Annotated in this window: 49 protein-coding genes, 1 tRNA gene, 2 pseudogenes and 1 other annotated feature (2 of these 53 cut by a window edge); of the genes and pseudogenes, 11 read left to right on the top strand and 41 right to left on the bottom strand. The window is 63.3% G+C overall.

Translation table 11 applies throughout. The annotated features are described in order from the left end of the window. Positions 1–79, bottom strand: the beginning of a protein-coding gene (locus IVB23_RS39145; protein ID WP_247802122.1) for a carboxymuconolactone decarboxylase family protein. Its footprint begins 383 nt before the window's first position; 79 of the gene's 462 nt are visible here — the first part of the coding sequence; it begins with the start codon at positions 77–79; its stop codon lies off the left edge, out of view. 116 nt (positions 80–195) lie between these two features. On the opposite strand from IVB23_RS39145, the gene IVB23_RS39140 reads away from it, so the two are divergent. After that, positions 196–1,602 carry a PLP-dependent aminotransferase family protein gene (locus tag IVB23_RS39140; RefSeq protein WP_247802121.1) on the top strand — a complete coding sequence of 469 codons (1,407 nt, stop codon included), beginning with the start codon at positions 196–198 and terminating at the stop codon, positions 1,600–1,602. A gap of 152 nt (positions 1,603–1,754) precedes the next feature. Here IVB23_RS39140 and IVB23_RS39135 read toward each other — a convergent pair whose 3' ends face one another. Both IVB23_RS39135 and IVB23_RS39130 read right to left on the bottom strand, forming a co-directional pair. Beyond that, on the bottom strand, positions 1,755–4,904 hold the full coding sequence (locus tag IVB23_RS39135; protein WP_061879529.1) for a GAF domain-containing protein: 3,150 nt from the start codon (positions 4,902–4,904) through the stop codon (positions 1,755–1,757). Positions 4,905–5,171: 267 nt separating this feature from the next. After that, positions 5,172–5,945, bottom strand: a complete 774-nt coding sequence (locus tag IVB23_RS39130) for a helix-turn-helix transcriptional regulator (RefSeq protein WP_247802120.1) — start codon at positions 5,943–5,945, stop codon at positions 5,172–5,174. Positions 5,946–6,053: 108 nt separating this feature from the next. On the opposite strand from IVB23_RS39130, the gene IVB23_RS39125 reads away from it, so the two are divergent. Then, positions 6,054–7,133: a zinc-binding alcohol dehydrogenase family protein gene (locus IVB23_RS39125; protein ID WP_247802119.1), complete on the top strand. Its 1,080-nt coding sequence runs from the start codon at positions 6,054–6,056 to the stop codon at positions 7,131–7,133. Positions 7,134–7,227: 94 nt separating this feature from the next. Here the strand turns inward: IVB23_RS39125 and IVB23_RS39120 are convergent, their stop codons facing one another. The 9 genes and pseudogenes from IVB23_RS39120 to IVB23_RS39080 all read right to left on the bottom strand — a co-directional run bounded on the left by IVB23_RS39120 (position 7,228) and on the right by IVB23_RS39080 (position 16,160). Further along, complete coding sequence (locus IVB23_RS39120) at positions 7,228–7,932, bottom strand: ABC transporter ATP-binding protein (protein WP_061879531.1); 705 nt, start codon at positions 7,930–7,932, stop codon at positions 7,228–7,230. 7 nt (positions 7,933–7,939) lie between these two features. Continuing rightward, entirely contained in the window at positions 7,940–9,220 is a 1,281-nt protein-coding gene (locus IVB23_RS39115; protein ID WP_028177653.1) for a lipoprotein-releasing ABC transporter permease subunit, read from the bottom strand. Positions 9,221–9,310: 90 nt separating this feature from the next. Beyond that, entirely contained in the window at positions 9,311–10,630 is a 1,320-nt protein-coding gene (proS, locus tag IVB23_RS39110) for a proline--tRNA ligase (RefSeq protein ID WP_061879532.1), read from the bottom strand. Between the two features lie 165 nt (positions 10,631–10,795). After that, a pseudogene (locus tag IVB23_RS39105) lies at positions 10,796–10,956 on the bottom strand (copper-binding protein); the annotation flags it as partial. Between the two features lie 35 nt (positions 10,957–10,991). After that, entirely contained in the window at positions 10,992–11,528 is a 537-nt protein-coding gene (locus IVB23_RS39100) for a copper chaperone PCu(A)C (protein ID WP_061879533.1), read from the bottom strand. A 27-nt stretch (positions 11,529–11,555) separates the two neighbouring features. Then, positions 11,556–12,053 carry a TlpA disulfide reductase family protein gene (locus IVB23_RS39095; RefSeq protein WP_061879534.1) on the bottom strand — a complete coding sequence of 166 codons (498 nt, stop codon included), beginning with the start codon at positions 12,051–12,053 and terminating at the stop codon, positions 11,556–11,558. Then, complete coding sequence (locus IVB23_RS39090) at positions 12,050–13,261, bottom strand: sialidase family protein (RefSeq protein WP_247802118.1); 1,212 nt, start codon at positions 13,259–13,261, stop codon at positions 12,050–12,052. Before IVB23_RS39090 ends, IVB23_RS39095 begins: the two co-directional genes overlap by 4 nt. Positions 13,262–13,287: 26 nt before the next feature. Further along, the gene (locus IVB23_RS39085) at positions 13,288–15,687 is read right to left on the bottom strand and encodes a TonB-dependent receptor (protein ID WP_247802117.1); all 2,400 of its coding nucleotides are present in this window, start codon (positions 15,685–15,687) and stop codon (positions 13,288–13,290) included. Between the two features lie 95 nt (positions 15,688–15,782). Further along, a complete protein-coding gene (locus IVB23_RS39080; RefSeq protein ID WP_197488716.1) occupies positions 15,783–16,160 on the bottom strand; it encodes a DUF2946 domain-containing protein in 378 nt (125 codons plus the stop codon). Between the two features lie 984 nt (positions 16,161–17,144). Here IVB23_RS39080 and IVB23_RS39070 point away from each other — a divergent pair. From IVB23_RS39070 to IVB23_RS39060, 3 genes are read left to right on the top strand one after another with little or no spacing between them, the layout of a single operon-like run. Further along, on the top strand, positions 17,145–18,167 hold the full coding sequence (locus tag IVB23_RS39070; RefSeq protein WP_028177658.1) for a sugar ABC transporter substrate-binding protein: 1,023 nt from the start codon (positions 17,145–17,147) through the stop codon (positions 18,165–18,167). Positions 18,168–18,188: 21 nt separating this feature from the next. Further along, positions 18,189–19,691, top strand: a complete 1,503-nt coding sequence (locus tag IVB23_RS39065) for a sugar ABC transporter ATP-binding protein (protein WP_247802116.1) — start codon at positions 18,189–18,191, stop codon at positions 19,689–19,691. A gap of 12 nt (positions 19,692–19,703) precedes the next feature. After that, the gene (locus IVB23_RS39060; RefSeq protein WP_247802115.1) at positions 19,704–20,729 is read left to right on the top strand and encodes an ABC transporter permease; all 1,026 of its coding nucleotides are present in this window, start codon (positions 19,704–19,706) and stop codon (positions 20,727–20,729) included. A gap of 1,631 nt (positions 20,730–22,360) precedes the next feature. Here IVB23_RS39060 and IVB23_RS39055 read toward each other — a convergent pair. Continuing rightward, positions 22,361–22,436 (bottom strand) — tRNA-Val (locus IVB23_RS39055). An 804-nt stretch (positions 22,437–23,240) separates the two neighbouring features. Between IVB23_RS39055 and IVB23_RS39050 the strand changes: the two genes are divergently transcribed. Together IVB23_RS39050 and IVB23_RS39045 are read left to right on the top strand one after the other, a co-directional pair. After that, positions 23,241–24,227: a hypothetical protein gene (locus IVB23_RS39050; RefSeq protein WP_247802114.1), complete on the top strand. Its 987-nt coding sequence runs from the start codon at positions 23,241–23,243 to the stop codon at positions 24,225–24,227. A gap of 47 nt (positions 24,228–24,274) precedes the next feature. Then, positions 24,275–25,506 (top strand): IS3 family transposase gene (locus tag IVB23_RS39045; protein ID WP_247800019.1). Its coding sequence is split into 2 segments (ribosomal slippage): positions 24,275–24,566 and positions 24,566–25,506, totalling 1,233 coding nucleotides; the frame shifts between segments, so codons are not numbered across the junction. Beyond that, positions 24,559–24,675 (top strand) — a sequence feature (AL1L pseudoknot). (Overlaps the previous gene by 117 nt.) Before the next feature lie 666 nt (positions 25,507–26,172). On the opposite strand, the gene IVB23_RS39040 is transcribed toward IVB23_RS39045, so the two are convergent. Together IVB23_RS39040 and IVB23_RS39035 are read right to left on the bottom strand one after the other, a co-directional pair. Continuing rightward, complete coding sequence (locus IVB23_RS39040; protein WP_247802113.1) at positions 26,173–27,096, bottom strand: hypothetical protein; 924 nt, start codon at positions 27,094–27,096, stop codon at positions 26,173–26,175. Positions 27,097–27,454: 358 nt separating this feature from the next. Further along, complete coding sequence (locus IVB23_RS39035) at positions 27,455–28,303, bottom strand: LysR family transcriptional regulator (RefSeq protein WP_247802112.1); 849 nt, start codon at positions 28,301–28,303, stop codon at positions 27,455–27,457. A 301-nt stretch (positions 28,304–28,604) separates the two neighbouring features. On the opposite strand from IVB23_RS39035, the gene IVB23_RS39030 reads away from it, so the two are divergent. The 3 genes from IVB23_RS39030 (at position 28,605) to IVB23_RS39020 (ending at position 30,962) form a co-directional block, all read left to right on the top strand. Beyond that, positions 28,605–29,429, top strand: a complete 825-nt coding sequence (locus tag IVB23_RS39030; protein WP_247802111.1) for an oxidoreductase — start codon at positions 28,605–28,607, stop codon at positions 29,427–29,429. A gap of 51 nt (positions 29,430–29,480) precedes the next feature. Next, positions 29,481–30,329, top strand: a complete 849-nt coding sequence (locus tag IVB23_RS39025) for an alpha/beta hydrolase (RefSeq protein ID WP_247802110.1) — start codon at positions 29,481–29,483, stop codon at positions 30,327–30,329. A 102-nt stretch (positions 30,330–30,431) separates the two neighbouring features. Then, a complete protein-coding gene (locus tag IVB23_RS39020) occupies positions 30,432–30,962 on the top strand; it encodes a VOC family protein (RefSeq protein WP_247802109.1) in 531 nt (176 codons plus the stop codon). Positions 30,963–30,990: 28 nt separating this feature from the next. Here the strand turns inward: IVB23_RS39020 and IVB23_RS39015 are convergent, their stop codons facing one another. Both IVB23_RS39015 and IVB23_RS39010 read right to left on the bottom strand, forming a co-directional pair. Continuing rightward, positions 30,991–31,674 carry an L-2-amino-thiazoline-4-carboxylic acid hydrolase gene (locus IVB23_RS39015; protein ID WP_247802108.1) on the bottom strand — a complete coding sequence of 228 codons (684 nt, stop codon included), beginning with the start codon at positions 31,672–31,674 and terminating at the stop codon, positions 30,991–30,993. 45 nt (positions 31,675–31,719) lie between these two features. Further along, on the bottom strand, positions 31,720–32,112 hold the full coding sequence (locus tag IVB23_RS39010) for a RidA family protein (protein WP_247802107.1): 393 nt from the start codon (positions 32,110–32,112) through the stop codon (positions 31,720–31,722). A gap of 122 nt (positions 32,113–32,234) precedes the next feature. Between IVB23_RS39010 and IVB23_RS39405 the strand changes: the two are divergent. After that, positions 32,235–32,860, top strand: a pseudogene (locus IVB23_RS39405) (LysR family transcriptional regulator). A gap of 143 nt (positions 32,861–33,003) precedes the next feature. Here the strand turns inward: IVB23_RS39405 and IVB23_RS38995 are convergent. The 24 genes from IVB23_RS38995 to IVB23_RS38880 all read right to left on the bottom strand — a co-directional run. After that, positions 33,004–33,258, bottom strand: coding sequence for a hypothetical protein (locus IVB23_RS38995; protein ID WP_247802106.1), 255 nt, complete (start codon positions 33,256–33,258; stop codon positions 33,004–33,006). Positions 33,259–33,415: 157 nt separating this feature from the next. After that, positions 33,416–34,696 (bottom strand): lipoprotein-releasing ABC transporter permease subunit, encoded by a 1,281-nt coding sequence (locus IVB23_RS38990; protein WP_247805033.1) that lies wholly within the window; start codon positions 34,694–34,696, stop codon positions 33,416–33,418. A 211-nt stretch (positions 34,697–34,907) separates the two neighbouring features. Beyond that, entirely contained in the window at positions 34,908–36,668 is a 1,761-nt protein-coding gene (locus IVB23_RS38985) for a B12-binding domain-containing radical SAM protein (RefSeq protein ID WP_247802105.1), read from the bottom strand. A 324-nt stretch (positions 36,669–36,992) separates the two neighbouring features. Next, complete coding sequence (gene mtnK / locus IVB23_RS38980; protein WP_247802104.1) at positions 36,993–38,303, bottom strand: S-methyl-5-thioribose kinase; 1,311 nt, start codon at positions 38,301–38,303, stop codon at positions 36,993–36,995. Positions 38,304–38,444: 141 nt separating this feature from the next. Then, positions 38,445–39,053 (bottom strand): class I SAM-dependent methyltransferase, encoded by a 609-nt coding sequence (locus IVB23_RS38975; protein WP_247802103.1) that lies wholly within the window; start codon positions 39,051–39,053, stop codon positions 38,445–38,447. Positions 39,054–39,181: 128 nt separating this feature from the next. Continuing rightward, complete coding sequence (locus IVB23_RS38970) at positions 39,182–39,535, bottom strand: hypothetical protein (protein WP_247802102.1); 354 nt, start codon at positions 39,533–39,535, stop codon at positions 39,182–39,184. 216 nt (positions 39,536–39,751) lie between these two features. Further along, on the bottom strand, positions 39,752–40,027 hold the full coding sequence (locus tag IVB23_RS38965) for a DUF1467 family protein (protein WP_194393708.1): 276 nt from the start codon (positions 40,025–40,027) through the stop codon (positions 39,752–39,754). A 9-nt stretch (positions 40,028–40,036) separates the two neighbouring features. Further along, positions 40,037–40,441 carry a methylmalonyl-CoA epimerase gene (mce, locus tag IVB23_RS38960; RefSeq protein ID WP_131868161.1) on the bottom strand — a complete coding sequence of 135 codons (405 nt, stop codon included), beginning with the start codon at positions 40,439–40,441 and terminating at the stop codon, positions 40,037–40,039. A gap of 66 nt (positions 40,442–40,507) precedes the next feature. After that, positions 40,508–42,178 (bottom strand): ribonuclease J, encoded by a 1,671-nt coding sequence (locus tag IVB23_RS38955; RefSeq protein WP_247802101.1) that lies wholly within the window; start codon positions 42,176–42,178, stop codon positions 40,508–40,510. Then, positions 42,178–42,984, bottom strand: coding sequence for a biotin--[acetyl-CoA-carboxylase] ligase (locus tag IVB23_RS38950; protein WP_247802100.1), 807 nt, complete (start codon positions 42,982–42,984; stop codon positions 42,178–42,180). Before IVB23_RS38950 ends, IVB23_RS38955 begins: the two co-directional genes overlap by 1 nt. Before the next feature lies 1 nt (position 42,985). Further along, entirely contained in the window at positions 42,986–44,422 is a 1,437-nt protein-coding gene (gene nuoN / locus IVB23_RS38945; protein WP_247802099.1) for an NADH-quinone oxidoreductase subunit NuoN, read from the bottom strand. A gap of 22 nt (positions 44,423–44,444) precedes the next feature. Continuing rightward, a complete protein-coding gene (locus IVB23_RS38940) occupies positions 44,445–45,953 on the bottom strand; it encodes an NADH-quinone oxidoreductase subunit M (protein WP_061877845.1) in 1,509 nt (502 codons plus the stop codon). Beyond that, on the bottom strand, positions 45,954–48,032 hold the full coding sequence (nuoL, locus tag IVB23_RS38935; protein WP_197966825.1) for an NADH-quinone oxidoreductase subunit L: 2,079 nt from the start codon (positions 48,030–48,032) through the stop codon (positions 45,954–45,956). Positions 48,033–48,040: 8 nt separating this feature from the next. Beyond that, positions 48,041–48,349, bottom strand: a complete 309-nt coding sequence (gene nuoK, locus IVB23_RS38930; protein ID WP_008547737.1) for an NADH-quinone oxidoreductase subunit NuoK — start codon at positions 48,347–48,349, stop codon at positions 48,041–48,043. After that, the gene (locus tag IVB23_RS38925) at positions 48,346–48,984 is read right to left on the bottom strand and encodes an NADH-quinone oxidoreductase subunit J (RefSeq protein WP_061877843.1); all 639 of its coding nucleotides are present in this window, start codon (positions 48,982–48,984) and stop codon (positions 48,346–48,348) included. Before IVB23_RS38925 ends, nuoK begins: the two co-directional genes overlap by 4 nt. 134 nt (positions 48,985–49,118) lie before the next feature. Then, on the bottom strand, positions 49,119–49,607 hold the full coding sequence (gene nuoI / locus IVB23_RS38920) for an NADH-quinone oxidoreductase subunit NuoI (protein WP_061877860.1): 489 nt from the start codon (positions 49,605–49,607) through the stop codon (positions 49,119–49,121). A 14-nt stretch (positions 49,608–49,621) separates the two neighbouring features. Next, entirely contained in the window at positions 49,622–50,689 is a 1,068-nt protein-coding gene (nuoH, locus tag IVB23_RS38915) for an NADH-quinone oxidoreductase subunit NuoH (protein ID WP_131868155.1), read from the bottom strand. Positions 50,690–50,699: 10 nt separating this feature from the next. Then, a complete protein-coding gene (nuoG, locus tag IVB23_RS38910; RefSeq protein WP_247802098.1) occupies positions 50,700–52,775 on the bottom strand; it encodes an NADH-quinone oxidoreductase subunit NuoG in 2,076 nt (691 codons plus the stop codon). Positions 52,776–52,780: 5 nt separating this feature from the next. After that, on the bottom strand, positions 52,781–54,106 hold the full coding sequence (gene nuoF, locus IVB23_RS38905; RefSeq protein ID WP_061877841.1) for an NADH-quinone oxidoreductase subunit NuoF: 1,326 nt from the start codon (positions 54,104–54,106) through the stop codon (positions 52,781–52,783). 15 nt (positions 54,107–54,121) lie between these two features. Then, positions 54,122–54,328, bottom strand: a complete 207-nt coding sequence (locus IVB23_RS38900; RefSeq protein WP_061877840.1) for a hypothetical protein — start codon at positions 54,326–54,328, stop codon at positions 54,122–54,124. After that, positions 54,328–54,939: an NADH-quinone oxidoreductase subunit NuoE gene (gene nuoE / locus IVB23_RS38895; protein WP_061877839.1), complete on the bottom strand. Its 612-nt coding sequence runs from the start codon at positions 54,937–54,939 to the stop codon at positions 54,328–54,330. Before nuoE ends, IVB23_RS38900 begins: the two co-directional genes overlap by 1 nt. 10 nt (positions 54,940–54,949) lie before the next feature. Next, complete coding sequence (locus IVB23_RS38890) at positions 54,950–55,930, bottom strand: FkbM family methyltransferase (RefSeq protein WP_061877838.1); 981 nt, start codon at positions 55,928–55,930, stop codon at positions 54,950–54,952. Continuing rightward, a complete protein-coding gene (locus IVB23_RS38885; RefSeq protein ID WP_247802097.1) occupies positions 55,930–57,126 on the bottom strand; it encodes an NADH-quinone oxidoreductase subunit D in 1,197 nt (398 codons plus the stop codon). The genes IVB23_RS38890 and IVB23_RS38885 overlap by 1 nt, the downstream gene beginning before the upstream one ends. Before the next feature lie 2 nt (positions 57,127–57,128). Further along, a protein-coding gene (locus IVB23_RS38880; protein ID WP_247802096.1) for an NADH-quinone oxidoreductase subunit C crosses the window boundary here: on the bottom strand, positions 57,129–57,186 show its final stretch. It continues 554 nt past the right edge of the window; the window shows 58 of its 612 coding nt (coding positions 555–612); its start codon lies beyond the right edge, outside the window; the stop codon is at positions 57,129–57,131.

The raw sequence follows: 57,186 nt of genomic DNA, 5'->3' as shown, positions 1-57,186 counted from the left end.
GCATGACATAGCCGTAGGCAACACCCAGCGCCTTCGCGCCTGCCGGTGCAACGTGGTTGTAGTCGAGACGTTCACTCATCTGCTTGCTCCTTGATGATCGGAGGGATGAACACTCCCCGTTACCCCCCTTAGGTGTCCCTGCTCTGGTCTACGAAAAAGTACCAAGAATGCGCAAAAATCGTGTACCATGCAGGCATGACCAAGCCGCTGCGCCTGGAGCTGGATCGATCTGCGAAGACGCCTTTGGCCGAGCAGATCCACAGGGGAATCAGGGCCGCCATCGAGAGCGGCGTGCTCGCCCCGGGCGCGCGCTTGCCCTCCTGGCAGGATCTGGCCGCCCAGCTCGGCGTCGCGCGCGGCACCGTGCGAGTCGCGTACGAAAAGCTCTCATCCGCCCAACTGATCGTCGCAAGGCGCGCGACTGGAACACATGTCGCGGACCGGCCACGCTTTCCGGTGCGGCGGGACAAGGCGCCGGCCCCAGGCTCGTTCATGGAGATGTACCAGGAGCTCACGGCCGGGCCGGCGATCTTCCAGATGGGCGTGCCTGCGCGGGAGACCCTTCCTGCGACATTGCTGGCGCGGATGCGCGCGCAGGCGGTCCGCATCGAGATGAGCGCGCCGGCGATCTATCCTGATCCGCGCGGTGAGCCGGCGTTGCGGCGCGAGATCGCGGCCTACCTTGCGCTGGCGCGCGGGATCGAATGCGGGCCCTCCCAGATCATCATCACCGGCGGTTTCAGCGGCGGCCTTGGCCTGACGCTCCGCGTCCTCGGCCTCGAGCAGAAGAAGGCCTGGATGGAGGATCCGGGCTTTCCATTCACCCGGCACGGCCTCAAGCTCGCGCGAACATCGATCGTGCCGATCCCCGTTGACGCCGACGGCATCGATGTCGATTTCGGCCTGAAGCATGCTCCTGATGCGGCACTGGTGGTCGTGACGCCAGGGCAGCAGGCGCCCCTCGGAGCGACATTGTCGCTGGCAAGACGCTCACGCCTGCTCGACTGGGCCACGCGAAGCAAGGCGTGGGTGATCGAGGATGACTATCTGAGCGAGCTTCAGCTCAAGGGCCGGGCGACACCGGCACTCGCCTCGCACGACCGCGCCGGCCGCGTCATCTACATCGGCTCTTTCAGCAAGACCGTGACGCCTGCGCTACGACTGGGCTTTGTGGTTGCACCCGCCGCTCTGGCGGCGCGATTTGCCGAAGTTGCGGCGTGCCTCGCGCCTGCGCCCGGACCTGCGGTGCAGCTCGCGCTGGCCGATTTCATCAGCGACGGCCATTATCTGCGGCATCTTCGGCGCACGAAACGGGTCTACGCAGCACAAGCCGATGGCTTGCTGAAATACCTGCGCCCGCGCACTGCCAACGTTGCGATTGCCGGATTGGCGGCGGTCCTGCGGTTGCCGGAGGGAGCACCCGATCTGGCCATCGCCAGGGAAGCGGCACCGCTTGGCCTCGCGCCTACGCCGCTATCGCTCTGGTTTGCGTCGAAGGACACAGCGCGCCCAGGACTGTTGCTCGGTGTCGCAATGTCTCCTCCTAAGAAGATCGAGGCGTCCTGCGATCGGCTCCTTCAGATCATCGATCGACTGACGTGATCAACGCGCGTGGGCGCGTCCCTCAAAGGTCTTCTTGCGAAAGCCGGGACAAGCCCGTCTGTGAAGACGACATGCAAGCGTGATGGACTGAAGCTTGATTGCGACCTGGAAGCCGGCGTGCTTCGAATCGAAAGGCGCATGACACGACGTGCTCAACACTCGTCGAGCAGATTGCGAATTTTGGCGGCCAGGTCTTCGATCGCGAAGGGCTTCGACAACAGATGCTTGCCGGCGTCGAGCATGCCGTTGTGAACGATCGCATTGCGCGTGTAGCCTGTGGTAAACAACACCTTCAGGCCGGGATGTCGTTTCGACAATTGTGCCGCGAGTTCAGCGCCGGTCATCTCGGGCATGACGACATCCGTAAACAGCAGATCCGGAACGGTGCCGTTTTCGATCGTCCTGATCGCCTCCATGGCGCTCGCAGCTTCGATGACGGTATAGCCGAGCTCGCGCAGGCTTTCGGATGAGATGCTGCGGACGCGCTCGTCGTCCTCCACGACGAGAATTGTCTCGTTCTGATGGCTTGAGCCGGGATGGATGACCCCGCGCGAGGAGTCCGGGATTGCCTCCTCGCCGATGAAACGTGGAAGGTAGATCTTCACGGTCGTTCCGACGTCGACTTCCGAGTAGATTTTGACATGGCCGCCCGACTGCCGCACGAAGCCGTAGACCTGGCTAAGTCCAAGGCCGGTGCCCTTGCCCACGACCTTGGTCGTGAAAAACGGATCGAAGACCTTTCCCAGCATCTCCGCCGGAATTCCCGTGCCGTTGTCCGTCACGGCAATGAGAACATACTGCCCGGGCGCCAGTGCATATTCGCGGGCATATTTTCGATCTATCGACGCGTTGCTGGTTTCGATCGTCAGCCTGCCGCCTTTCGGCATCGCGTCGCGCGCATTCACTGCGAGATTGATGACCGCGCTTTCCAGCTGGGCGGGGTCGGCCTTGACACGCCAGAGACCCGCAGCGAGGACCGTTTCAAGGTGGACCAGTTCGCCAAGCGATCGCTCGAGCAACTCGCTCATCTCGCCGACCATCCTGTTGATGTCCAGGACCTCCGGCGCAAGAGGCTGCTGACGCGAGAACGCGAGCAGCCTTTGTGTCAAGGTGGCCGCACGGTTTGCGCCGTCGATGGCACCCTCGAGGAAGCGGTCAACGTTGACCTCGCCCTTGCTGAGCCGCCGCTTTGCAAGATTCAGGCTACCCAGTATCACGGCCAGCATGTTGTTGAAGTCGTGGGCGATGCCTCCCGTCAATTGCCCGACGGCTTCCATCTTCTGCGATTGCCGCAATTGCTCCTCGGCCTTCATGCGCTCGCCGATCTCATCGGCGACACGCTGCTCAAGCTCGGCATTGAGCGCCTCGAGCCTGGTCAAGAGCCGGGCGTTGTCGATGGCCGTAGCGGCATGACCGGCAATGCCGAGCAATGTGGCCTCATGCTCTTCGTGGAATTGACCTACCTCCGCATGACCGAAGAAGAGCCCACCGAGTACTTCGCCGCTTCGCGAGATCACGGGGACCGCCAGGTAGGAGCGGACCGGTAGATGCCCCTGGGGCATGCCTTTGCGCGGCGCGTTGTTGCCATAGCGCGGGTCCTGCAGAATGTCTTCCGACCGCACCACGCCGGTCCCCTTGAACGTCGGCTCGAACACGGCCGTATTGCGCGGCATCGGAAAGTTCTCGAAAGCGGATCGCGGCGCGCCGGACAACGCATACAGCATGTAGCTGTCGCCGTCCGCCGCCACGACGTTGTAGAAAAAGGCCCCGAATTGCGCTCCGGTCAGCTCGACGCCGGCATCCGTCACGATCTGAACGATCTTCTCGAGATCGCGTTCGCGGGCAACCGATGCCCCTGTATCGTTGAGTATCCTGAGATGACGTTCCGTTTTCTTCTGCGCGGAGATATCCAGCACGGTCCCGATGAAGCGGGTAGCCTCGCCGTTGGAAAAAATTGCGTGGCCAGTTGCGGCGATCCAGCGCTCGACGCCGTCCTCGATCCCGACGGTTCGGTATTCGATGTTGTAGCTCGCCGGAGAATGAGGTTTCAGGGCGGCCGATACAGCCTCATGGGCGCGCTGCCGGTCCTCGGGATGAATGCCCCTGAGGAATGATCCTTCATAGCTGACATCGGCGTCAGGTGGGAGGCCGAACACCTCCTTGCAGCGACTGTCCCATCGGAGGATGTCGTTGACCGGATCGTAGTCCCAGGTGCCGATGCCCGCCGCCTTGTTGGCGAGGACCAGCCGTTCGGCAGATTCCCGGGCTGCCTGCTCCGATCGGACGCGCTCGATGTGCGCCCACGATCGCTCCGTCACCTCGGTGAGCAAGGCAAGCTCTCGCGGCGTCCAGAGATGCGGGCCCCGGTGATGTATCGCCATCAAGGCCGTCAGTCGCCCTTCCTTCACCAAGGGCATGCAAATGGTCGAACCTATGCCGATGCGCTGGAAAGCGGCGGCTTCCTCCGGCGCGATCTCCTTCCGATTGTCGTTGATGACAAGGGGCCTGCCGGCGCTCAGCTCTCGCACCGCCTTCTCACCGAAGTCGGCAAGGCTATAGTGCCCCAGGATGTGCATCGCGCCGGGGGCTGCCCAGTCCCCGCGTATGGTGAAGCCGTCCTGATCAGGATCCATGTCGGCATAGGCGCAGTTCGAGACGCGGAGATGCTCACCGACCATCCGCGTCGTCACCGCCATCACGCCATCGGCATCGCCGACCTTGGCCGTCTCCTTGTTGAGGGCGTCCAGGAAGAGCAGCCGGGCTTCGTTTTCGCGCACGGCCGTTTCCGCACGGCGGCGTTCGACCGCAGTGCGCGTGCGCTCGGCGACATCGCGGATGAGGTCCAGCTCATCAGGGCTCCATTCGCGCGGCGCGGCATTGTTGAGGTACAACAGCGCCACAACCCCGTCGGGCTCCGAGATCGGCATGTTGACGAGTGCACGTGCAGAGATCGCCTCGAGAGCACGGGCACGATCGCCGACGCGAGGGTCTTTCTCGGCATCGGCGCAGACGACCGTTTCGCCCCGCTTCAAGTCTTCGATGTAACTGCCATAGTCGCGAAAGCGCAGCACGCCGGCCAGGCTCGAGATCCCGGGAGCGTTCCAGTCGCGAGCGATCGTGATGGTTTCGGCGGAGGTATCGACCGTGCCGTAACCTGCCCGGCTGACATTGAGGCTGCGGCCAAGCAGCTCAGCCGCGGCATAGGCGAGATCGTCGGGGTTGCCGATCTCTCGAATGTAGTCGCCGAGGGTAGCTAAGACGGCATTGCGGTCGGCCGACGGCAGCCCGGTCGCTGTCGTCATCGGTCTTCCCCGGACACTTCCCTGCCTCCACTCAATAGGCTGATGAAACGGTATTCCGCGTTGCGCACTTCAATTCGATCGGGGCAGCCCGACCTGACGTCGATGTCGATTGACCGACCAAATAACCCTCCGGTGACACTTGGGTTCCCCGGACCCTTGGGATCGGGCTGAAGGCGCTTCATTGCGCTCGGAACAAGATCTGCAGCGGTCGTATTCGAAAGCCTGAATGGCTTCGAAGACAGACGCTCTATTGAATCGGTGTCCGTCCTACACCGGCGTATAGATCACGAGCTTCAGCGCGGGATCGTCGTTGGCCTGGAAGCTGGTGTGCTCGAAGTGCAGCACACCCTTGGTCGGATGGTTCATGGTCTTGCGGCCCGAGATGGTGCTGCGGATATCGTGTGCTTCCCACCATTTGACGAATTCCGGACTGCCCTGGCGCAGCCGCGTGAGCAACTCCGTGAAGGCGGGATCGCCGGCCCAGACGTCGTGGGTCGCGCGAAACATCGCCACCATGGCCCTGGCGACATCCGCCCAGCCGGCGCCGTAGGATTTTCGCGTCTGCTTGTTGGTCATCATGAGGAGCAGCGTGTTGCGATCCTGCTCCGGCAATCGCCCGAAGGCGAAGACGTCCTCGGCCGCCTCGTTCCAGGCCAGCACGTCCCAGCGCCGCCCGGTGATGTAGGCCGGCTGATGAAGGCTCTCGATCATCCGCCGGATCGGCGGCGGCACGATTTCGCGCGTGAACGGGCGCCTGTCCCCGTCGCGCGCCAGCGCTCTCAGGTGCGCGTGCTCTGTCTTGCTGAGGCGTAGCGCACGGGCCAGTGCGTCGATCGTGGTCACGGACGGGCTGACCGTGCGGCCCTGCTCGAGGCGGATGTACCAGTCGACGCCGATGCCGGCGAGCTGCGCAACCTCCTCGCGGCGCAGCCCCGCGGTACGCCGGCGCCGGCCCATCGGAAGCCCGACGGTCTTCGGCGACAGCTTTTCGCGGCGGGATCTCAGGAAATCGCCGAATTCAATCCGGCGTGGATCGGCCATGACGCGTGTCCTGCAATGGAGGGCCCAACGAATACTAGGATAATACCAGGCCTTCCTGTCCTCTCCAAGGCAGCGCATAGGGCTTTACCCGACCTTGAGGTGAACATCATGAAAGCTGCCGTGCTCAAATCCTTTGGATCGCCGCTCGTGATCGAGGACGTTCCGGACCCAACCATCGGCACCGGCGAGGTAATCGTCGACGTCGTCGCCACGCGCGTGCTGTCCTACATGAACGAGGTCCTCGACGGGACGCGCAATTATGCGTTCGACCTGCCGATCGTCCCGGGCCCCGGCGGCATCGGCCGGGTCCGCGCGATCGGTCCGGACGCGACCAGGCTTGCGGTCGGCGACTGGGTGTTCTGCGACCCGACGGTGCGCTCGCGCGACGACTGCGTTGCGCCCGATATCGCACTGCAAGGCCTCACCGCCGCCGGGCCCGGCGGCATGCTGCTGCAAAAGCACTTTCGCCATGGCTCCTTCGCCGAGCAGATGCGCCTGCCGACCGAGAACGTCAAACGCCTCGGCGCGATCACGTCGGAGGAAGCGACGCGCTGGTGCGCGCTGGGCACGCTGCTGGTGCCCTATGGCGGCTTCCTCGCCGCAGATCTTCGGCCCGGCGAGACGGTGCTGGTGAGCGGCGCCACCGGCAATTTCGGCAGCGCTGCGGTATCCGTTGCGCTGGCGATGGGCGCGGCCTGCGTGGTGGCGCCGGGCCGCAACGAAAAGATCCTCGACGACCTCGTCCGCCGCTTCGGCGACCGCGTGAAGCCGGTCAGGCTCACTGGTAACGAGGACGACGACCGCGAGAGCATGAGGCGCGCCGCGCCGGGCCCGATCGACTGCGTGTTCGACATCATGCCGCCTTCGGTGAGCCCGACCGTCGTGCGGGCGGCAGTCATGACGGTGCGCGCTTACGGCCGCGTCGTGCTGATGGGCGGCGTCGGCATGGCGGGCGGCGCGGGCCTCGAGCTGCCCTACCCCTGGATCATGCGCAACTGCATCAGCATCCACGGCGTCTGGATGTACCCGCCGGATGCGGCGAGCCGCCTGATCGCGATGGTACGCGCGGGGCAGCTCAGGCTTGAGGAGTATAAGGCGACGGCCTTCGACCTCGACCACGCGAATGAAGCGGTAGAACACGCCGCGGCCAATGGCGGACCGTTCAAAATGACCGTGATCCGCCCTTGAGCCCTGGGGCGGCGGCCGAGCGCCGTCGCCGATTCCTTTCGTCAGTCCCGCCAAGCACTTGGCTACTGTGCATGGGGTTGTTTTCGCAGTTTTGCTAGTCGAGCTCGACCACCTGGCCATTCGAGAGCGAGACTCGCCGGTCCATGCGGCCGGCGAGCTCCATGTTGTGGGTCGCGATCAGCATCGACACCCGCGTCGCCTTCACCAGCTGCATCAGCGCCTGAAACACGTGATCGGCCGTGTGGGGGTCGAGATTGCCGGTCGGCTCGTCCGCGAACAGCACGCGCGGCGCGTTGGCGACCGCACGGGCGATCGCAACACGCTGCTGCTCGCCGCCGGACAGTTCGGCCGGGCGGTGGGTGATGCGGTCGCCGAGGCCGAGATAGCCCAGGATCTCCTTGGCGCGCTTGACGCTCTCGGATTTCTTCAGGCCGCGGATCATCTGCGGCAGCATGACGTTCTCGAGCGCCGAGAATTCCGGCAGCAGCCGGTGCGACTGGTAGACGAAGCCGATGTCGGTGCGGCGAAGCTGCGTGCGCTCGATGTCGGGCAGCTGCGAGGTCGGCGCGCCCGAGACATAGACCTCGCCGGAATCGGGCGCCTCGAGCAGCCCCGCGATATGCAGCAGCGTCGACTTGCCCGAGCCCGACGGTGCCACCAGCGCGACGGACTGGCCTGCCCACAGCGCCAGATTGGCGCCGTCGAGGATCGTCAGCGGCACCTCGCCCTGCAGGTACTGCCGTTTTATCTCGTGGAGATAAATGACCGGTACATCTTCCGCCCCCTGCTGCTGCTCCATCAGCCCCTCACTCGTACCGCAGCGCTTCGACGGGATCGAGGCGCGCGGCACGCCACGACGGATAGAGCGTCGCCAGGAACGACAGCGTCAGCGCCATGACGACCACCGCCGTGGTCTCGCCGACGTCGATTTCAGCGGGCAGCTTCGACAGGAAGTAGAGTTCCGGCGAGAACAATTCGGTGCTGGTCAACCAGGACAGGAATTGCCGGATCGATTCGATGTTGAGGCAGATCACGAGGCCAACGCAGAAGCCGACCAGCGTGCCGACCACGCCGATCGACGCGCCCGTGATCAGGAAGATGCGCATGATCGAGCCCTGCGAGGCGCCCATCGTGCGCAGGATCGCGATGTCGCTGCCCTTGTCCTTCACCAGCATGATCAGGCCGGAGACGATGTTGAGCGCGGCGACAAGCACGATCATCGTCAGGATCAGGAACATCACGTTGCGCTCGACCTGGAGCGCATTGAAGAAGGTCGAGTTGCGCTGCCGCCAGTCGACCAGGAATACCGGCCGACCCGCCGCCTCCGTCACCGCCTTGCGAAAGGCGTCGATCCTGTCGGGGTTGGTGGTGAACACCTCGATCGAGGTCACGTCGTTGCTGCGGTTGAAATAGGCCTGCGCCTCGGCCAGCGGCATGAACACGAAGCCGAGATCGTATTCGGACATGCCGATCTCGAACACCGCAACGATCTTGTATGGCTTGATCCGCGGCGTCGTGCCCATCGGTGTCACCGCGCCCTTCGGCGCCACCAGCGTCACGCTGTCGCCGGCATGCAGCGACAGCTGGTCGGCGAGGCGCCGGCCGATCGCGACGCCCTGCCCGTCGTCGAAGCCTTCGAGCGAGCCCTGCTTGATGTTCTTGGCGATCGAGGTGAGGTTGTTGAGATCGTCGGAGCGGATGCCCCGCACCAGGACGCCCGAGGCGTTCCATGGCGACGACGCCAGCGCCTGACCGTCCACGACGGGCGCCGCGAGGCGGATGCCCTCAACCTGGCTGATGCGCTCGGCGACGTCCTTCCAGTCGGTCAGCGGCGATTCCAGTGGCTGGACCAGGATGTGGCCGTTGAGGCCGAGGATCTTGTCGAGCAGCTCTTTGCGGAAGCCGTTCATCACGGCCATCACGATGATCAGCGTCGCAACGCCGAGCATGATGCCGAGAAAGGAGAACCCGGCGATGACCGAGATGAATCCCTCCTTGCGCCGCGCACGCAGATAGCGCGCCGACAGCATCCACTCGAATGGCGCAAAAGGCGCAGTTTGCACGGTTTCGGTCATGGTCTCATCCATCGCTCGATAATCCCATGATTCGGGGTCAATTGTGGCCGGATTGGCGGCCGCGATCTCGGGCGATGAACAATATTCAGCCGACCAGCCTTATCAGCCCACAAGTCTTGCGACCGCGTCGGCAGGCGACATCGTCTCGCGAGCGCCGTCGCTGCGTCGTTTGATCTCGACCTTGCCGTCGGCGAGCCCCTTCGGCCCGATCATGATCTGCCAGGGGATGCCGATCAGATCGGCGGCGGCGAACTTGGCGCCGGCGCGCTGATCGGTGTCGTCGTAGAGCACGTCGACGCCCTTGGCCGCGAGCTCCGCATAGAGCTTCTCGCAGGCCGCATCGACGGCCGCATCGCCCTGCTTGAGGTTGAGAATCGACACGCGGAACGGCGCGACGGCCTCCGGCCATTTGATCCCGGCATCGTCATGGCAGGCCTCGATGATGGCACCTAACAGGCGCGACACACCGACGCCATAGGAGCCGCCATGGATCGGCACGTCGACGCCGTCGGGGCCCGCCACCAGCGCCTTCATCGGCTCGGAATATTTGGTGCCGAAATAGAAGATCTGCCCGACCTCGATGCCGCGGGTGTTGACCCGCTTGTCCGCGGGCACTTCCCGTTCGAAGCGCGCGGCGTCGTGAACGTCCTCCGTCGCCGCATAGACCGAGGTCCATTGCTTGATGATCGGCGTCAGGTCGCTGTCATAATCGACATCCTCGCCCGGCACCGGCAGGTCCAGCACGTCGCGATTGATGAAGACGCCGGATTCGCCGGTTTCGGCGAGCACGATGAACTCGTGGCTGAGATCGCCGCCGATCGGGCCGGTCTCGGCGCGCATCGGGATCGCCTTCAGCCCCATCCGCGCGAAGGTGCGCAAATAGGCCACGAACATCTTGTTGTAGGCGACGCGCGCCGCGGCCTCGTTGAGGTCGAACGAATAGGCGTCCTTCATCAGGAACTCGCGGCCGCGCATCACGCCGAAGCGCGGACGCTGCTCGTCGCGGAATTTCCATTGGATGTGATAGAGATTGAGCGGCAGATTCTTGTAGGACTTGACGTAGGCGCGGAAGATCTCGGTGATCATTTCCTCGTTGGTCGGCCCGTACAACAGCTCGCGCTTGTGGCGGTCGGCGATGCGCAGCATCTCCGGGCCATAGGCATCGTAGCGGCCGCTCTCGCGCCAGAGATCGGCGAGCTGCAAGGTCGGCATCAAGACCTCGATCGCGCCGGAGCGGTCCTGCTCCTCACGCACGATCTGTTCGATCTTCTTCAGCACACGGAAGCCGAGCGGCAGCCAGGCATAGATGCCGGCCGCCTCCTGCCGGATCATGCCGGCGCGCAGCATCAGCCGATGCGAGACGATCTCCGCCTCTTTCGGATTTTCCTTCAGGATGGGCAGAAAGAACCGCGACAACCGCATGGTAATACTCTGGGAATCAGTGATCGCCCGCAGTGAAACCGGATTGGGAGCGAAAACACAAGACCGGGAATGAGGAAAAGCCGCTAACGCGGCGGAATTCCTGTCATTTTTCCGTCGACTTCAGGTTCGGCTTGAGCAGCAGCATGCCCTGCAAAGTCGGCGAGCCTAGGGCGGCGCCACCACGAGTTCATCTTCCAGCACGATCCTCTCGAAGTCAGTCACCAACGCGTCGATCCGCACATGCCAGCGGCCGGCGAAGGGTAACTCGACTCGAGCGGCGTCCCCTCGCCGGTCATGAGCTGAAGCACGAAATCGTCCGCGCCGGCCGACATGCTCGGTCTCCCGAGAGCCGAGACCGGTCTCATTTCATCTTCATTCCCGAGTGATCCGGCATTTTCTTCATGTCCATGTGACCCGAGTGCCCCGCATCGCCCGGCGCCTGCGCGCCGACGCCCTGGACGTCGAGAGAGACGGCGACCTTGCCGGCCTTCTCGAATTGGAGCGTCACGGGCACTTTGTCGCCCTGCTTGAACGGGCCCTTCAGCTCTTGGAGCATCAGGTGATGGCCGCCGGGCGCGAGCTTCACCGTCTTGCCGGGATCGATCGCCAGTCCCTTGTCGAGCTGGCGCATCTTCATCACGCCGTTGTCCATGGCCATCTCGTGGATCTCGGCCTTGCCGGCGATATCGGCGGACACGCCGACCAGCCTGTCCGCCGCCGTGCCCTTGTTCTCGATGATCAGATAGCCGCCGGCGACCTTGGCGCCGCCCGGCGTCGCACGGCTCCACGCCTGCGAGATGACGAGATCGCCGGCCTTGACGTCGTCGGCGATCGCCGGCGCTGCGCAGAATGCAAGAGCGAACGCAGCGAGCAGCACATCTTTCAGCCTTGTCTTCATATCGGTATTTCCTTTGCAGATTGAATTTCAGTGTTTGGAGAGCTGCTGCGCCGACCATTTCTCCAGGTCAGACATTTCGGCGGAGCCTTCGATCGTCGTGATGCTCCCGTCCCGAGAGATGAGCATCGTCCTGGGTATATCGCCCTGCCAGGCAGGATCGATCTCGAACCGCAAGCGCTCGACAAAGCCGTCGTTGAAGATGAAGTTCTCGGTCGACGACAGCCCCGCCTTGTCGAGCATCGATTGCGTCGCCGCCGGCAGGTTCGGCACGAGGTCCGCGCTGACCGTGACGACATCGATTTCGGGATGGTCCTTCGCAAACTTCCCGAGCAACGGCAGCTCGACTTTGCAGGGCCCGCAGGTCACGCCCCAGAAATGCACGAGCGTGGGACGACCTGCATGCCCCCTCAGCACGCCTTGCCACGTGCCGCGTTCGAACGGCTTGAGGCCCGGAGGCGCTCCGAGGGCAGGCGCCGATGCGATCAGGATACCCAGACCTACAATAGCTGCAAATCGACGTCTCATCGTTGGTCCTCGATCGCTGTGAGCCGGTAGCCATCCGCTTTCGTCATCCATGACAGGTAGACCTGTCCGCCATTGGAGACGAGTAAGGGATGGTCGGAAGTGTCGGTCGTGCTCGATATCGCCTTCGGCGACGACCAGGTCTCGCCATCGTCGTGAGAAATCGTCATCTGGACCGTCGTCTTCTCGCCATCGAACTCCTTCCACACCATCACCGTCCCCGCCGGGCCCGCGAGCACGAAGGGGCGCGTCGGATTGCGATCCGGCCGCCCCAGCGCCATCGGTGCGGAGAACGTGCGACCCTCGTCGCGCGAGTGGGCGTAGAATAATCCCTTGCGTGCTTTCCCGTTCGTGTACCAGGCGACGTGATAGGTTCCATTCGGCCCGACGGTGAGGCTGGGCCCGTGGTGCGGGCAGGCATTGATCTGCCAGTCGTCGTTGCTGACCCGATGGATTTCCCCTGGCGTCGAGACGTCGGTGAACGTCATGATCGCGTGATCGCGCACGCCCCCCTCGAAGATGTTCCTGAAGATCACGGCCGGCCGTCCCGGGGCCGCGAACGCTATTCCCAACCGGCAGCACTCGCAGGTGCCGTCCCGGGCGAGATGGGCCTCGGTGTAGGTGGCGCCGCCATCGCGAGACGAGGCAAAGAACAGCGCTGCTCCCTCGTACTTCCGTCCCGCCTCTCTTGCGGGAACACGATTGCGCTTGTCGAGCCAAGCCGCAAAGACCGATCCGTCCTGATCGAGCGCCAGCGCTTCGAAACGCTGGCTCTCATTGCTTGCGGTGATGGGTTTCAGCTCCGCGAAGCTCTTTCCGCCATCGGTCGAACGCGTGTAGAGCACCTGGCCGTTGAAGGCTTCGTCCCTGAAGATCGAGAACGCGACGGCAATGCCGCCCTTGCGATCGACCACGATCTTCGGCCGCGCATCCGGCCCCCAATCAAGGTTCAGCCGCTTCGTCGTGACCTGGACGGGGAACGAGAAATTGCGGCCCGCATCCTGCGAGCTCGCGACCGAGACCTGCCCTCCCGCCATCCAGACCAGCCACAGCGTTCCGTCCGGAGCGAATGCGGGCGTCGCCTTGGTTGCACAGCGCAGCGTCGGCTCCTCACACGCCGCTTCGGACGCATGCGGAGCACGCATCTGTCCGAGCGCCGCACCTTGCAGCAAGGCGAAAGCGACGATCCCGAGCAGGCCAGTTCGGATCAATGCCCTACTCCCTTCAATAGCTCGGATCATTTGAACGCCACCTTCATACCCGCAACGAAGGCGCGCGGCGAGCCGGCATAGATCGATCCTGTGGTGTTTGCGAGCACACTCGCAGGATTTTGAAGGCCGGCCGCCGTCACCGTGTTGGCGATGTTGTTTGCCGAAGCGATGTAGGTCCGGTCGAATACGTTCCTGACCTCGAGAAACAGATTCAGCGACCTGAAGGTGTCGGACACCAGATCGGTCTTGTAGTGAACGTTCAAATTGACCAGCTCATAGCCGGGTGCCTTCAGCAGATTCGCATTGTCCATGTAGAAGGAGTCCTTCCACTGCAGTTCGACAAAGCCTCCGAGACCTGCAAGCGGCCCGGCGAACTCGTCATATCCAATTCGCGCCGTCAGCTCGTTGGGGGAGATGCCGGGAATCTTGTTGCCGGCACGGTTGAAGCTGAACACCGCCCCATTGGTGATGTTCTCGACATACTCGGTGTAGACCTCGTCGAGATAGGTGTACGCCGCCGTGAACCGCCAGCCCGGATAGAACTTCCAGTCAGCGGCCAGCTCGATGCCGCGGTGCTCCGACCGTGGCGCGTTGAACGAATAGGATATGCCGGCAATCGGAGTCGCCTGACTGACGATCTCGTTGCGGAAGAACTCGTAGAAGCCGGTCGCGCTGAGCTTGAGCGTGTTGTTCGGCGTCCAATCGAAACCGAGGTCGTAACCCAGATTCTTCTGGGTTTGGAGCTGGGTATTGTTGCCCGACAAACCCGTCGGAAGGACGAAGAGGTTCGAAACCTGCGGAGTGCCGTATCCCGTGGCAACTCGTCCGCGGAAGAGCCATTCGTTGTTGAGATTGTACAGCAGCGCCAACTCCGGCGCGGCATTTTGAAACTGCCGGTCTGCGGTCGTCAGGGTTGTTGTGGTGATGCCGGTGGGACCCGCGTACGCATACGCGGTGTTTGTCCCCTTGAGTAGCGTGGTCTCCCAACCAATGCCGGCGACCGCCGTCAGCGAGGTCGTCAGCCTGAGCTCTTCCCTGGCACGCACACCATAATTGGTCGTTTCGCTGAAGAGATTGCTCGAGAGCCTGCCGAGCGTGGCATTGCCCCCCGGCATCACATTTCGCGTGTCACTCGACGCCGTCAGAGTGTTGTAGAAGGCGCCGAAGAACGCGGTGGCCTCCATTCCGAGAATCTCGCCGCGCTTGGTGAGATCGCTCATGTAATTGTACGACGGAAAATCTCCGATCGAGCTGGTCTGTCCAGTCGGCTGGCTGATGTTCCTGTCGTCGAACACGAACTGGTTGCGCCACGTCATCGTGTTGTCGAAATCATGCTCCCACCGGCCGCCGACGATGGTCCGCCGGTCGTTGCGGCCGAGGCCCGCCTGCAGGGCCGTTTCCGTGTCGGTTCCGGCAGTTGCGTTGAAGCCGTTGTTGAACAGCCTGACCGTCCCGCATCCCGGCGCGGCGGTGGCACCAGTAGCACATCCCTGCTGGAACGGATTGAGGTCGTACTGGTTCAGCGACTGCCGGATCGGCAATCGCGTGCTGAGGTCATTGTTGATGATCTTGACCGTGAAGCGGTCGTCCGGCGTCGCCTTGAGCGTGCCGAGGAAATTGACGGTCTGGGTATTGTACCAGCTGTTGCCGATATAGCCATCGCCCCGCACGTCGCTCGCGAACAGCGAGCCCTCGAAATTCCCGACCTTCTTGCCGGCGGCCAGGTAGTTGTTGAGATAACCGTAGCTGCCGCCGTCCACGCCATATTCGACGCCGTCGATCGTGCCGCCGGGCCTCGTCCGGAAATTCAGCGCGCCCCCGGTCGCGTAGTTGCCGTAGAGCGCCGAGGAGGGGCCGCGGATCACGTCGATCGCGCCATAGGCGTGGGGATCGATCAGGTCGCTCCGCGACAGGCCGTCCGGTTGCGTCACCGGGAAGCCGTCGTCGAAGATCACGAGATTGCGGATGGCGAAGCCGTTGCGGGCGTTGGATCCGCGAATCGAGATTCCGAAATCACGGGGGCCATTGCCCTGCTTGATCGAAATGCCCGGACTGTCGCGCAAGACGTCGCTGACCGAAAACGCGGGGCGATTGTCGAACTGGCTGCGATCGATGGTCGTCGCGGTCTGGCCGGCCGGCGATTGATTGAGTCCAGCCCGCGCTGCGCCGGCAGACCCGACCAGATTTTGGGCCGGCGCGCTGGCGGTCGCGTTCTGCGCAACGGATCTGGCTGCGCGTCCCGCCGAAGCTGAGCGCAGTCGCGATGGCCGGGTGATTGGTTTGGGGCGCGAAGGCTGCGGCGCCTCAACGGTCACCGCGGGAAGCGCTTCCGAGGCGCCCTGAGCCAGCGCGTCCGAGCCGATCGAGGACACCAGCCCGCAAAGCACGGGCAGGCTCGCGCGGCTGATCGCACGAATGCGTAACATCTCTTGAATTCCTGACATCCGGCACGTCGGCCGGTCCATTGCACACGCCATCGGCACGGCAACGGCGCGCGCCAATGGTTCGGTTTGTCGCTACGTCAGGAGAATCGAGGGGGTGCGCGAGCTTGGGCGCTCGAGCCCTTGTAAGCGGGGATGGCGGACACATCCGCGGCGAGCCACACGACACGTTCGGGGTGACGCAAGGGAGTGGCGAGCGCAACCTGCGGCGGCGAATCGAGCGTCGCGTTGGCCTGGGCCAGGCAACAAAGGGCGCACGCGCCGGCATGCGCGGTCGGCGAGCCGGTCGGATCGTTCAGTCCGCCGCCCTGCTCGCCCGCGCTGTGGCAGATGACGGCGGCGGACAGCGGATCGGCCATAGCCTGGCCGGCCGCCCAGCACGCGGCAATCGGCGCCAGCACCTGCATCACCAGGGCGAGCAGGACGATGGGTAGGAATTTCTGTAGCCGTGCGCGCATCTGCCGAACCATTCGTTCGTCAGCCAACTAAACACTGCGGTCAGGGCTGAGTCGAGGTCAGTTCCGCCGCCTTGTTGGCCCAGCGCAAATTTCTCGAAGACTGTGGTCGGCGCGCTCCAGCACCGGCGCCCGTCCGCCATTTAAGGCAGGGCAACCATCCCCGTCTGTCCACAAATTTCATATACTTGTCATATATTTAGGTGAATTTGATCTCGATCGTTTCGTTAACTGCTCGAATTTTGAACATTCGTTGCCGAAAATGATGACAAGTGAGAAAAGTTGATCTAGCATCCCCCTTGCTCAGGCTGGCCGCGAGGTCGAAGTCTGGTGGTCCAAGTCTCGGGAGGAGCCCCTGGCGCGCAAAACGCAGCGTCGCCCCGTCAATCAAGAGCAAATCTTAGAATCGGGGATAATAGGGTCGACACAATTTTCGAGCGGGGCTAGGGCCCCGCTCTTTTTTTACCCGCGCGGCTGAACTGCCGATGAACGTGGCCTCTCATCCAATCCTAGACCACGCGCGGCGATCACACCCGCCCGTTTACCAACGTCTATTCGAGCTCCATTTGGAAACGCAGGCGATGTTCCGCTCGAAGGCAGCGAGTTGGCGAGGGATCGACGCTCGCATAGACGATCGAAGCGACCCTCGACTTCGCTGTTGAGCGCCCCGCGGGCATCTCCGGCTGATCGCCTGCGAGGTCGCCTCGCACGATGCTTACGGCACGCCCGCGTCGTCAGGGATACGCTCCGCGATCTGCTTGACGTAAGTGGACGCCGGAGATCGCGCAGGCCTAGGATACATTGCCTCATGGATATCGACGCATGCGCCGCCGCTCCGGCCCGACGCTTTGCGCTGCACCAACACTGGCTTGCTGCAATCTCGCGGTTGATTGCAGATTGAGTGCCAACAACTCTTGTGAGAGACTTTCGGAGATCGGTCGCGCAAGCAATGACGCGCCGGCGACAAGATATACATGGGAGCGAGCGATGTCCGGGACGAAAGATTTCTCGACGACGAGGCGCGATCTTCTCCAGGCGGCAGCGACCGCCGGCGCCGCAACTGCCATCCTCGGCAGCATGGGCATAAACCCCGCACTGGCCGCCGCGGTCGGACGCAGCGAGAAACCGCTGAAGGCGGCCTTCTCCAATGCCGGCCTCCAGGCCACATGGTGCGCGCAAGGCAAGCAGGCCGCGGAGTTCTGGGGCAAGCTGTTCAACGTCGAAGTCACCTGGTTCGACGGCCAGCTCGACGCGGTGAAGCAGCGCGCGGCGATCGACAACATGGCCTCGCAGAAATGGGACTTCGTCGCGATCCAGGCCTTCGGCATCGGCACCCTCACCCAGCCCGTGCAGAAGATGATCGACGCCGGCACGCCCGTGATCGACATGGACACGCTGATCGCGCCGCTCGACCAGATCAACGTGCACTCCTTCCTCGCGCCCGACAACGAGTTCATGGGCGCCTCGGTGACGCAGGCGCTGTGCAACGCCATGGGCGGCAAGGGCAAGATCATCATGACGCAGGGCGCGCTCGGGCATACCGGCGCGCAAGGACGGGCCAAGGGCTTCAACTCGGTGGTCAAGCAATTCCCCGGCATCGAGGTGCTCGACACCCAGCCGGCCGACTGGGACGTCTCCAAGACCGCCCGCCTCTGGGAAACCTACTTGACGAAATACCCGCAGATCGACGCCGCGTTCTTCCACAATGACGACATGGCGCTCGCCGCCGCCAACATCATGAAGGCGCGGGGCCGCACCAACATCCTGATCGGCGGCGTCGACGCCATGCCGCCGGCAATCCAGGCGGTGAGCGAAGGCCGCATGTTCGCCACGGTGCGCAATCCCTCCTGCCGCATCCATGGCGGCGCCATCATTGCAGGCGTGTCGGCCGTGGTCGGCGGCGAGAAGAGCGGACAGGGAATCCCGAAGAACGTCGTCACCGACGGCCCGGTCGTGACCAAGGCCAACGCCGCCGGCATGCAGTGGATGCAGGATCACTTCCTGATCTGAGCCTCCAAGACCTGAACTTTCATGCCTGAGGGACAACAGCCCATCCTGGAACTGCAGGGCATCACGAAGAGCTTCGGCGGGGTCGAAGCTCTTCGTGGTGTCGACTTCGCGCTCTATCCCGGCGAGATCCATGGTCTCGTCGGCGAGAACGGCGCCGGGAAAAGCACGTTGATGAAGATCATCGCCGGCGTGCACACCGAATTCTCCGGCCGCTTCCTGGTCGACGGGAAGGAGATGCATTTCCGCTCGGCCCGCGATGCGCATGCCGCCGGCATCGCCATGGTGCATCAGGAGCTCAGCGTTGCGCCCGACCTGACGGTCGCGGAGAACGTCTTCCTCGGCACCCAGCCGACCAACGCCCTTGGCCTCGTGCAATGGCGGCGGATGGCGCGGGAAGCGGGCGAGCAGCTCGCCCGTTTCGGCATCGACGTCGACCCGATGGCGCGGCTCGGCGATCTCCCGATCGGGCTGCAGCAGCTGATCGAGATCGCGCGCGTGCTGTTCTCCGGTGCGCGCATCGTCATCCTGGACGAACCGACCTCAGCCCTCTCCCCGCCCGAGGTCGAGCGGCTGTTCGCAACTCTCCGGCGGCTGCGCGAGGAAGGCACTGCGATCGTCTTCATCTCGCATTTCATCGAGGATATCCTGCGCGTCTCCGACGCGGTGACCGTGTTCCGCAACGGGCGGAAGGTCGCGGAGACGGCGAGCGCCGCGACCAGCAAGGGTGCGCTGATCGAGGCCATGATCGGCCGCGGCGGCGAGGCGCTCGAGCATAGCTACACCGACGATCTGATGCTGCCGCAGCCGAGCGCTAGCAAGGTCGTTCTCAAGGTCGATCAGCTGTCGCTGTCCCGCAGCCTTCAGGACATCTCGTTCGAAGCGCGTGCCGGCGAAGTGCTCGGCATCTACGGCTTCATGGGCTGCGGCCAGCAGGAGCTGTCGCGCATCCTGTTCGGCAAGCTCAAACCGGACGGCGGCACGCTGGCGGTCGAGGGCTCGCAAAGAAAATTCGCCAGCACGGCGGCGGCGCGGCGCGCCGGCGTGGCGCTGGTGCCGGAGAGCCGGCGCGACATGCTGTTTCACCAGGAGCCGGTCTACAAGAACATCTCGATCAGCATTCTCGATCGCATCTCGGCCCTGCTGCTCAAGCCGGCGCGGGAGCGCGACATCGCCAAGCGCCAGGTCGAGCAATTGCAGATCCGGCCGCCGGTGGTCGGCCTCGATCTCGGCATGCTCTCGGGCGGCAACCAGCAGAAGGTCGCCCTCGCAAAATGGCTGACCTATCCGCCCAAGCTGCTGGTGCTGTGCGAGCCGACCCGCGGCATGGATGTCGGCGCCAAGAACGACGTCATCAACATCGTCCGCGACCTCCGCGCCAGGGGACTTGCGATCATCGTGCTGTCGACCGAGCCGGAAACGGTGCTGTCGCTGGCCGATCGCATCCTCGTGCTCAAGCGCGGCACGTTGGTGCGGGAATTCAGGAACGAGCCGGTCAGCAAGGACCGCCTGTTGGAAGCGGCGTGACGGAGAAAGCACATGAGCAGCGAGACGGCCTTGGCGGCGGGGCGGAGGGCGCGGGGCCTTGCACCCTTCCTGCGCTCGCAGATGCGCAACATCGCCCCCTTCCTGACGCTGATCTTCCTGACCGCCTTCTTCGCCTTCGCCAGCCCCTCCTTCGCGACGCTCGATAATCTCGGCAACATCCTGACCCAGGTGTCGGTCACAGGCATCATCGCGGTCGGGCTCACCTTCGTGATCCTGTGCGCCGAGATCGACCTCTCCATCGCCAGCATCGCCAACGTCACGGGCATTGCGGTCGCCTACTTCACGCTGCAGGAATCCTACGTCAACATCGCCAACGTCCCCCTGCCCGGCGCGGTCGCGATCATCCTGTCGATCCTGCTCTGCGCCCTGCTCGGCCTCGTCAACGCGCTGGGGCTGACCGTGATCGGCATCCCCTCCTTCATCATGACGCTGGCGATGATGCAGATCGCGGCCGGCATCTCCGCGCTCCTGGTGCGCGGCCAGATCGCCTACAAGGTGCCGAGCCTGATCACGACCCTCGGCTCGGGCTCGATCGGTGGCATCCCCTGGATCGTCATCGTCGCCGCCATCATGCTGCTCGGCGGGCACCTGGTGCTGACCTACACGCGCTTCGGCCGCTACGTCTACATGGTCGGGGGCAACCGCGAGGCGGCGGAATATTCCGGCCTCAACGTCAAGCTCATCTTAGGCAGCGTGATGGTGATCTCCGCGGTCTGCTCCGGCATCGGCGGCATGCTCGGCGTCGCCCATTTCGGCAGCGCGCAGCAGAACGAGTTCGACACCTATCTGCTCGACTCCATCGCCGCGGTCGTCGTCGGCGGCACCAGCCTGTTCGGCGGACGCGGTGGCATCGGCAACACCATCGTCGGCCTGTTCGTGCTCGGCGTGCTCAACAACGGCCTCGACCACGTCAACATCGACAGCTTCCTGAAGATCCTGATCCGCGGACTGATCCTGCTGGCGGCACTGGTCATCAACGTCTACGCGCAGCACTTGAGGGAAAAAGCGGCGGAGTAGACGGCCGCCAAAGCAAAAATACGAAAACAACCCCATGCACAGTAGCCGGGGCCAGCGGAATCAATGGCTTACCGGCGACCTCGCGAAATTGCGGATTTCGCGAAGTGAATTTTGACTCGTCGGGCAAAACAGGGGTATGGTGTCATCATGGCGGTGGCTTCGATGAGCCGTGGCTTGCCTCGTCATTGCGAGCGCAGCGAAACAATCCAGAACCTCTCCGCGGGTGCATTCCTGGATTTCTTCGCTGCGCTCACAATGACGACGCGGCAGCGGCGGTGCTGAACAACGTACGGAATGCTGCTTAGCTCCCGATCTCCCGGTCGGCGGCAGCCGCGAGAAGCGGAAACTGCAGTGGCTCGCGTCGGCGGCCACGCTTTTCCAAGATCTATACTCCAGTCGATATTGGATATTGACCGGCACATTGCTTAGTAATCTTGGTGGTTTGCGCCACACTACTATTTGCCGCGACTGCGCACGCTCAGACACAGCCAGCAGCAGCGCCGAAACCAACTGGGGAGCCATCGGCCTATTGCCGCTCCGGCGCTCAGGCAATCTTCTCTGGTTCAGGTGAAGCGGAGCTAGCAAATCTGCAGCAGGCCTGCCGGCGCGGCGACATCATCGCGGTGTCGACTGCGGGCCAGAGCACGGTCTTTGCGATCGGAAGACTGTGCGACTTCAGTAAGTCGATCATCAACGCCGGGAGCTTCGTGCTCTGTTCTCTTACAGCCACTCGGACCCTGAGATAGTGTTCGGTCTGTTCAAATCACATCGGAAGGTTGGTGCCGAAGCGGCCGTCAACGCCATTCGCCCCTGATAGCGACGATCCAACACAACCAGGGACTGCCTTCGAGCTTTTGGACGAACTACTATATTCTCGGCTTCTTCACATTTACCGCCGGGCATCACATCAAGCTCGCGACGAGGGGATCGATCAAAGACGCTGAACTGAGCGCGGCGGTCGGTGACGTCCTTACGACGGTTTCGAACCTGAACGGACAGGAGTTGGTCCAGCGCACCATCCAGATGTCTCACAATGATGAGTTTGATTTTAATCGAGGCGCCGACGACGCGGCTGCTATTTGCTTTTACACAATGAGGATTTTGAAGAACGAAGCTGAGCACCCACTAGTGACAATGGCCTCTAAGGACGCACAGCGCTCTACTGACGGCGGTAATACCGAGGCAGAGAGGCGCGCATACATTGCGTCTATGATGATGCTGTCCCTCATGAACGAAGTGCACAGCCTCGCGTGAGGAAAGATGATGGTCGCGGCGCCCGGCAGCCGCAAATCAGACGGCCCCCTTCCCCCCGAAACCGCGCCGCAACCATATGAAATGAGCCCGGACGGCTATGCACAAGAAAGCCGACGCCGACAAAGATAAGACATCTCGCATTGGAGTAGTTGCACGAAACTTTTCGGCCACAGCCTGGCCACTACCCTAACTTTGTCTTTCAAGACATGGCTGGAAAGCAAGCACTACAGCCACTACCTGCAATTCCGATCGCGAAGCGACGCGCGGGCCGAAGCCGAGGGTTGGTTTGAAGCCGAAATCCGCGACTACCCGGATTGTGCCGCCGGTGTGCATGAGCCAATCCTACGCCCGCGCCGGCCCGAAGTGAATCCCCTATTTGGTGCGCGCTGACGGAATCGAACCGCCGACATCCTGGATGTAGGCCAGGCGCTCGTTCCGCTGAGCTAAGCGCGCGGCTTCCGATTTTTCTGATCTGGCGACGCTTTCTTTGAAGCGGATGGTTTCGGCTGGCCGATCCAGCGGGATTACCCGACCAGCGGCGGCCGACAATAAATCTGCTCGAGCCTTTCCGGTTGGCCGCGCCGCCTCGATTACCAGATAGGAGGACCAAAACCATGCGCGATTGCGCGGCGGCCGCGTCGCCAAGGCCATGAATTTTGCAGCAGCAATGAGACGACCATGACTGAAACGGCGACGGCAGCGACGAAACAGAGCAACGGCCGGCAAGCCCGCAGGGGGTGCGGCCGAAAGGTCGCCCGACCGACGAGACCCGGCGCGGCGCTTCAGCCGGTTGCGCAACCATGGGACGGCAAGCTGCTATTCCGCGCTAACCAGATCGCGCTGTTGGCGCGCGGCAACGCCCAAGGACGATTCCGGAGCGATGAGATTCGGATCCTACCCGTGCTGAGGCGGCGACCTCTCGCTGGCGATGCCGCCGACTGGTAGCACTGCTCGAAGCAGGCCGAGACGCTTCGAGGGAAGGATCATGCGGCCAACCTTTCCCGCTCGGGAGCAGCAGTAGTGGGACAGGATGGCTGGCGGAGCAGTGCGGAAATCTGCGCGCATCGCGCGAGGTGCGCAGCGATGAGCACAGCCCGCCAAACATCGAGCCGCACGTTTGAACCTGGTGGTCCTTTTTCGCGACTAGTCTTTCAAACGAATCAATCTGGAGATTTGGTGGAGGCCCCGACTTCCATCGGCTCCTCCGCCGTCGGTCGAAAATGACGAGTGATCTCCAGACCACCGGAGGACACATAGATGGCCTCTCGCGTTCTTTATCACGGGGCGGAAGCGAACAAGCTCCTGTTCAATATTCGCAATGGCGCATTAACCGCGGACTCCCAGGGTCGCATATTCTTCGCGGAGCGGGATTGGGAGAACTGCCTGATTCACGGTGCGGATCGGCAGATGGGTGAATCCTACGCGGCGAAACTTCGGGTTGATATTCCCGAGGGCGCCCAACTGGTGAAAAACCCAACTTCCGGAAATCCGGACGCCCGAATCTTGAAGGTCGAACCTGGCGCGAAAGTGCCCGCGAAAGTCGAAGAACTTTATGTCCGACGAGGCCGCGTCGGGGCTTTTGAGACGCGCAGGATACCAGGGAGCGGCGCGCAAGCCTATCTGGAACAGAAAATCGCGAGCGCCCCGACGCTCGGTAAGCCTCCAAGTGGGGGCGGAGGGAGCGAGGGCGGCGGCGCCGGCGGTGGCGCAAGCGGGGGCGGAGGTGGCTCGCCGCTGCGCGCGTTTTTTCGGGCGCGAGCAAACATGTACAAAGCTGCCATCCGGGCGGGCGTTGAGGGCGTTTTCACACCTGAGAGTATTGCCGCAGCGGTTCCCGAGTTGATTCTAAAGGTATCCGACAGAGTTGCAGCCCGGGAGGCGATCCGGCAGATCAAGATCAAGTTTTTGAAAGAGGGCTTTGCAAAAGGTGTTGCCGCCGGTGCCATGGATTGGAGTCAAGAGGATGTGCGATTAAATCTCAAGCATCGCGTTACTCATGGTCGGGTTCGAGGTCTTGAAGACGAAGCAGGTATTCTAACGCTGTCTTTTATCCTCCAACTTGCCGAAAACTGCGAAGACTATGCTGTCGATGTCGGCTACAGCTACAGTCTCTCAAGACCATTAGAGTGGAGGCAGGACTTGGCCGCGAAGGGCATGAAACTTCTGAAAAAACATGGCTATGACAAGTGGTCTCCTGAGCAACGTGAGTACGAGTTTATCGATAAGCTCGCGTGGGCAATCTGAACCGCCCCGGGTTTGCCGGAGGCTCCAACTCCTGAGAGGATGGAGCCATGACGAGCAAGACAACGAACAAGTTTTCACCCGAGGTCCGGACCCGAGCGGTTCGGATGGTTCTGGATCACGCCGGCGAGCACCCGTCGCGCTGGGCGGCAGTGACGTCAATCGCGGCCAAGATCGGCTGCACGCCGCAGACGCTGCATGACTGGGTCAAGAAGGCCGAGGTCGATAGCGGGCAGCGGACCGGCGTTCCGACCGATACGGCCGAGAAGCTGAAGGCGCTCGAACGGGAGAACCGCGAGCTTCGGCAGGCCAACGAGATCCTGCGCAAGGCAAGCGCCTATTTTGCGATGGCGGAGCTCGACCGCCGGTCCAAGCCATGATCGCCTTCATTGACGATCATCGTGGGGCGCATGGGGTCGAGCCGATCTGCAAGGTGTTGCCGATTGCCCCCTCGACCTACCACGCCCATGTCGCGAAGCGGCGCGATCCGGCCACGCGGTCGGCGCGCGCCAGGCTGGACGCCGCGCTGAAGATCGAGGTTCGGCGCGTCTTCGATCAAAACTTCTCCGTCTACGGCGTGCGCAAGGTCTGGCGGCAGCTCAAGCGCGAAGGCTTCGATGTTGCCCGTTGCACGGTGTCGCGACTGATGCGGGACATGGGTTTGCAAGGGGTCATCCGCGGCAAATCCGTCAAGACCACGATCAGCGACAAGGCCGCGCCATGCCCGATGGATCACGTCAATCGCCAGTTCAAGGCACCAAGGCCGAACGTCCTCTGGCTCTCCGACTTCACCTATGTCGCGACCTGGACCGGCTTCGTCTACGTCGCCTTTGTGATCGACGCCTATGCCCGCAGGATCGTGGGCTGGCGGGCCTCCCGCACGGCGCACGCAGGCTTCGTGCTCGATGCGCTGGAGCAGGCCCTGCACGATCGCCGACCGGTCCATCGCGGCGGGCTCGTGCATCATAGCGATAGGGGCAGCCAATACGTCTCTATCAAATACACCGAACGCCTGGCTGAAGCTGGCGTCGAGCCTTCTGTCGGCAGCGTCGGAGATTCCTATGACAACGCTCTCGCCGAAACCATCAACGGTCTCTACAAGGCCGAGGTGATCCATCGGCGCGGACCATGGCGCAGCTTCGAGGCCGTCGAGTTCGCGACGCTGGAATGGGTGGACTGGTTCAACAACCGGCGGCTCCTGGAGCCCATCGGCAACATCCCGCCGGCCGAAGCCGAGCAACGCTACTACGCCATGCTGGAACAACCGGCCATGGCGGCATAACTTAAACCAAATGGCCTCCGGCAAACCCGGGGCGGTTCAATCCGTTCTAGCACTAACGCGATAGTAGGACCCCACCTTGAAATTCAACTCGCTGTAGCAAGGCTTAAAGACGGATATTGATCCGCGAGCTGGTTGAACCAAGAGGAGCAAACTTCGATTACGATTACGCAACGCGCGCGGTAACGAGCGGTCATCGGTCCGGCGTAGAGGCGAGTGGCTCCTCACGCGGCGTGGCGTCCCGCCGCCGCTACCTACAACATCGAGGCAATGCAGCGACGAGCAGCCGCCAGGTTGGTCGTCGAGTGCCGCAAGGCGGTCGACTAGATCGATGGCGCGACAACGCGCGCGGAGTCCATCGCGGCGACTACAAACTGTTCTGAGCCGCTGGACGGTGACGAGCCGCCGTGTGGCGCGGCTCGTCGCCAGCGCACCCCTGCCCCGTCCGCGATAATGACCAGCTCGGCTTCCAGATGCCGCAGGTTACATCCGCTCAACTAACCCTTGGGGTTCATCTGGTCTCTTCTACCAATCATCGTACTCGACGGCTTCGCGCCGCGTGGCACTTGCCAGCACGGAAATGATGTCGGCTCCGCCAGCTATCATTTCATGGAATGACGGCGGTTCAGTTTGGGAACCACGGGCGGACTGCGGCCACGCACCAAACGCCTAGAGGAACGGTGGCAGCTGGAAACTTCGAAGAACGGTATCCGGATCAAGAATTACGAGCACGATCACGTGGAAATGCGAGTCAGCCGTCGTGCCCGGGTCCCGGGTGGTGAGGACATGCCGTTCAATCACTGGACCGAACCGCAGAACGGTAGGGCCAAAGGTAGTGAAGTTCTCGTCGGTGCCAGCATAGGTGACCCTGCAACCCGGCATCGCAACCCGGAGGATCTCCTCCACTTCATTCGGGTTGCTATGGACATGGTTCGCAAAAATGGGACTGCTTCGGATTGCGATATTGCTAACGCTCTTAGCTTCGAGCCCGTGGAGATGCGGCGGAGCATTGGTCAGAAATCGTGGAGGACTCGGATCCCCTTGACCTCTCCCTGCGAAGTTCGGATTTGGCGCATAGTCGTCAAATCCTAGATAATCAGTCTCATGGGTCCCGTAAATGTTGATCCTTTTGCCGAACGGGAGTGGGTTGATCGGTGTACCCTTGTGGCCTCCACTTTGCAGAGTTGGACATTTCGAGTGGTCGTGTTTCGGCCCTGCCTCAGTTAGCGTAACCAGCAAGCTCTCAGGTACCTTTTCGAATTCCACCATATCGGCATCGAGACGATCGATCGTCATTTGGCCGACGATGTTGTCCGGCGTTCTTTGGTAATCCGTGTTGATGATGTTGCGGGGAGGCCCCTTGTAACGAAGCACGGCTTGCTGGGTCGATTGCCCGTACAGCTCGGTAGATATCTCACTTGCTCCGATTACTCCCATGCCGAGCTTCGTCAGTGCTTCTTGGATCAGACCGACGTGCTCTCCGCGTGAGCCTGGCAGAACATGATCGGCTGGCGAAAGCAGGCATCGCTGGAGCTTCTGATTGTCCTTGAATTGCTTCGAAACGAGGCGCTTTCGCGTGAGGACCACGACCATGTTCTGCTCCTCTGCTATGCCAGCATGTCCAGTTGATTTGCGTTCCCACAAATAAAGCGATTGATGATGCATCATAAGCAGCAAATCGCAGTTAGTTCAATCCCTGCGAGAGTCGTGATTTCGGGTTCGGAGTTCGGCGACGATCAAATTTATGCCGGGTAGGTCGAGCTTGGCTTTGAAGGCTCCAGGACTTGAACGTCGCGTTCGACAGCTGGAAGCCTGACGAGAGCTATCCGCATCGCGGGTACATCTACGCGGCGTGGACGGCTGGGGTGGTGCGATGGTGAAAATGACCGGCGAACGACCCTAGCGATCTTGGCGTTTCTCCGGGAACCTTGAGTCATTTCCGGGCCGCACATCATGCGTTCGCGAGATGGTCCGATACCGTCGAGATGAACGCGCGAAGACGCTCGAGACGCCGCAGGTCCCGGTGGTATCCCATCCAAATGTCTCGTGCCGGGGGCGGCGTCGGCAGTTCCAGTCTGCGAATACCCGGGATCTGATTGCCGACCACACGCGGCAGGACAGCAATGCCGACCCCTTGCCTGCACATGCGCCCCTGGACGTTGCGGTTGTTCGATCGCAGGACCGGTCTTGCGTTGGGGAAACTCTCGATGAGCCACGCGATGTCGGGGAAGTGGGGCGTGGATGGCGTGATCAGCCTGAAACCGGTCCCATCGCCATATTTAGGATCAGCCGCCTCCTCGGCGATGTAGACGCCGTATTCGAGCCTGAAGAGCCGCCGCTGAATGACATCGGCAGTGTCGAACGGAACGGCACGAAAAGCGACTTCGGCCTCCCGCTGGGCGAGGCTGAACCGGCGCGTGCCGGTCAGGATTTCAACGTCGACATTGGGGTAGGCTTTCGAGAAATCCGCCAGGATAGGAGGCAGGACATAGGCCCCGAACCAGTCAGTTGATGAAATGCGCAGATTGCCTTTGAGGTTCTGCTCCTGCCCCGCAAGCCGGCGCTCCATGGCCAGCGCGCCTTCTTCCATTTGCTCGGCCAGCGCGACGATCCCGTGGCCCTCTTCGGTCAGAATAAGACCGTCCGCTGTGCGCTGGAAGAGCGTGTGACCGATTGCCTGCTCAAGCGCGCGAAGGCGCCTGCCGACGGTCGGATGGCTTGTCTGAAGAGAACGCGCCGCCCCGCCGAGCGTGCCGGATCGCGCAATCGCAAGAAAGATCCTGACGTCGCTCCATTCCATCGCACCACCCACACAAAACTGAACGCCGAGAGTACAGTTATGTCACTCAAAGAACAAATCTAAGCACCTAGATTCCCGCCATCGCCTGGAGGTGGGTCCTCTGTGGATTCCCCCGACCCATGAGAGCGGCGGCTTGGTTGAACCGGCCGCAGAACCCACGGGAAGCTCGTCCAGACAGCAAAGAGATTTGCTGGAGCGGTCGCAGAAGGCGGTGGCCCGCTCCGATGTCCGCAATTGAGGACTCGATGATGATCACGATGCCGGTGACCAAATCGTCTGAAAACAACTCGGAGAAGAAGCAATGAAAACTTGGCTCATCACAGGCTGCTCAAGCGGCTTCGGCCGGCGGCTCGCGCTCGCTGCAGCACAGCGCGGCGATCGCGTCATCGCGACGGCCCGCAATGTCAAGACGATCGAGGGAATGGCCGAGCCTTTCGGCGGCCGCATGATCACTTTGCCACTCGACGTGACCGATGCGGCGGCAGCCAAGGCAGCGGTCGCAAAGGCGGTCGAGACCTTTGGCGGGTTTGACGTGCTCGTGAACAATGCCGGCTACGGATTGTTCGGCGCGATCGAGGAAGGCACGCCCGAGGAATATCGGCCGATGTTCGAGGTGAACGTCTTCGGTCTGATCGAAACCACCAGAGCCGCCCTGCCCGTCCTGCGGCGTTCGGGCGGAACGATCGTCAACATGTCGTCCGGCGCGGGCATCGCGGGTGGCGGCGGCGGAGGTTATTACAACGCCGCCAAGTTTGCCGTGGAAGGGATTTCCGAAGCGCTCGCCGGCGAGCTGGAGCCGTTCGGCATTCGCGTGCTGATCGTCGAACCTGGGCCGTTTCGCACCGATTTCCTTGGCCGTTCGATCACGATGGCGGCCAACGAGATGCCGGAATACGCCGCGAGCTCGCGCAAGCCCTATCGCGAAACCAACAACGGCAATCAGGCGGGCGATCCCGACAAGGCGATCGCGGTGATCCTGCAGGCAGTCGACGCCGATGACGCCCCGCTTCATCTGCCGCTCGGCCCGATTGCGCACGCGATCGCCGAGCGAAAGCTGGCTGCCTTCCGCAGCGATATCGACGCCTGGCGCGACATCACGATCGCCACCGATTTCGACCAGCCCTGAGCGCTGGCCGCGAGCTTTGTTTGAACGTCAACATCCGACTGGAAAGCGATCATGATCGCATCTTTGAAGGGGTTTACCCAGCAGCTGGTGCCGGTGAATGGCATCAAGATCAACGCCGTCACGGGAGGCTCAGGCCCGCCGATCCTTCTCCTTCACGGCTGGCCGGAAACATGGTGGGAATGGCACAAGGTGATGCCGCTGCTGGCCGAGCATTTCAGCGTGGTGGCCATGGATCTGCGCGGCGCGGGCTTTTCCGACTGCCCGCAGGGCGGCTATGACAAGGCGACGATGGCGCGCGACGCGCATGACGTGATGGTTGCCCTTGGGCATGAACGCTACGCCGCGTGCGGACATGACATCGGCGGAATGGTCGCCTTGCCGCAGGCCGCCATCTATCGGGAGGCTGTTACCCATTTGGCCGTCCTCGACGTTCCGCTTCCCGGCTGGACCGGATGGGAGGCGACGACCGCAAGGCTCTGGCACTTCGGCTTCCATATGAACCGCGACCTGCCCGAGCGCCTGATTCATGGCCGTGAATATGACTATGTTTCGACCTTCATGGCAGAGCGGTTCTACGATCACAGCACCTTCAATCCGGCGGACATCGAGATCTACGCCAAGGCGATGGCGCTTCCTGGCCGCACGCGTGGCGGCATGGAATGGTACCGCACCCTCGCCGCCGATCATGCGACTGCGCTCGAGTACAAGAAGCAACCGCTCGAGATACCGGTGCTTGGCCTGGGTGGGGACCAGCGGTTCGGTGCGCAGATGGTGCCGATGCTCAAGGAGTTCGCCACCCATGTGAGGGGCGGCTCGATCGCGCGGTGCAGCCACTATGTCGCGGACGAGCGGCCGGATGAAGTCGCGGCCGCCCTGATCGAGTTCCTCAAGGCCAATTGAAACCCGGCACCCGCGCCGTCGTGGGCCGGGCGGATCGCGAGGCTGCGGGCGAATTGCGCCGCAGAAACGCGATGGATCGAATAAACAGCAAAGGAGACTGTCATGACCGCACCCGTCATTCGCGGCGTCAATCATATCGGCATCACGGTGCCCGACATCGAAGCAGCAAAATCGTTCCTGGTGGAAGCTTTCGGCGGCCAGGTGATCTACCAGTCCTTCGGACCGCAGGATCCGCCGCGGCAGGGACCCGAATTCGAGCGGGCCGTCGGCGCTTTTCCCGGGACGGTCGTGCGTGCGCAGGCGATGGTCAAGATCGGAACCGGACCCGATATAGAGCTCTTCGAAATGCACGGGCCCGAGCAAGCCCAGCCGATCCGGGCGAGCGACTTCGGCATCACGCATTTCGCTCTCTACACCGACGACATCGACGCATCGGTCGAGCGCTTCGAGAAGGCGGGAGGCACACCCCTCACCGCGCCGCGCGCCATTCCCTATGCAACCGAGAAAGGTCCCGGAAACAAGGTCTGCTACTGCCGCATGCCCTGGGGCACGACGATGGAATTCATCACCACGCCGGACCGCATGGCCTATCATGACCAGACGGATCTGCGCAGGTGGCAGGACGAGCACTGAGCAGGGCGGGAAATGGGATCCGCGTCAGTTAAGTCGCGGCGTCGGGCCGCAGCCGCGAGAAGCGGAAATTGCAGTGGCTGGCGCCGCCGGCCAGCGTCTGTGTCCTTTCCAGGCGGATGCCTCGCGCGGCGTAGGCGACGAAGTCGAGGCCGCAGATGTTCGGCAGTACCTCCGCGTCGCCGCGGCGCGCCGCGAGCTTGCAGAAGCCGCAGGCCTTGTAGTCGACGCCGAATTCGAAGCTGTCTTGCGGACCCGGCTCGACGAAATCTTCCGGAAACTCCGCTTGGTGAGCTTGTGTAACGCTCCCTGCCGCCTGTTCGCGCATCAAGGCCTGGTTCTCCCGTGACATGAACTGACGCCCTGCGGCGAGACGCTCGGCTTCGGGAATCGTCAGCAGCTGCGCCTTGCAGGTCTCGCGCTCGATCTCACCGATCACGGGCACCGGCGCGCCGTGGCGCCGCAGCACCCGACTGATGGCCATGAAGCCGGTTAGGCGCATGAAGAAATCGCTCATGCGGCTGGCTGCACCGCCGACATAGGGCATCTGCGTGAGGACGATCTCGAATTCGTCCGTCACCTCCTGCCTGACCTTGTCCATATCGGAGAGATGCGCGCGCTCGCGGAGCATCGGTTCAGCGAGGTTTATTCGCTCGCGCATGGCGGCCTCCATCGCGTGGCGGTGCGTCTGGTAGAACGGATGAATCTCAGCCATTGGACACCCGATAGGATTGGCTCATTGCAGCATCGACGAGCCGCCTCATTCGGCGGCGATCGCCTCGATCTCCAGCAGCCATTTGCTGTCGACGGTCTCGACCACCACGACGGTCAGCGCCGGCTGGTGCTCCCCGAGCATCGCGCGGCGAATGGCGCGGTTGGTCACGACTTGACTGCGGTCGGTCAGGAACGTGGTCACCTTGACCAGGTGCTCGACGCCGAGACCTGCCGCGGCGAGCACCTCCCTGATATTGCGCCAGGCCTGCTCGCATTGCGCCTCAAAGCCGTCAGGCACGGTGCCATCGGACTTCTCAGGCACCTGGCCGCTGATGAACAGCAGGCGGCGATGCTGCGTCACCTCTAGTCCCATGCAATAGCCGCCGGCGGGCGGGTGAACCGTTGCGGGATTGTGGCTGACGGTGTGAGCTGGTGACATGGCGTTATTTGCGCGCCAACCGTAGCCGGCAGCCTCAAAGCTGCGCAAACCATCATTGCTGCGGTTCAGGATAAGAAAATCTATAGCAAGGCCGCGGCCCATCGGTGTCAAACTGCGTTGCAATGACCTACGCCCTTCCCCCACTCAACGCGCTCCGCGCCTTCGAGGCCGCCGTGCGCCATCTCAGCTTCAAGCTGGCCGCGCACGAATTGCACGTCACGCCCGCCGCCGTGGGACAGCAGGTGAAAGCGCTGGAGGCGCGCCTCGGCGTGCAGCTGTTCGACCGGCTGCATAAGCAGCTCATCCTCACCGAGCCGGCCGGGGCTATCTGCCAGGGATCTCCGAAGGTTTCCGCCACATTGCCGAGGCGACCTCGCAATTGAGGCCGGCAGGTGCAGTGCTGCTGCAAGTGGGGGTCCACGGCAGTTACGACCTGCGCCGGCTCGAACTTGCGGCGTTTCGCAACGAACATGCGGAGATCGGTTTGCGCGTGCTGCAACCCGCCGGCCTGCACGAGCTCGTGGAGGGCAAGGTGGACGTGCTGATCGCCCGCGGCGTGAGCCGCCATCCGGGCTATCGCTGCGAGCGGATCGATGAGGGATCGGGCGCAGGTGATTGGCTGGTTGCGCCGGAAGGCACGGCGGATTGTCCGGAGATCGTGAGTTTTCGCGCGTGGCTGTGCGCCCTGCCCGCGGCGAAACCGCTCGCAAATCGCCGCCCACGTCTGGTCGGCGGCGTCGGGAGCTGACGGGGCTGAAGGTTATAGCGGCAGCTTCGGACAATCCGATCTCTCGCCCATGAACCTGTGTTCGGAGCATACGTCAAGCTGTCGCTCGACGACGCATTGGGGTGCTTTGATGAGGTCGTCGCAAATTTTATCGCGCGCATCGCTCAATGTTCAAGGAGCGGACAGGCGCCGCTGGAGCTGTCAATAGCTTCGTCCGGACTCTTGCCCGTCCCGCCTCCGAACCTCAGCCTCACCCCGTCCGGATAAAGATAGCGGCAATTGTAGGTGTAGAAACCACCCATGCTCGGTTGGTAATTTGTCATCGACCCCACGAATATCCCGCGCGTCAACCCGTAGCCGAACAGCAAGACCACAAGTAGCCCGAAGAAGGCCCAACCAAGTTTTGTGCCGACACTCATTAGCCGAGCTCCGCTAATTCCTCTTCAAGCTTTACCTGTTCCCGATTGGCATCGGCTTCAAAGTGCCCCCCGCACCGAAGCCGGCCTCACCGAGGTCAGAGTTGGACCAGAAGGCGACGTATCCATCCCACAACACGCCCACCATATGACCTCTGCACTAACCCCGCTGTCGCAAAGCCTCGACGGGATCGAGCCGCGCAGCTCGCCACGATGGATAGAGCGTTGCGAGGAATGACAGGGTTAGCGCCATGGTCACGACCGTGGCGGATTCCACGAGATTGATTTCCGCAGGTAGTTTTGACAGAAAATAGAGCTTTGGTGGGAACAACTCGGTGCGCGTCAGCCAGGACATCAATTGCCGAACCGCTTCGATATTCCTGCAGACGAGAAGCCCGACGCCGAAGCCGACCAGCGTTCCCGCCACGCCGATCGAAGCGCCGGTGATCATGAACGTCCGCATGATCGCCCCCTGTGAGGCGCCCATGGTCCTGAGGATCGCGATGTCGCTGCCCTTGTCCGTCACCAGCATGATCAGGCCAGACACGATGTTCAGCGCGGCCACCAAAACGATCAGACTGACGATGAGAAACATCACATTGCGTTCGACCTCGAGCGCCTTGAAGAAGGTCGTATTGCGCTGTCGCCAGTCAAGGAGAAAGATTGGTCGACCAGCCGCTTCTGCTACCGTCTTGCGAAACAGTTCGATACGATCGGGATTGGCCGTGAAAACCTCGATCGCGGTGACATCCTGATTGCGGTTGAAAAAGGCCTGCGCTTCTGCGATCGGCATGAAGATGACGCCCGCATCGTATTCGGACATCCCAATCTCGAAGACAGCCGCGACTCGATATTTCTTGACACGCGGCATCATGCCCATAGGCGTGACTGCGCCGCGTTGCGCAACGAGCGTGATACTTTCGCCGGCATGTACCGAGAGTTGATCGGCAAGGCCCTGGCCGATGGCGACGCCTTGGCCCTCGTCAAAATGTTCGAGTGACCCGTCCTTGATGTCGTTGGCTATCGAGGGAAGCTGATTGAGATCCGCCGCCCGAATGCCGCGCACCAGAACGCCAGAAGCGGTTGACGACGATGCCAGCGCCGGGCCGTCAACGACCGGTACCGCCAACCGAACGCCCTGCGCCTGACCGATGCGCTCGGCGACATCCTGCCAGTCGCTCAAAGGGGTCTCTAGCGGCTGCACCACAATATGCCCGTTGAACCCGAGGATCTTGCCCAAAAGTTCGGTGCGAAAGCCGTTCATCACCGCCATGACGATGATCAGCGTGGCGACCCCGAGCAAGATTCCCAGAAACGAAAACCCCGCGATGACTGAGACAAACCGCTCTTTGCGACGGGCGCGTAGATAGCGTGCGGCGAGCATCCATTCGAACGGTGCAAAAGGTCCTGCTTGCGGCGAATCCATCACGGTCTCGTCCATCATCCGATGAGGTCCGCCATTCTGTCCCGTTATGATCGGTTAAGCTACCCTGGCGTGTGGCTGAGCCGCGCCTTCGGCGTATCAGCCCTCGGTCGAGACCAAAGCCATCCGCCCCGCAATCTCCGCGCTCCCTGTTCGGCGCAACTGGACGTCGGTCAATCTGATCCGATGGTTCGCGGCGAGTGACACATCAACTAACACCGGTCGGCAACTATCCCCCGGCCAACTTAGCTTTCTGTGCCTCTTCGATATGCCGCCGCTGATCGAGAAACGCCTGGCTGGACCGCGTCTTGTACAAATCCAGACTCGCGGTCTCGTCGGCCTGCAGTGTGATCGCCGCATCGACATAGGCGAGCCGGTGCGGATCCGACTTGACCTTGCGCGCCAGCCGGTGGAGGCGCAGAGCGAGCGAAGCCCATTGTACGGCCTTCACGGCGGTGTCGGCCGCATAGCGAGGATAAAACGACCAGGCCGGCTCGACCGGCAGATGCGGACGGCGCTCGTCGCGGCTCTTGAGCCGCAGCACACCCCCTTCGAGCGGATGAACGCGCTCGATGGGATGGTAGCCTTTGAAATAGAGCGCGTAGGTGCCGATCTTGCCGACATTATTGCCCATCGCCGCGGCACGCCGCATCAGCGTCTCGATGTGCTCCCAGCTGTAATAGGTGTTCCAGGCGAGCTCGTTGGCCCGCTCCCAGTCCGCCTTGGACATGGCGGGGTGGTCCGTCGTGACGTGGTCCAGGTCGTATTTGTTGAGGTCCACATCCATCGCGACGCCCTTCAAGTAGAGCGTCTTGTGGTCTTCCGAGCCCGGCAGCGGCGTCAGGAAGAAGAACTCCAGCATGTCGATCGGCAGCTCATGCTTGATGATCTCGATGTCGCGGACGATCGATTCCGGCGTGTCGTTGGGAAAGCCGATAATGTAGCCGCCGATGGTCATGATCCTGGCCCTCTTCCAGGCCAGCATCATCTCGCGATAGTCAGTGATCTTGTTCTGCCGCTTCTTGGCGCCGAGCAGACTGTCCGGGTTGATGTTTTCGAGACCGATGAAGCATCGCCGGACGCCGGCCTTGGCGCATTTCTCGATGAAGTTAGGCAGCTTGTGGCAGAGCGTGTCGACCTGGATCGTGAAACGGAGGTCCCAGCCCTCCTTCTCGCGCAGGGCGATGATCCGGTCGAGCAAAATTTCCCAATCCTTGTTGCGCGCAAAATTGTCGTCGGTGAGAAAGAAGGCGAAGACGCCCTGAGCGACGTTGGCGCGGATCACGGCCTCGATGTCGTCGGCGCTGCGGCGTCGCGACTTGCGGCCCTGCACGTTGATGATGGTGCAGAACGAGCACTGGAACGGGCAGCCGCGCCCCGCGTCGAAGCTCGTGGTGTGGCCGATGACCCTTCCGATCTGCTGGCGGGGAATGATCGGCAAAGGCTGGCTCTCCAGGTCTGGCAGATCGTCGATGTAGTTGTAGAGAGGCTGCAATCGCCCGGCGACCGCATCCTGCAACAGCCCCTCGAGCCGTCCCTCGGCTTCGCCTGCGAAGACCGACACACCGAGGTCCACCATCTCCTGAACGCCGACATCGCGCTCCGGCAGCATCGAGAGGGTGCCGGACACATGGAAGCCGCCGATCGCAACGTGTATTCCGAGCTTGCGAAACTGTCTCGCCAGATCGAGCGATCGGGGAAACTGGTTGGACTGGACCCCGACCAGCATCACCATGCCGGCATCCGCGGCCTTGATCGCGCGCGCCAGATCCGCGACACGCAGCTTCCAGTTGGTCTCATCGATGGCGTCGATCTCGATGTTGCAATCGGGCCCGAGAACCCCGCGTTCACGACAATCGAGCGCGATGCCGTAAAGGCAGGCTAGTGAATTCGAAGGCAGGCCGCCGCGCCACCATCGAATGACATAGCCTTCGTCGTCGTAATGTGACGGCTTGATCAGAACGAGCCGGAAAGTCTTGCTCTTCCTCATGAGCAAGGGTAGCTCGATCTCGGTCAAAGGCCAACCGGTTTCCGTCAGCTCCTCGCAAAAGACGACGAGCTGTGGCACGAAAACATCCGGTCAGCTAACCGCAGACGGCGCTATGGCATGTTCGGCACAAATGGGGCTGCATCCTCGCCAGCTGGTGCGCAAGACGTCCGCTCCGGGGCACGTGCGATAATGCTCTGATTGATCCCAAGATTCCCCTGACATGTTCGCCTTTTGTGAGTACACGCCGTGGTGGAATAGACGCGACTTTCCCCTTCGGCGCATCAGCCCAGACGGGACCCCTGATGCGCGCGGAGAAGCTCCGTCTCAGCCGGACAATTCCGGCTGCCAATCCCGCAGTTTTCGCGCGGCGCCGGTGACGTCGGCGATCGTCCGAAACGCTGCCGTCTCCACCATCATCGCCCGCGCCAGCCGCACCGCACGCGCCTCGCTGGTTGCCCGTCGTCGCGGGTCCTCGATCAGCTCGAAGTCGATGTTGTGGGCGAGTCCGAAGATGCGGCGGATGATCTTGGCGGCGGCGAAGCCGACCGTATCGGCGAACAGGCGTTGCATGTAGGCGTGGCGCTCGGCCTCGAGACGTGCGGCGCCCTGCTCACCGGCGAAGAGGGAGATGGGATAGGCGTCGCCGGCGGCCCCACCGCGCCAGAGGTCGAGGAATTTGCGTGCGAATTCGTTCCAGACCTGCGCGACCGTCTTCAGCACCCAGCCTTCGAATGCCTTCCGCTCGCCCGGTGCGCGTTCGTGGCCGGCGGAGGCGAAATAGGCCATCAAGAGGTTGGCCAGCACCGCGCCGACGTCGAATCCCATCGGACCGTAGAAAGCAAACTCCGGGTCGATCACCCGCGTCCGGCTTTCCGTCACCATGATCGAGCCGGTGTGGAGGTCGCCGTGGATCAGCGCCTCGGGGCCCGCCATGAATTTCAGCTTCAGCCGGGAGATCGCGACGTGCAGGTCAAGGTCGTCGCGCAAGGCCGCAGCCAGACCATCGAGATATGGCGCGGTCCAGCGGTTCTGCTCGGCGATGCGGTAGGGATCGGTGAAGATCAGATCCTCCGTGATCTTGCACAGCGCATGGTTGCCGGCAAAGGCCGCGATGCCCTCCTTCTTCTCGGCGGCGGAGAGCGCGAGGTCGGAGGTGAAGAACAAGGTCCTTGCCATGAACGTGGTGATGTCGTCCACGAAGCGCGGATATTGCGTTCCGACGACCAGCCCTTTGCGCATGATGACGTGAGGTTCGAGCAGCTCCATCACCGTCAGCGCCAGCCCGTCGTTATGATGCAGCACGGCCGGAACGAGGCCGGGCGCGAGCTGGGCCTGGCGCGTCAACGCCAGGTATTCGTAATGTGCCCGCGACAACGGCAAGGGCCAGCTTTCGCCGACAAGGCGGACATAGGGCAGCGCCTGCTTCACGGCGACGCCGCTGCGCGCGCCCTTGACGATGAAGACGAGGTTGAGATTGCCGTCGCCGACCTCGGTGATCGCCCAGGAGGACGGTTCACCACCAAGTCCGGCCGCAAGCACCGGAATTCGGGCGACGTAGTCCCGCAGGTCGGGTTCATGGAGAATTCGATAGTCTTCCTGCCCCGGATCAGCCGATGGTCGGTGCGCTGAACTCATGCCGGTCCCCCCGTGCCGGCGCTGGAGTAGTTGTCCACTCCCGTTTCAGGAGCTCAAGCCGGCCTGTTCTTTGACCGCCATCTTATCCATAAGGCGCGACCGGCGGCTAGCGCGACTCCTGCCGCGACTTGCCGCAGCGTCTCAAAGGCGCTGCGCCAGCCAGATGGTGTGCCCACCGCAATCGGGGTCCTCGACCACATGCGACACGACGCGGAATCCATTCCGATCCAGCAGTGAACGATATTCGGCCGGATCCAGACTGGCATGATACAGCGGCTCGCCGCCGAACGCTCCGATCGCCTCGCCCTGCGCGGGGCCACTCGTGAACATCAGCGCCGCATCCGGCCTCGCATGGTCGCGAAAGATCGGGAACATGCGGCGCTGGTCGTCAAAGCAGAGGTGGAAGAAACTATCCCAGGCAAGGATGCCGCCAAATTGCCGTCCCAACGCAAGCCGGCGCATATCGGCAACGATCCATTCCGGCTTCGGAAAACGCTGTCGGCACGCATCGATCATCGCCGGCGAGGAATCCACCCCCGTCACGGGATGATCGAGTCCGATCAGGTATCCCGCCATCGGCTCTGCCGAGCCGCAGCCGAGATCGAGGACGGAGCCGGCGGGTGGCAACAGCGCACGGAAACGGTCGAGCCAGGCCTGTTCGAACAGACCGCTCCGTGCACGGCTCTCGATCCAGTCCGATGCCTTGCGCTGATAGAGATCGATGATGTGGTCGGCGGCGTCCGATGCCATTCGAGAACTCATGCGCTTCGTTCGCGACTAGAGCATGATCCGGAAAAGTGTGCAGCGGTTTTCCGAAAAGATCATGCTCAAACAATAACCTAAAGCGCGATGACGATTCATCCCAATCGCATCGCGCTTTAGAAGGTTTCCCGCTCCAGGAAGCTGGAGCCGATGTCGGCCTTCCTTTTGATCGGATCGAAATCACAATAGACGCCGTCCGCCACCAGCGTGTAGCTGGCGCTGACGTTGTATTTATCGAGCTTGACCGAGCTCAGGCCGATCACCGAGGTGCTCTTGCCTCCGTTCCACCTGAACGGCGTCGAGCTCTTGGCCTGCTCGCAGGCCATCACCGCCTCGTTGAAGACAGAGCCCTCGACGAACGCCTTCAGGGTGCGGACCTGCATGGCCATCCTCCATTCGAAATAGCCGACGGCACCAAGGCCGGCGACGATCAGCACCAGAAGCGCGACGACGATACGTTGAAAAGTCATTTGTTTTCCCCGAGCAAGCAAACAAGCGCAAAATTCTAAGCACGCAGTGAGATGAAGCAAGCGCCTCGTCCTTCGAGACGACCGCTTCGCGGTCTCCTCAGGATGAGGCTAACCGACAGCGATGCCCGTTGAGACTGCTGCCGCGCACTCCTGTCCTCATCCTGAGGAGCCCGCCAAAGGCGGGCGTCTCGAAGGATGCGCCGCACGACGATGGATCTAGAACGGCATTCCCATCAGTTTCGACAGACGCTCGATCGAGAGATATCCGGCATGATAAGCCGCCAAGCCGAGGCCGTAGATCACCGCCGAGATGATCGTGGTCCAGATCAGCTTGCGGCCCATGCGCGTCAGGATCGGCGCGCCGGGATCGGTGCCGGGCGCGCCGACGCCATCCTCGTGCTGGCTGCGCACGCCGAACGGCAGCGTCAGGAACAGCGCGACCCACCAGATGACGAAGTAGATCGCAAGCGCGGTCGATATCTGAATGGCCATGGGGCGGCCTTACGCCTGCTCGATCTCGACAAGCGCGCCGGAAAAGTCCTTCGGGTGCAGGAACAGCACCGGCTTGCCGTGGGCGCCGATCTTCGGCACGCCGTCGCCCAGCACCCGCGCGCCTTCCTTCACCAGCGTGTCGCGCGAGGCGATGATGTCGACGACCTCGTAGCAGACATGGTGGATGCCGCCGTCGGCGTTGCGTTCGAGGAACTTCGCGATCGGCGAGGCCTCGCCAAGCGGCTCGATGAACTCGATCTTGGTGTTGGGCAAGGTCGCGAACACCGTGGTGACGCCGTGCTCGGGCAGCGGAACGGCTTCCGAGATCTCGGCCCCGAACGCCGCTCCGTAAATCTTTGCGGCCTTGACCGCGTCCCTGGTCGCGATCGCGACATGGTTGAGGCGACCCAGCATGGTTCTTCTCCCTCAGCGCGTGATCCGGACAGGCGGCGGGCCGCCTTCCCGAAGATGCTGACACAATTACACTGTCAGTACGTGTACCAGACAGGGAGGCTTTTTGCCCCAATGTTCGTTGATCACGGCCCGGACGGCGCGTCGCACCGACTCGCCCAAGGCGTCGGGATCGCGGCGACGCGCCTTCGGCAGGCCCTCGATGGTGGACATCACGGCATCGAAGACGATGTCGTCGAAGAGCTCGCCGGCCCTGTTCTTCTCGGGGATGCCGACGAGATCGACCTCGGGATCGTCGGCGAGCTCGCCCTGCGCCGTCATGGCGATGGCTACGAAGGCGCAGCCGGAAAAGGCCATGCGGCGACGCTCGATCACCGCGCGGGACTTGGAGTCCTCCAGAATCGTCCCGTCCTTGTAGAGACGTCCCGATGGCACCTCGCCGACGATGCCGGGATCGCCGGGGCCGAGCTTGACGAGGTCACCGTCGCGGCAGACCAGCACGCGCGGCACGCCGGCGGCGCGCGCCAGCTTTGCGTGCTCGTGCAGATGCAGGGCCTCGCCGTGAACGGGAATCAGCAGTTGCGGCTTCACCCAGGAGATCAGGTCGCGCAGCTCGTCGCGGCGGGGATGGCCGGAGACGTGGACCAGAGCGTCGCGGTCGGTGATGATCTCGACGCCCTGGAGCACGAGATTGTTGACGATCGAGCTGACAGCCTTCTCGTTGCCTGGAATGGTGCGCGAGGAGAAGATGACGCTGTCGCCGCGGTTGAGCGTGATCTCGGGATGGTCGTCGTTGGCGATGCGTGCCAGCGCCGCACGCGACTCGCCCTGGCTTCCGGTGCACAGGGCCAGCACCTTGTCCGGCGGAAGGTGACCGTAGACCTCGGGCGAGCGGAAATTCTGCACGCCGTCGAGATAGCCGGTCTCGCGGGCGACCTGCACCACGCGCTCCATGGCGCGGCCGACCACGACGACCTCGCGGTCGGCAGCCTTCGCCGCCTCGGCGACCGCCTTGATGCGGGCGACGTTGGAGGCGAAGGTCGTGACCGCGACGCGGCCCTTGGCTGACTTGACGAGGTCGATGATGGTCCGGGCGACCTCGGCTTCCGACGGCGAGCGGCCGTCGCGCACGGCGTTGGTGGAATCGCCGATCAAGGCCAGCACGCCCTGCTCGCCCAATTCGCGCAGCCGCTTCTCGTCGGTCGGCGCTCCAAGGGTCGGGGTCGGATCGATCTTCCAGTCGCCCGTATGCAGCAGCGTGCCGGCTTCGGTGTGGATCGCCAGCGCATGCGCTTCCGGAATCGAATGCGCGACGGGAATGAACTCGACGTTGAACGGGCCGATATCGACGCGGCCGCCCGAGGGGACCACGGTGACGGGAATCTCAGGCGCATTGCGCTCGGCAGCACATTTGGCCTCGAACAGTGCTGCGCTGAACCTGGTGGCGTAGATCGGGCACTTCAGTTTCGGCCAGAGATCGATGATCGCGCCGAAATGATCCTCATGGGCGTGGGTCAGCACGAGACCCATGAGGTTCTTGCGCTCCTTCTCCAGGAAGCTGATGTCGGGCATTATCAGGTCGATGCCCGGCAGATGCTCCTCGTCGCCGAAGGACACGCCGAGATCGACCGCCAGCCAGGCGCGCTGGTGGCGGTTGCCGAGGCCGTAGATCGACAGGTTCATGCCGATCTCGCCGACGCCGCCGAGGGGCGCAAACACCAGTTCGTCGGGCCTTGCCATCACACAGCTCCCACGGAGGCGACAGGGCCGAAGAACACCTCGCCCGCGGCCACAGGCACAAGGCGGCCCTCCGCGGTGCGGACGATCAGGCAGCCGGTGTCGTCGATGGTGTCAAAAATGCCTTCCAGCGTCATCGCTCCCGTGTGGATCGCGATCTTCTCCCCAAGGCCGGCAGCGCGCTCGAGCCAGAGCTTCCGGATCTCGGCAAAGCCGCGGCCATTGTCCCAGATGCCGCGGAACTCGACCCAGGCGTCCGAGAGGGCCGAGAACAGCTCCTCCGCGCTGATCTGGACGCCGAGGGCGGCCAGCGACACCGCGGGCGTCGGGGTGCCCTCGGGCGCTGCGACCACGTTGGTGCCGATGCCGACGACGACAGCGAGGCCGCCACTGACGGCCTCGGCCTCGAGGCCAATGCCGACCAGCTTCTTGCCGCCGGCCAGCACATCGTTCGGCCATTTCAACGCGTAGCGGGGGCGGCCCTCGCCGAGGCGCAGCGCTGCCTCGAGGCTGACCTTCTCCAGTGCCGCCTCCTCTGCCAGTCCGGCGGCAAAGCCGAGCGTGGCGGCGACGGCCGGGGCGACGTCCATCACTTCGAGGATGCTGGCTGCGAGATTGCCCCTGGGCGCAATCCAGGCGCGCTGGCGGCGGCCGCGGCCGGCGGTCTGCTCCGACGTGACGAACCACATCGGGCCACGCTCGCCGGCCCTGGCGCGCTCGATCGCCTCGGTATTGGTCGAGCCGGTCCGCTCGAAAGCTGCGAGCTTATAGCCCGCCGACAGTGCGCGAGAACCGAGCGCGAAAGCCATCCTAGAACAGCGACTTTGCCGCGGCGGAGGCGACGCTCACCACCGGACCTGCGAACAGCGCGAACAGGATGTTGAACAGGCCCGCGACCGCCAGCACCGTCCGCACTTCGATGCGCACCGGATCGACCTGGCCGGCCGGCTCGTCGAAGTACATCGTCTTGACGATGGCGAGGTAGTAATAGGCACCCACCACGCTGGTCAGCACGCCGATGACGGCGAGCGTGAACAGGTTCGCCTTGATGGCGGCGACGAAGACGTACCATTTGGCGAAGAAGCCGGCGAGCGGCGGGATGCCGGCGAGCGAGAACAGCAGCATCGCGAACATGAAGGCGAGCAGCGGATTGGTCCGCGACAGGCCAGCGAAATCGCTGATCTGCTCCACCGCCTGGCCGTTGCGCTTCATGGCGAGGATGATCGAGAACGAGCCGAGCGTCATCGCGACGTAGATCACGATGTACATCAAGACACCCTGCGCGCCCTCGACCGTGCCGGAGGCGAGGCCGACCAGGGCGAAACCCATGTGGCCGATCGACGAATAGGCCATCAGGCGCTTGATGTTGGTCTGGCCGATCGCGGCGAAGGAGCCGAGCGCCATGGAGGCGATCGACACGAACACCAGGATCTGCTGCCACTGCGAGACGATGCCGGGGAATGCGGTCAGCGTGACGCGGGTGAAGACGGCGAGCGCGGCCACCTTCGGCGCGGACGCGAAGAAGGCGGTGACCGGGGTCGGCGCGCCCTCATACACGTCCGGCGTCCACATATGGAACGGCACGGCCGAGACCTTGAAGCAGAGGCCGACGAGCAGGAAAACCAGGCCGAACAGAAGGCCGACATTCGAGACCGTGGCGGCTGCGGCGATCCCGGTGAAGCTCACCGTGCCGGTGAAGCCATAGACCAGCGAGGCGCCGTAGAGCAGCATGCCCGAGGACAGCGCGCCGAGCACGAAATACTTCAGGCCGGCTTCGGTCGACTTGGCATTGTCGCGGTTCGAGGCCGCCACGACGTAGAGCGCCAGCGACATCAGCTCGAGGCCGAGATAGAGCGAGATCAGGTCGCCGGCCGAGATCAGCACCATCATGCCGAGCGTCGAGAGCAGCACCAGGATCGAATATTCGAAGATGCGGCGCGACGGGTCGGACAGGAATTCGGTCGACAGGACCAGCGTTACCGCCGAACCGATCAGGGCCAGGATCTTCATGAAGCGGGCGAAGTCGTCGACGATGAAGCTGCCGCCGAAGGTCACCTGCCTGACCGCAGGCTGCATGTAGACGAGCGCGCCGACCACGATCAGGAGCACCACCGACAGCGACGTGACCGTCCTGGTCGTCTCCTGCCCGCGATAGGCTCCCAGCATCAGGAGCGCCATCGCGCCGACCGCGAGCACGAGCTCGGGCAGCACCGGCGCCAGTTGATAACCTGCAGTCTCAAAGCTCATGGCGATATCCTGACCTGCCCGATCACTGGAGCAGTGCGGCGGCCTTCATGGCCGTCACGGCGGTGTTGTAGTTGTTGACGAGTTGCTGGACCGAGGCGGCCGACATGTCGAGCACCGGCTTCGGATAGACGCCGAACAGGATCGTCAGCGCGATCATCGGGAACAGCGTCAGGCACTCCCGGAAGGTGAGATCCTTCATGCTCATCAGCGACGGCTTGACCAGGGCCCCGAACACCACCTTGCGGTAGAGCCACAGCGCATAGGCCGCCGACAGGATCACGCCGAAGCTGGCGAAGAACGCGGTCGGGATCGAGACCTTGAAGGTGCCGAGCAGCGTCATGAACTCGCCGACGAAGCCGCTCGTTCCGGGCAGGCCGACATTGGCCATGGTGAAGACCATGAAGGTCATCGCATAGAGCGGCATCCGGTTGACGAGGCCGCCATAGGCCGCGATCTCGCGGGTGTGCAGACGGTCGTAGACGATGCCGACGCAGAGGAACAGCGCGCCGGAGACGATGCCGTGCGAGATCATCTGGAACACGCCGCCGGCGACACCCTGCATGGTGCCGGCGAAGATGCCCATCGTGACGAAGCCCATATGCGCCACCGACGAGTACGCGATCAGCTTCTTCATGTCCTCCTGCATCAGCGCCACCAGCGAGGTGTAGATGATGGCGATGGCCGAGAGCGTAAAGATCAGCGGCGCGAAGTCGTGCGAGGCCAGCGGGAACATCGGCAGCGAGAAGCGCAGGAAGCCGTAGCCGCCCATCTTCAGCAGGATCGCGGCAAGCACCACCGAGCCCGCGGTCGGCGCTTCGACGTGCGCGTCGGGCAGCCAGGTGTGCACCGGCCACATTGGCATCTTCACCGCGAACGAGGCGAAGAAGGCGAGCCACGCCCAGGTCTGCAGGGACCGCGGCACGGCGGTGTGCATCAGGGTCGGGATGTCGGTGGTGCCGCCGTTCCAGTACAGCGCCATGATGGCGAGCAGCATCAGGACCGAGCCGAGCAGCGTGTAGAGGAAGAACTTGAACGAGGCGTAGACCCGGCGCGGGCCGCCCCAGACGCCGATGATCAGGAACATCGGGATCAGGCCGCCCTCGAAGAACAGGTAGAACAGCACGAGATCGAGCGCCGAGAAGGTGCCGATCATCAGCGTTTCCAGGATCAGGAACGCCATCATGTATTCGCGGACGCGGCTCGTGATCGCCTTCCAGCTCGCGATGATGCAGAACGGCATCACGGCGGTGGTGAGGATCACCAGCGGCAGCGAGATGCCGTCGACGCCCATGTGGTAGGTGATGCCGGTGGCGAGCCAGTTCGCCTTCTCGACGAACTGGAAGTCGGGGTTGCTGGGGTCGAAACGCATGACCAGGATCACCGACACCGCGAAGGTGATCAGCGTGGTCCACAGCGCGATCCAGCGCGAATTGCGCCGGGCCGCCTCGTCATCGCCGCGGCTGAGATAGACGATCAGCGCGCCGACCAACGGCAGGAACGTCGTGACCGAAAGTATGGGCCAGGTTGTCATTTACTGGCCTCCAAAGCCGAACATGAACCAGGTGATCAGGCCGGCGGCGCCGATCAGCATGGCGAATGCGTAGTGATAGAGATAGCCGGTCTGGATCTTCACGACGTTGCGGGTGACGTCCAGCACGCGGGCGGAGACGCCGTCGGGGCCGAAGCCGTCGATGATGAAGCCGTCGCCCTTCTTCCAGAGCTGATAACCGATCCACTTCGCCGGACGGACGAAGATGAGGTCGTAAAGCTCGTCGAAGTACCATTTGTTGAGCAGGAACTGGTACAGCATCGGCTGCGTCTTCGCGAGCTCGACCGGCAGATAAGGCCGGCGGATGTAGAACAGGTACGACACCAGGAAGCCCAGCACCATCATCACCGTCGGCAGGAAGGCGATGGTCTGCGGGATGTGGTGCATCTCCTCGATGATGTGGGGGTTCATCTTCACGGATTCGCGGAAGAACTCCTCGACCCCGTGACCAGCGAACAGCTCCTTGAACGGCAGCCCCGCGACGAACGAGCCGACCGCGAGCACGCCGATCGGGATCAGGATCCAGAGCGGGGCCTCATGCGCGGCCTCGTAGTGATGCTCGTCATGCGGCTCGCCGTGGAAGGTCTTGAAGATCAGGCGCCAGGAATAGAACGAGGTCAGGCCGGCGGCGACGACCGTCATCAGGAAGCCGTACACCGCGAACGGATTGTGCGAGGCGTAGGCGGACTCGATGATCGCGTCCTTGGAGAAGTAGCCGGCCGTCAGCGGGAAGCCGGTGAGCGCCAGGGTGCCGACCACCATCACCGCATAGGTGTAGGGGATCTTCTTCCAGAGGCCGCCCATGTTGCGGATGTCCTGCTCGTGGTGCATCGCGTAGATCACCGAGCCGGAGCCCAAGAACAGCAGCGCCTTGAAGAAGGCGTGCGTGAACAGGTGGAACATGCCGACCGAGTAGGCCCCTGCTCCCATCGCCACGAACATGTAGCCGAGCTGCGAACAGGTCGAATAGGCGACGATGCGCTTGATGTCGTTCTGGACGAGGCCGATGGTTGCGGCGAAGAACGCGGTGGTGGCGCCGAAGAACATCACGACGGCCTGGGCATTCGGGGCGAGCTCGAACAGCGGCGACAGGCGCGCCACCATGAACACGCCGGCGGTGACCATGGTCGCGGCATGGATCAGCGCCGAGACCGGGGTCGGGCCTTCCATCGCGTCCGGCAACCAGGTGTGCAGCAGGAACTGCGCCGACTTGCCCATCGCGCCCATGAACAGCAACAGGCAGGTCAGGGTCAGCGCGTCGGCGTGCCAGCCGAGGAAGTTGACGGTCTTGCCGGTGAGGCCGGGCGCCGCGTGGAAGATGGTCTCGAAATCGGTCGAGCCGACCAGCATGAAGATCGCGAAGATGCCGAGCGCGAAACCGAAATCGCCGACGCGGTTGACCACGAAGGCCTTGATCGCGGCCGCGTTCGCCGACGGCTTCTGGTACCAGAAGCCGATCAGCAGGTAGCTCGCCAGGCCCACGCCTTCCCAGCCGAAGAACAGCTGCACGAGGTTGTCCGCCGTCACCAGCATCAGCATGGCGAAGGTGAAGAGGCTGAGATAGCCGAAGAAGCGCGGCCGGTTCGGGTCCTCGTCCATGTAGCCGATGGAATAGAGGTGCACGAGCGAGGACACGGTGGTCACCACCACCAGCATCACGGCGGTGAGCGTGTCGACGCGCAGCGTCCACCAGACCTGGAGGTCGCCGGAGAAGATCCAGGGCAGCAGCTGAATCCTGTAGTCGTGGTGCATGAAGCCGACATCGACCAGCGTCATCCAGGACAACGCCGCCGAGACGAACAGCAGCGCCGTGGTGATCAGCTCGGCGGGGCGCGAGCCCGCCGCGGCAGGCTCGGTCGGGCCGTGATCGTCGTGGGCATGGTCGTCATGGCCATGGTCGTCATGGGCCGCCGAGGCGTGAGCGTCGCCGTGGCCATGCCCGTGGTCGCCGTGATGCTCGACCTCGTCGCCCGAGGGGTTGCGGGCATGCGCGCCGAACAGCGCAATCAGGCCGGCCAGAATGGCGCCCAGCAGAGGCAGGAAAACGATTGCCTGAACCATTTGAGAGCTCAGCCCTTCATCAGATTGACGTCCTCAACCGCGATCGAGCCGCGGTTGCGGAAATAGACCACCAGGATGGCGAGACCGATCGCAGCTTCAGCAGCCGCAACCGTCAGCACCAGCAACGCGAAGACCTGGCCGACGATGTCGCCGAGGAAGGTCGAGAACGCCACGAGGTTGATGTTGACCGAGAGCAGGATCAGCTCGATCGACATCAGGATGACGATGATGTTCTTGCGGTTCAGGAAGATGCCGAGGATGCCGAGCGTGAACAGGATCGCGCCGACCGCCAGATAATGTCCGAGCCCGATCGTCATTTCACCCACTCCGCCGCATCGGCGTCCGAGAGTCCCTGCCCCGGCGCCACCTTGCGCATCGCCATCGCCATTTCGGGCGTCCGTGCGTTCTGAACGTTGATGTCCTGCCGCTTGACCTTCGCCTTATGGCGCAGGGTCAGCACGATGGCGCCGATCATGGCGACCAGCAGCACCATGCCCGAGAGCTGGAAGTAGTGGATGTACTTCGTATAGAGCACGAGCCCGAGCGCCTCGGTGTTGGAGACGTTGGCCGGGATCGCCGCCGTGATTGTCTTGGAGACGCCGGGATTGATGACCCAGAAGCCGACCGTGAGCAGCAGCTCGAACAGGAAGATGCCGCCGATCACGAGGCCGACCGGCAGGTACTCGATGAAGCCCTCGCGCAGCTCGAGGAAGTCGACGTCGAGCATCATGATCACGAACAGGAACAGCACCGCGACCGCGCCGACATAGACGACGATCAGCATCATGCCGAGGAACTCGGCGCCCATCAGCACGAACAGGCCGGAGGCGTTGACGAAGGCAAGGATCAGGTACAGCACGGAGTGCACGGGATTGCGCGAGACAATCACCATCACCGCCGAGGCGACGCAGACGCCGGCGAAGAGATAGAAGAACAGCGCGGGAAGGATCATCGAGAAACTCCCGTCATTCCGGGGCGCGCGCCAGCGCGAACCCGGAATCCAGAGGTTGTGGCGCGAGATTCCGGGTTCGCGCTTCGCGCGTCCCGGAATGACGAGGAGATGGCGGGAAGGATCATGCCCTCACCTCACCGGTACGGCGCGTCGAGCTCGATCGCTTTCGCGATCTCGCGTTCCCAGCGGTCGCCGTTGGCGAGCAGCTTGGCCTTGTCATAGAACAGTTCCTCGCGGGTCTCGGTCGCGAACTCGAAGTTCGGGCCTTCGACGATGGCATCCACAGGACAGGCCTCCTGGCAGAGGCCGCAATAGATGCACTTCACCATGTCGATGTCGTAGCGCACGGTGCGGCGGGTGCCGTCGTTGCGGCGCGGCCCGGCCTCGATGGTGATGGCCTGCGCCGGGCAGACCGCTTCGCACAGCTTGCAGGCGATGCAGCGCTCCTCGCCGTTCGGATAGCGGCGCAGCGCGTGCTCGCCGCGGAAGCGCGGCGAGATCGGGCCCTTCTCGAACGGATAGTTCAGCGTCGGCTTCGGCTGGAAGAAATAGCGCATGGCGAGGAAGAACGCCGAGACGAACTCCGACAGCAGAAGCGAGCGTGCAGTGGTGTTGACGTTGATACCCATGACGGCCCTCACTTCGGCGCGATGCCGGCGAAATGCAGCACGCCGGCCACCACGATCACCATCACCAGCGACAGCGGCAGGAACACCTTCCAGCCGAGGCGCATCAGTTGATCGTAACGGTAGCGGGGCACGATCGCCTTCGCCATCGCGAACAGGAAGAACATGAAGAACAGTTTCAGCGAGAACCAGATGATCCCCGGCACCCAGTTGAAGGGCGGCAGGTCCACCGGCGGCAGCCAGCCTCCGAGGAACAGGATCGTCGCCAGCGCGCACATCGTGACGATCGCGACATACTCGCCGAGCATGAACAGCAGGTACGGAGTCGAGCCGTATTCGACCATGAAGCCGGCGACGAGCTCGGATTCGGCTTCGACGAGGTCGAAGGGCGGACGGTTGGTTTCCGCCAGCGCCGAGACGTAGAACACGACGAACATCGGGAACAGCGGCCAGACATACCAGTTCAGGATGGTGAGTTGCGGCAACCCGATCAGGCTGGCGAGACCGCGCGCGTGCTGGGCCTCGACCACCGCCGACAGGTTCAGCGTGCCGGCGCAGAGCAGCACCGTGATGATGACGAAGCCGATCGAGACTTCGTACGACACCATCTGCGCCGCCGAGCGCAGCGCGGCCAGGAACGGATACTTCGAGTTCGACGACCAGCCGGCCATGATGATGCCGTAGATCGACAGCGACGAGATCGCGAAGATGAAGAGGACGCCGACATTGATGTCGGCGATCACCCAGCCGAGATTGGTCGGGATCACCGCCCAGGCGGCGAGCGCGAGCACGCAGGACACCAGCGGCGCCAGCAGGAATACGCCCTTGTTGGCGCCGGCCGGAATGATCGGCTCCTTCAGCACGAACTTCAAAAGGTCGGCGAAGGATTGCAGCAGGCCCCACGGGCCGACCACGTTCGGGCCGCGGCGGATCTGCACCGCCGCCCAGATCTTGCGGTCGGCGAGCAGGATGTAGGCGATCGCGACCAGGAGGACGACGAGCACCAGGACGCTCTGCGCGACCATGATGATCAGCGGCCAGAGGAACCCGGTCCAGAATGCGCTTTCGAAGAATTCCATCAGATCACGCTCACTCCGCTGCGGTCAGCATATGCCCGGAGGCGAGGCGCGAGCATTCCGCCATCACGGCGGACGCACGCGCGATTGGATTGGTCAGGTAGAAGTCCTCGACCAGCGGCTTGAACGGCGCCTTCTCGGGCGAGCCGCCCTTCCCCGCCAGCTTCTTGATCTGGTCGGCGGTGCCGGCCTCGATCTGGTCGAGACGGATCAGATGCGGCACGGCCTTGAAGATCGCCTGGCGCAACTGCGCGAGCGAGTCATAGCCGAGCTTCTTGTCCAGCGCTTCTGACAGCGCGCGGATGATCGCCCAGTCCTCGCGGGCTTCGCCCGGCGGGAACGCGGCGCGGCCGGTCATCTGCACGCGGCCCTCGGTGTTGACGTAGATCGCGGACTTCTCGGTGTAGGCGGCCGCCGGCAGGATCACGTCGGCGCGATGCGCACCGCGGTCGCCATGGGTGCCGATATAGACGACGAAGGTGCCGTCCGGCGCCTTGATCTCGTCGGCCCCGAGCAGGAACAGCAAGTCGAGCGTGCCGAACGTCGTCATCTGCGCCGCGTTCAGGCCTCCGCTCGTTGCGGAGAAACCGATATCGAGCGCACCAACGCGCGAGGCGGTCTCGTGCAGCACGCCAAAACCGTTCCAGCCGTCCTTCACGGCCCCGACGTCGAGCGCGAGCTTGGCAGCGGCGGCGAGAATGGCGGCACCATCGTGACGGGCGGCCGCGCCCGCGCCGACCATGATGATCGGGTTCTTGGCGTTCTTCAGCACGTCCATGAAGGAGTGCTTGCCGGCCGCGAGCTCGGCCAGCGTTTCGGTGCCGGCACCGAGATGGTCGAAATCGTAGGTCAGGTCGACCTTGGCACCGATCACCCCGACCTTGAAGCCGCCGGCACGCCAGCGCTTGCGGATGCGGGCGTTGAACACGGCCGCCTCCTTCCGCGGGTTGGCGCCGATGATGAGCAGCGCATCCGCGTGCTCCACGCCCGCGAGCGTCGGGTTGAAGATGTAGGAGCCGCGGCCGAGTGCCGGATCGAACGCATCGCCGCCCTGCACCGCCAGATTGCTGGAGCCGAACCTGGCGAGTAGACCCTTCAGCGCGAACATCTCCTCGATACCGGCGAGGTCGCCGGCGATCGCGCCGATGCGCTTGCCGTCGGTGCGCGCCGCCTTGACGGCGATCGCGGCGAAGGCCTCGGTCCAGCTCGCCGCGCGCAGCTTGCCGGCTTCGCGGATATAGGGACGGTCAAGGCGCTGGGTGCGCAGGCCGTCGACCACGTGACGGGTCTTGTCGGAGATCCACTCCTCGTTCACGGCCTCGTTGATGCGCGGCAGAATACGCATCACCTCACGGCCGCGGGTGTCGACGCGGATCGCCGATCCCAGGCCGTCCATGACGTCGATCGACTGGGTCTTGCCGAGCTCCCACGGACGCGCCGCGAACGCATAGGGCTTCGAGGTCAGCGCGCCGACCGGGCAGATGTCGACGAGGTTGCCCTGCAATTCCGACGTCAGCGCGTGCTCGAGATAGGTCGTGATCTCCATGTCCTCGCCGCGGCCGGTCGCGCCCATCTCGGGGGCGCCGGCGACTTCCGCCGAGAAGCGGACGCAGCGCGTGCACTGGATGCAGCGGTTCATCGAGGTCTTGACCAGCGCGCCGAGATATTTGTCCTCGACCGCACGCTTGTTCTCGGCGAAGCGGCTGGTATCGACACCATAGCCCATCGCCTGGTCCTGGAGGTCGCACTCACCGCCCTGGTCGCAGATCGGGCAGTCCAGCGGATGGTTGATGAGAAGGAATTCCATCACGCCTTCGCGCGCCTTCTTCACCATCGGCGAACGGGTGGAAATCTCCGGCGGCTCGCCCTTGGGGCCCGGACGGCAGTCGCGCACGCCCCAGGCGCAGCTGGCAACCGGCTTCGGGCCGCCCTTCACCTCGACGAGGCACATCCGGCAGTTGCCGGCGATCGACAGCCGCTCGTGATAGCAGAAGCGCGGAATTTCGGCACCGGCCGCTTCGCACGCCTGGAGCAGCGTGTATTCGGCGGGGACATCGATCTCCTTGCCGTCGATGATGAGCTTGGTCATGTCTCTTACTCCGCCGCGACCATGTTCACGGGATCGCGGACGCCGATATCGTCGATGTCGGCCTTGTGCGAATACTGGTCGATGCGCGCTTCGATCTCGTGACGGAAATGCGTGATCAGGCCCTGGATCGGCCATGCCGCCGCGTCGCCGAGCGCACAGATGGTGTGGCCTTCGACCTGCTTCGTCACTTCAAGCAGCATGTCGATCTCGCGCTTGTGGGCGCGCCCCTCGGCCATGCGGGTCAGGACCCGCCACATCCACCCCGTACCCTCGCGGCACGGCGTGCACTGGCCGCAGCTCTCGTGCTTGTAGAAATAGGAGATGCGGGCAATGGCGCGGATCAGATCGGTGGACTTGTCCATCACGATCACGGCCGCGGTGCCGAGGCCCGAGCGCAGCTTGCTCAAGGAATCGAAATCCATCGGCGTGTCGATGATCTGCTCGGCCGGCACCATGCGCACCGACGAGCCGCCGGGGATCACGGCCTTGAGGTTGTCCCAGCCACCGCGAATGCCGCCGCAATGCTTGTCGATCAGCTCGCGGAACGGGATGCCCATGGCCTCTTCGACGTTGCAGGGCCGCTCGACATGGCCGGAAATGCAGAAGAGCTTGGTGCCGACGTTGTTCGGGCGGCCGATGCCGGCGAACCACGCCGCGCCGCGGCGCAGGATATCCGGCGCAACGGCGATCGACTCGACGTTGTTGACGGTGGTCGGGCAGCCGAACAGACCGACGTTCGCCGGGAACGGCGGCTTCAGGCGCGGCTGGCCCTTCTTGCCTTCGAGGCTTTCGAGCAGCGCGGTCTCCTCGCCGCAGATATAGGCGCCGGCGCCGTGGGCGACGTAGATGTCGAACGGCCAGCCGTTGACGTTGTCCTTGCCGACCAGCTTGGCGTCGTACGCCTGGTCGATCGCGGCCTGGAGGTGCTCACGCTCGCGGATGAACTCGCCGCGGACATAGATGTAGCACGTGTGCGCGTTCATCGCGCAGCTCGCGATCAGGCAGCCCTCGATCAGGAGATGCGGATCGTGCCGCATGATCTCGCGATCCTTGCATGTGCCGGGCTCGGACTCGTCGGCGTTGACGACGAGATAGCTCGGCCGGCCGTCGGTCGATTCCTTCGGCATGAAGGACCATTTCAGACCGGTCGGGAAGCCTGCGCCGCCGCGGCCGCGGAGCCCCGAGGCCTTCATCTCGTTGATGATCCAGTCGCGGCCCTTGTCGATGATGTTCTTCGTGCCGTCCCAGGCGCCGCGGCGCCGCGCGCCCTCGAGCCCCCAATCGTGGAGGCCGTAGAGGTTCTTGAAGATGCGGTCCTTGTCCTCGAGCATATCAGTGCTTTCCGATCAACGATTGGACTGCTTGTAGGCAAGTCCGGCGGCGCAGATGCCAAACGTCAGCGCCCAGAGCGAAGCCGATTCCAGCGATGCGTTCAGGGCGAAGCGCTGCAACAGGAAGATGAAGGCGGCCGCCACCACGGCGTGCATCGCGATGAAGCCCCACTTCTTCATGCCACCGCTCCCCTGCGCTATCGACGAAGCGAGATCACGCATCAGGTGGTCTCCTTCAGCGTGGTCGGTCCGGTGATCGGCGCCGAGAACTGGCGGCCGTTCTGCGGACCCGGCTTGGGCGGGTTGCCCGAAGCAAAACCGTCGAGCACCTTGCCGAAGCTTTCCTTGGTCAGGTCCTCGTAAGTATCCTTGCCGATCAGCACCATCGGCGCATTCACGCAGGCGCCGAGGCACTCCACCTCTTCCCAGCTGAAATTGCCGTCCTTGGAGAGATGGAAGGGCTCGTGATGGATGCGGTGCTCGCAGACGTGGATCAGATCCTCGGCGCCGCGCAGGCGGCACGGCGTGGTGCCGCAGACCTGGACATGGGCCTTCTTGCCGACCGGGGCGAGCTGGAACATGGTGTAGAAGGTCGCGACCTCCAGCACGCGGATATAGGGCATGTCGAGCATGTCGGCGATGACGCGGATCGCGGCTTCCGAAACCCAACCCTCGTTCTGCTCCTGCGCGCGCCAGAGGATGGCGATGACCGCGGAGGCCTGGCGGCCGGCGGGATATTTCGCGATCTGCTGCCTGGCGAATGCGAGGTTCTCCTCCGTGAACGCGAAGCTCGCGGGTTGGACTTCCTTCGGTGCTAATCGGCGAACGGACATCTCTAATCTCTCACTGCATACGGCGCGCGGACTTCGCACTCAAGTTCTTGGCATTCATGGCTTCGATCCTGTCCTGCCAGAATGCGCTTGCGGTGCCGAAAACGTTGTAGCCGACGTGGGTCGAGACCTTGATGCGGTCGAGGATCGACAGCTCGGTCACGGTCTCCATCCGGTTGCTGCGCGGATCGAACACGATCAGCTTCAGCGGGGTCTGTTCGAGGATGTAGCGCGACACGGAGTGATTGCGGTCGCTGCCGTGCTCCTCGCACATGACGACGCTGTCGGCCTCGAGCAGCCGGGCGCCGCCCTTGATCGCCTCGATCTCGACGCCCTCGACGTCGAGCTTGATCAGGTATTTGCCGGTGGCCGCGACCTTGCCGTCGTCGATGAGGTTGTCGAGCGCGATCACGGACACTTCTTCACCGCCCGCCGACGGATCGCCGGCGATGCTGAAGGCTTCGTGCTTGGTGCCGGACAGCCGCGCGGTGCCGCGGGCCGCGCCGATGGCGCATTTCATGGTCTCGAAGCGATTGCCGTTGACGCGGGCGTTGTTGGCGAGCTTCGGATAGTTCTGCCCCGATGGCTCGATCGCGATCGCCTTGTGCGAACCAAACGGCTTGCTCGACACCAGCACCGACCAGTAGCCGTAATTGGCGCCGCAATCGAGCAGCGTGTAGTCGACGTCGATGGAATCGGCGAACAGCAGCTCGAGCTCGTCCTCGTAATTGTAGGAGCGGTTGAGCAGCTTGCTCCAATAGCCGTCGCCGTAGGGGAATTCGAACACGGCGTCGGGATTGAGCCTGATCGCGATGTTGCGCTCCGGCAGCGTCCTGCGCAGCAAATTCGCGCAGGCGATATAGCCCATGTGCGAGAAATGCGAGGAGATCTTCGATCCCGTCACCAGCGCCAAGGCAGCCGTCCGCTCCCACAGGTTGGCCCCTTCCAGGGCCCCCGAGGCGCGGTCAAACTGGATTGGCGCCTGCTGGCCCATCACCGATCGACCTCTCCGAACACGATGTCGAGCGAGCCGAGGATTGCCGAGACGTCGGCGAGCAGATGGCCGCGGCAGATGTGATCCATCGCCTGGAGATGCGCAAAGCCCGGCGCGCGGATCTTGCACTTATAGGGCTTGTTGGTGCCGTCGGAGACGAGATAGACGCCGAACTCGCCCTTGGGCGCTTCGACCGCGGCGTAGACTTCGCCGGCCGGCACGTGGACGCCTTCGGTGTAGAGCTTGAAGTGGTGGATGAGCGCTTCCATCGAGCGCTTCATCTCGCCACGGCGCGGCGGCGCGACCTTGTTGTCTTCGACGACGACCGGGCCCTTGCCGTCGGGCGCATTCAGTTTCTGGATGCACTGCTTCATGATGCGCACGGACTGGCGCATCTCTTCCATGCGGATCAGGTAGCGGTCGTAGCAATCGCCGTTCTTGCCGATCGGAATGTCGAAATCCATCTCGGCGTAACATTCGTAGGGCTGCGACTTGCGCAGATCCCAGGCCGCGCCGGAGCCGCGCACCATCACGCCGGAAAAACCCCACTCCCAGGCCTCTTTGAGCGGCACCACGCCGATGTCGACGTTGCGCTGCTTGAAGATGCGGTTGGCGGTGAGCAGACGGTCGAGGTCGTCCACGACCTTCAGGAACGGATCGCACCAGGCCTCGATGTCGTCGACCAGCTTCTGCGGCAAGTCCTGGTGCACGCCGCCGACGCGGAAGAAGGCTGCATGCATACGGCTGCCCGAGGCACGCTCGTAGAACACCATCAGCTTCTCGCGCTCCTCGAAGCCCCACAGCGGCGGGGTCAGCGCGCCAACGTCCATCGCCTGCGTGGTGACGTTGAGCAGATGCGAGAGGATGCGGCCGATCTCGCAATAGAGCACGCGGATCAGCTGGCCGCGGCGCGGCACCTCGATGCCGAGCAGCTTTTCGGCCGCGAGGCAGAAGGCGTGCTCCTGGTTCATCGGCGCGACGTAGTCGAGCCGGTCGAAATACGGGATCGCCTGGAGATAGGTCTTCTGCTCGATCAGCTTTTCGGTGCCGCGGTGAAGCAGCCCGATATGCGGATCGACGCGCTCGACCACTTCGCCGTCGAGCTCCAGCACCAGGCGCAACACGCCGTGCGCAGCCGGATGCTGGGGGCCGAAATTGATGGTGAAGTTACGGAGATTCTCGGGTTGCTCGTTCATGATCAGACCTTCGGCCCCGCCTTCTCGTCACCGGGCAGCGGATAGTCCGCCCCTTCCCAC

This window comes from Bradyrhizobium sp. 191 (assembly GCF_023100985.1).
Lineage (GTDB): Bacteria > Pseudomonadota > Alphaproteobacteria > Rhizobiales > Xanthobacteraceae > Bradyrhizobium > Bradyrhizobium diversitatis.
This window is presented reverse-complemented; position numbering and strand designations above follow the sequence as displayed.

Excerpts from the sequence above, each read along its gene's own strand:
- IVB23_RS39140 (WP_247802121.1), top strand. The coding sequence starts at position 196 with ATGACCAAGCCGCTGCGCCTGGAGCTGGATCGATCTGCGAAGACGCCT.
- IVB23_RS39135 (WP_061879529.1), bottom strand. The coding sequence starts at position 4,904 with ATGACGACAGCGACCGGGCTGCCGTCGGCCGACCGCAATGCCGTCTTA.
- IVB23_RS39130 (WP_247802120.1), bottom strand. The coding sequence starts at position 5,945 with ATGGCCGATCCACGCCGGATTGAATTCGGCGATTTCCTGAGATCCCGC.
- IVB23_RS39125 (WP_247802119.1), top strand. The coding sequence starts at position 6,054 with ATGAAAGCTGCCGTGCTCAAATCCTTTGGATCGCCGCTCGTGATCGAG.
- IVB23_RS39120 (WP_061879531.1), bottom strand. The coding sequence starts at position 7,932 with ATGGAGCAGCAGCAGGGGGCGGAAGATGTACCGGTCATTTATCTCCAC.
- IVB23_RS39115 (WP_028177653.1), bottom strand. The coding sequence starts at position 9,220 with ATGGATGAGACCATGACCGAAACCGTGCAAACTGCGCCTTTTGCGCCA.
- proS (WP_061879532.1), bottom strand. The coding sequence starts at position 10,630 with ATGCGGTTGTCGCGGTTCTTTCTGCCCATCCTGAAGGAAAATCCGAAA.
- IVB23_RS39100 (WP_061879533.1), bottom strand. The coding sequence starts at position 11,528 with ATGAAGACAAGGCTGAAAGATGTGCTGCTCGCTGCGTTCGCTCTTGCA.
- IVB23_RS39095 (WP_061879534.1), bottom strand. The coding sequence starts at position 12,053 with ATGAGACGTCGATTTGCAGCTATTGTAGGTCTGGGTATCCTGATCGCA.
- IVB23_RS39085 (WP_247802117.1), bottom strand. The coding sequence starts at position 15,687 with ATGTTACGCATTCGTGCGATCAGCCGCGCGAGCCTGCCCGTGCTTTGC.
- IVB23_RS39080 (WP_197488716.1), bottom strand. The coding sequence starts at position 16,160 with ATGCGCGCACGGCTACAGAAATTCCTACCCATCGTCCTGCTCGCCCTG.
- IVB23_RS39070 (WP_028177658.1), top strand. The coding sequence starts at position 17,145 with ATGTCCGGGACGAAAGATTTCTCGACGACGAGGCGCGATCTTCTCCAG.
- IVB23_RS39065 (WP_247802116.1), top strand. The coding sequence starts at position 18,189 with ATGCCTGAGGGACAACAGCCCATCCTGGAACTGCAGGGCATCACGAAG.
- IVB23_RS39060 (WP_247802115.1), top strand. The coding sequence starts at position 19,704 with ATGAGCAGCGAGACGGCCTTGGCGGCGGGGCGGAGGGCGCGGGGCCTT.
- IVB23_RS39050 (WP_247802114.1), top strand. The coding sequence starts at position 23,241 with ATGGCCTCTCGCGTTCTTTATCACGGGGCGGAAGCGAACAAGCTCCTG.
- IVB23_RS39040 (WP_247802113.1), bottom strand. The coding sequence starts at position 27,096 with ATGGTCGTGGTCCTCACGCGAAAGCGCCTCGTTTCGAAGCAATTCAAG.
- IVB23_RS39035 (WP_247802112.1), bottom strand. The coding sequence starts at position 28,303 with ATGGAATGGAGCGACGTCAGGATCTTTCTTGCGATTGCGCGATCCGGC.
- IVB23_RS39030 (WP_247802111.1), top strand. The coding sequence starts at position 28,605 with ATGAAAACTTGGCTCATCACAGGCTGCTCAAGCGGCTTCGGCCGGCGG.
- IVB23_RS39025 (WP_247802110.1), top strand. The coding sequence starts at position 29,481 with ATGATCGCATCTTTGAAGGGGTTTACCCAGCAGCTGGTGCCGGTGAAT.
- IVB23_RS39020 (WP_247802109.1), top strand. The coding sequence starts at position 30,432 with ATGACCGCACCCGTCATTCGCGGCGTCAATCATATCGGCATCACGGTG.
- IVB23_RS39015 (WP_247802108.1), bottom strand. The coding sequence starts at position 31,674 with ATGGCTGAGATTCATCCGTTCTACCAGACGCACCGCCACGCGATGGAG.
- IVB23_RS39010 (WP_247802107.1), bottom strand. The coding sequence starts at position 32,112 with ATGTCACCAGCTCACACCGTCAGCCACAATCCCGCAACGGTTCACCCG.
- IVB23_RS38995 (WP_247802106.1), bottom strand. The coding sequence starts at position 33,258 with ATGAGTGTCGGCACAAAACTTGGTTGGGCCTTCTTCGGGCTACTTGTG.
- IVB23_RS38990 (WP_247805033.1), bottom strand. The coding sequence starts at position 34,696 with ATGGACGAGACCGTGATGGATTCGCCGCAAGCAGGACCTTTTGCACCG.
- IVB23_RS38985 (WP_247802105.1), bottom strand. The coding sequence starts at position 36,668 with ATGAGGAAGAGCAAGACTTTCCGGCTCGTTCTGATCAAGCCGTCACAT.
- mtnK (WP_247802104.1), bottom strand. The coding sequence starts at position 38,303 with ATGAGTTCAGCGCACCGACCATCGGCTGATCCGGGGCAGGAAGACTAT.
- IVB23_RS38975 (WP_247802103.1), bottom strand. The coding sequence starts at position 39,053 with ATGGCATCGGACGCCGCCGACCACATCATCGATCTCTATCAGCGCAAG.
- IVB23_RS38970 (WP_247802102.1), bottom strand. The coding sequence starts at position 39,535 with ATGACTTTTCAACGTATCGTCGTCGCGCTTCTGGTGCTGATCGTCGCC.
- IVB23_RS38965 (WP_194393708.1), bottom strand. The coding sequence starts at position 40,027 with ATGGCCATTCAGATATCGACCGCGCTTGCGATCTACTTCGTCATCTGG.
- mce (WP_131868161.1), bottom strand. The coding sequence starts at position 40,441 with ATGCTGGGTCGCCTCAACCATGTCGCGATCGCGACCAGGGACGCGGTC.
- IVB23_RS38955 (WP_247802101.1), bottom strand. The coding sequence starts at position 42,178 with ATGGCAAGGCCCGACGAACTGGTGTTTGCGCCCCTCGGCGGCGTCGGC.
- IVB23_RS38950 (WP_247802100.1), bottom strand. The coding sequence starts at position 42,984 with ATGGCTTTCGCGCTCGGTTCTCGCGCACTGTCGGCGGGCTATAAGCTC.
- nuoN (WP_247802099.1), bottom strand. The coding sequence starts at position 44,422 with ATGAGCTTTGAGACTGCAGGTTATCAACTGGCGCCGGTGCTGCCCGAG.
- IVB23_RS38940 (WP_061877845.1), bottom strand. The coding sequence starts at position 45,953 with ATGACAACCTGGCCCATACTTTCGGTCACGACGTTCCTGCCGTTGGTC.
- nuoL (WP_197966825.1), bottom strand. The coding sequence starts at position 48,032 with ATGGTTCAGGCAATCGTTTTCCTGCCTCTGCTGGGCGCCATTCTGGCC.
- nuoK (WP_008547737.1), bottom strand. The coding sequence starts at position 48,349 with ATGACGATCGGGCTCGGACATTATCTGGCGGTCGGCGCGATCCTGTTC.
- IVB23_RS38925 (WP_061877843.1), bottom strand. The coding sequence starts at position 48,984 with ATGATCCTTCCCGCGCTGTTCTTCTATCTCTTCGCCGGCGTCTGCGTC.
- nuoH (WP_131868155.1), bottom strand. The coding sequence starts at position 50,689 with ATGGAATTCTTCGAAAGCGCATTCTGGACCGGGTTCCTCTGGCCGCTG.
- nuoG (WP_247802098.1), bottom strand. The coding sequence starts at position 52,775 with ATGACCAAGCTCATCATCGACGGCAAGGAGATCGATGTCCCCGCCGAA.
- nuoF (WP_061877841.1), bottom strand. The coding sequence starts at position 54,106 with ATGCTCGAGGACAAGGACCGCATCTTCAAGAACCTCTACGGCCTCCAC.
- IVB23_RS38900 (WP_061877840.1), bottom strand. The coding sequence starts at position 54,328 with ATGCGTGATCTCGCTTCGTCGATAGCGCAGGGGAGCGGTGGCATGAAG.
- nuoE (WP_061877839.1), bottom strand. The coding sequence starts at position 54,939 with ATGTCCGTTCGCCGATTAGCACCGAAGGAAGTCCAACCCGCGAGCTTC.
- IVB23_RS38890 (WP_061877838.1), bottom strand. The coding sequence starts at position 55,930 with ATGGGCCAGCAGGCGCCAATCCAGTTTGACCGCGCCTCGGGGGCCCTG.
- IVB23_RS38885 (WP_247802097.1), bottom strand. The coding sequence starts at position 57,126 with ATGAACGAGCAACCCGAGAATCTCCGTAACTTCACCATCAATTTCGGC.